This is a genomic window from Chthonomonas calidirosea T49, from assembly GCF_000427095.1.
GTDB classification, from domain to species: domain Bacteria; phylum Armatimonadota; class Chthonomonadetes; order Chthonomonadales; family Chthonomonadaceae; genus Chthonomonas; species Chthonomonas calidirosea.
The window spans coordinates 692,058-749,728 of the sequence record NC_021487.1 but is presented as its reverse complement, the minus strand read 5'-3'; the positions used below and the strand labels follow the sequence as shown (position 1 = coordinate 749,728).

Annotated in this window: 42 protein-coding genes and 1 tRNA gene (2 of these 43 cut by a window edge); 20 read left to right on the top strand and 23 right to left on the bottom strand. The window is 54.0% G+C overall.

Annotated features, from left to right (window positions below):
- On the bottom strand, positions 1-1,258 hold the 5' portion of the coding sequence (locus tag CCALI_RS14790) for an ATP-binding protein (RefSeq protein ID WP_016482049.1). 941 nt of this gene lie to the left of the window's left edge; the window shows 1,258 of its 2,199 coding nt (coding positions 1-1,258); its start codon is at positions 1,256-1,258; its stop codon lies off the left edge, out of view.
- A 248-nt stretch (positions 1,259-1,506) separates the two neighbouring features.
- Here CCALI_RS14790 and CCALI_RS03270 point away from each other — a divergent pair, with 248 nt between their 5' ends.
- Both CCALI_RS03270 and CCALI_RS03265 read left to right on the top strand, forming a co-directional pair.
- Entirely contained in the window at positions 1,507-2,367 is an 861-nt protein-coding gene (locus CCALI_RS03270) for a phytanoyl-CoA dioxygenase family protein (protein WP_016482048.1), read from the top strand.
- Positions 2,368-2,477: 110 nt separating this feature from the next.
- Complete coding sequence (locus CCALI_RS03265; protein WP_016482047.1) at positions 2,478-3,992, top strand: clostripain-related cysteine peptidase; 1,515 nt, start codon at positions 2,478-2,480, stop codon at positions 3,990-3,992.
- Between the two features lie 4 nt (positions 3,993-3,996).
- On the opposite strand, the gene priA is transcribed toward CCALI_RS03265, so the two are convergent.
- Genes priA through CCALI_RS03250 form a run of 3 tightly spaced genes read right to left on the bottom strand, consistent with a single transcriptional unit; the run spans position 3,997 to position 10,206 of the window.
- On the bottom strand, positions 3,997-6,507 hold the full coding sequence (priA, locus tag CCALI_RS03260; RefSeq protein ID WP_016482046.1) for a primosomal protein N': 2,511 nt from the start codon (positions 6,505-6,507) through the stop codon (positions 3,997-3,999).
- Positions 6,504-7,178: a glycerol-3-phosphate 1-O-acyltransferase PlsY gene (plsY, locus tag CCALI_RS03255; RefSeq protein ID WP_016482045.1), complete on the bottom strand. Its 675-nt coding sequence runs from the start codon at positions 7,176-7,178 to the stop codon at positions 6,504-6,506. Before plsY ends, priA begins: the two co-directional genes overlap by 4 nt.
- On the bottom strand, positions 7,168-10,206 hold the full coding sequence (locus tag CCALI_RS03250) for a [protein-PII] uridylyltransferase family protein (RefSeq protein WP_172636621.1): 3,039 nt from the start codon (positions 10,204-10,206) through the stop codon (positions 7,168-7,170). Before CCALI_RS03250 ends, plsY begins: the two co-directional genes overlap by 11 nt.
- A gap of 166 nt (positions 10,207-10,372) precedes the next feature.
- Between CCALI_RS03250 and CCALI_RS03245 the strand changes: the two genes are divergently transcribed.
- The 11 genes from CCALI_RS03245 to CCALI_RS14775 all read left to right on the top strand — a co-directional run bounded on the left by CCALI_RS03245 (position 10,373) and on the right by CCALI_RS14775 (position 21,438).
- A tRNA-Ser gene (locus CCALI_RS03245) sits at positions 10,373-10,462 on the top strand.
- A 115-nt stretch (positions 10,463-10,577) separates the two neighbouring features.
- On the top strand, positions 10,578-12,110 hold the full coding sequence (locus CCALI_RS14785) for a PIG-L deacetylase family protein (protein ID WP_016482043.1): 1,533 nt from the start codon (positions 10,578-10,580) through the stop codon (positions 12,108-12,110).
- A 7-nt stretch (positions 12,111-12,117) separates the two neighbouring features.
- The gene (gene nadD, locus CCALI_RS03235) at positions 12,118-12,708 is read left to right on the top strand and encodes a nicotinate-nucleotide adenylyltransferase (RefSeq protein WP_044948812.1); all 591 of its coding nucleotides are present in this window, start codon (positions 12,118-12,120) and stop codon (positions 12,706-12,708) included.
- 62 nt (positions 12,709-12,770) lie between these two features.
- Positions 12,771-13,190 carry a ribosome silencing factor gene (gene rsfS, locus CCALI_RS03230; protein WP_016482041.1) on the top strand — a complete coding sequence of 140 codons (420 nt, stop codon included), beginning with the start codon at positions 12,771-12,773 and terminating at the stop codon, positions 13,188-13,190.
- Positions 13,147-14,052, top strand: a complete 906-nt coding sequence (locus CCALI_RS03225; RefSeq protein WP_016482040.1) for a tetratricopeptide repeat protein — start codon at positions 13,147-13,149, stop codon at positions 14,050-14,052. The genes rsfS and CCALI_RS03225 overlap by 44 nt, the downstream gene beginning before the upstream one ends.
- 26 nt (positions 14,053-14,078) lie before the next feature.
- Positions 14,079-15,230: an ADP-forming succinate--CoA ligase subunit beta gene (gene sucC / locus CCALI_RS03220; protein WP_016482039.1), complete on the top strand. Its 1,152-nt coding sequence runs from the start codon at positions 14,079-14,081 to the stop codon at positions 15,228-15,230.
- 8 nt (positions 15,231-15,238) lie between these two features.
- Positions 15,239-16,642 carry an RsmB/NOP family class I SAM-dependent RNA methyltransferase gene (locus CCALI_RS14780; RefSeq protein ID WP_016482038.1) on the top strand — a complete coding sequence of 468 codons (1,404 nt, stop codon included), beginning with the start codon at positions 15,239-15,241 and terminating at the stop codon, positions 16,640-16,642.
- Between the two features lie 3 nt (positions 16,643-16,645).
- Positions 16,646-17,431 carry a tetratricopeptide repeat protein gene (locus tag CCALI_RS03210; RefSeq protein ID WP_016482037.1) on the top strand — a complete coding sequence of 262 codons (786 nt, stop codon included), beginning with the start codon at positions 16,646-16,648 and terminating at the stop codon, positions 17,429-17,431.
- Between the two features lie 17 nt (positions 17,432-17,448).
- On the top strand, positions 17,449-18,174 hold the full coding sequence (locus CCALI_RS03205; RefSeq protein WP_075162297.1) for an LON peptidase substrate-binding domain-containing protein: 726 nt from the start codon (positions 17,449-17,451) through the stop codon (positions 18,172-18,174).
- A 27-nt stretch (positions 18,175-18,201) separates the two neighbouring features.
- Positions 18,202-19,470, top strand: a complete 1,269-nt coding sequence (locus CCALI_RS03200; protein WP_016482035.1) for a hypothetical protein — start codon at positions 18,202-18,204, stop codon at positions 19,468-19,470.
- 60 nt (positions 19,471-19,530) lie between these two features.
- On the top strand, positions 19,531-21,438 hold the full coding sequence (locus CCALI_RS14775; protein ID WP_016482034.1) for a serine/threonine-protein kinase: 1,908 nt from the start codon (positions 19,531-19,533) through the stop codon (positions 21,436-21,438).
- 55 nt (positions 21,439-21,493) lie between these two features.
- Here the strand turns inward: CCALI_RS14775 and CCALI_RS03190 are convergent, their stop codons facing one another.
- From CCALI_RS03190 to CCALI_RS03120, 15 genes are all read right to left on the bottom strand, one after another.
- Positions 21,494-22,429 (bottom strand): hypothetical protein, encoded by a 936-nt coding sequence (locus tag CCALI_RS03190; RefSeq protein ID WP_016482033.1) that lies wholly within the window; start codon positions 22,427-22,429, stop codon positions 21,494-21,496.
- Positions 22,368-23,135 carry a YdjY domain-containing protein gene (locus CCALI_RS03185; protein ID WP_016482032.1) on the bottom strand — a complete coding sequence of 256 codons (768 nt, stop codon included), beginning with the start codon at positions 23,133-23,135 and terminating at the stop codon, positions 22,368-22,370. Before CCALI_RS03185 ends, CCALI_RS03190 begins: the two co-directional genes overlap by 62 nt.
- A 10-nt stretch (positions 23,136-23,145) precedes the next feature.
- Positions 23,146-24,255, bottom strand: a complete 1,110-nt coding sequence (locus CCALI_RS03180) for a prenyltransferase/squalene oxidase repeat-containing protein (RefSeq protein WP_016482031.1) — start codon at positions 24,253-24,255, stop codon at positions 23,146-23,148.
- Positions 24,252-28,133: a coiled-coil domain-containing protein gene (locus tag CCALI_RS03175; protein WP_016482030.1), complete on the bottom strand. Its 3,882-nt coding sequence runs from the start codon at positions 28,131-28,133 to the stop codon at positions 24,252-24,254. The genes CCALI_RS03180 and CCALI_RS03175 overlap by 4 nt, the downstream gene beginning before the upstream one ends.
- A 76-nt stretch (positions 28,134-28,209) precedes the next feature.
- Entirely contained in the window at positions 28,210-28,641 is a 432-nt protein-coding gene (locus CCALI_RS03170) for a DUF6941 family protein (RefSeq protein ID WP_016482029.1), read from the bottom strand.
- A 39-nt stretch (positions 28,642-28,680) separates the two neighbouring features.
- A complete protein-coding gene (gene rpoD, locus CCALI_RS03165) occupies positions 28,681-29,892 on the bottom strand; it encodes an RNA polymerase sigma factor RpoD (RefSeq protein ID WP_016482028.1) in 1,212 nt (403 codons plus the stop codon).
- 41 nt (positions 29,893-29,933) lie between these two features.
- Entirely contained in the window at positions 29,934-31,985 is a 2,052-nt protein-coding gene (dnaG, locus tag CCALI_RS14770) for a DNA primase (RefSeq protein ID WP_016482027.1), read from the bottom strand.
- A gap of 11 nt (positions 31,986-31,996) precedes the next feature.
- Positions 31,997-33,505 (bottom strand): carboxypeptidase M32, encoded by a 1,509-nt coding sequence (locus CCALI_RS03155; RefSeq protein ID WP_016482026.1) that lies wholly within the window; start codon positions 33,503-33,505, stop codon positions 31,997-31,999.
- Positions 33,506-33,519: 14 nt separating this feature from the next.
- Complete coding sequence (locus CCALI_RS14765; protein WP_172636620.1) at positions 33,520-34,887, bottom strand: peroxiredoxin family protein; 1,368 nt, start codon at positions 34,885-34,887, stop codon at positions 33,520-33,522.
- Positions 34,847-36,046 (bottom strand): 2'-deoxycytidine 5'-triphosphate deaminase, encoded by a 1,200-nt coding sequence (locus CCALI_RS03145; RefSeq protein ID WP_016482024.1) that lies wholly within the window; start codon positions 36,044-36,046, stop codon positions 34,847-34,849. The genes CCALI_RS14765 and CCALI_RS03145 overlap by 41 nt, the downstream gene beginning before the upstream one ends.
- Positions 36,043-37,194: a Gfo/Idh/MocA family protein gene (locus CCALI_RS03140; protein WP_016482023.1), complete on the bottom strand. Its 1,152-nt coding sequence runs from the start codon at positions 37,192-37,194 to the stop codon at positions 36,043-36,045. Before CCALI_RS03140 ends, CCALI_RS03145 begins: the two co-directional genes overlap by 4 nt.
- Positions 37,195-37,363: 169 nt before the next feature.
- Positions 37,364-40,372: a hypothetical protein gene (locus CCALI_RS03135; protein ID WP_155850462.1), complete on the bottom strand. Its 3,009-nt coding sequence runs from the start codon at positions 40,370-40,372 to the stop codon at positions 37,364-37,366.
- Positions 40,373-40,381: 9 nt separating this feature from the next.
- Positions 40,382-41,566, bottom strand: coding sequence for a hypothetical protein (locus tag CCALI_RS03130; protein WP_016482021.1), 1,185 nt, complete (start codon positions 41,564-41,566; stop codon positions 40,382-40,384).
- A gap of 19 nt (positions 41,567-41,585) precedes the next feature.
- Positions 41,586-42,824 carry a DegT/DnrJ/EryC1/StrS family aminotransferase gene (locus CCALI_RS03125; RefSeq protein ID WP_016482020.1) on the bottom strand — a complete coding sequence of 413 codons (1,239 nt, stop codon included), beginning with the start codon at positions 42,822-42,824 and terminating at the stop codon, positions 41,586-41,588.
- Positions 42,825-42,892: 68 nt separating this feature from the next.
- On the bottom strand, positions 42,893-43,744 hold the full coding sequence (locus tag CCALI_RS03120; RefSeq protein WP_081648249.1) for a lysophospholipid acyltransferase family protein: 852 nt from the start codon (positions 43,742-43,744) through the stop codon (positions 42,893-42,895).
- A gap of 129 nt (positions 43,745-43,873) precedes the next feature.
- Here CCALI_RS03120 and CCALI_RS03115 point away from each other — a divergent pair, with 129 nt between their 5' ends.
- The 3 genes from CCALI_RS03115 to CCALI_RS03105 are packed head-to-tail and all read left to right on the top strand — an operon-like array spanning position 43,874 to position 48,299.
- Positions 43,874-46,279 (top strand): DUF2961 domain-containing protein, encoded by a 2,406-nt coding sequence (locus tag CCALI_RS03115; protein ID WP_016482018.1) that lies wholly within the window; start codon positions 43,874-43,876, stop codon positions 46,277-46,279.
- A 20-nt stretch (positions 46,280-46,299) separates the two neighbouring features.
- A complete protein-coding gene (locus tag CCALI_RS03110) occupies positions 46,300-47,250 on the top strand; it encodes an ABC transporter permease (protein ID WP_016482017.1) in 951 nt (316 codons plus the stop codon).
- Positions 47,247-48,299, top strand: coding sequence for a sugar ABC transporter substrate-binding protein (locus tag CCALI_RS03105; RefSeq protein ID WP_016482016.1), 1,053 nt, complete (start codon positions 47,247-47,249; stop codon positions 48,297-48,299). Before CCALI_RS03110 ends, CCALI_RS03105 begins: the two co-directional genes overlap by 4 nt.
- A gap of 205 nt (positions 48,300-48,504) precedes the next feature.
- Here the strand turns inward: CCALI_RS03105 and CCALI_RS15925 are convergent, their stop codons facing one another.
- Positions 48,505-49,221 carry a choice-of-anchor tandem repeat GloVer-containing protein gene (locus CCALI_RS15925; protein ID WP_155850461.1) on the bottom strand — a complete coding sequence of 239 codons (717 nt, stop codon included), beginning with the start codon at positions 49,219-49,221 and terminating at the stop codon, positions 48,505-48,507.
- A gap of 513 nt (positions 49,222-49,734) precedes the next feature.
- Between CCALI_RS15925 and CCALI_RS03090 the strand changes: the two genes are divergently transcribed.
- The gene (locus tag CCALI_RS03090) at positions 49,735-52,440 is read left to right on the top strand and encodes a WD40/YVTN/BNR-like repeat-containing protein (RefSeq protein WP_016482014.1); all 2,706 of its coding nucleotides are present in this window, start codon (positions 49,735-49,737) and stop codon (positions 52,438-52,440) included.
- A 68-nt stretch (positions 52,441-52,508) separates the two neighbouring features.
- Here the strand turns inward: CCALI_RS03090 and CCALI_RS03085 are convergent, their stop codons facing one another.
- A complete protein-coding gene (locus CCALI_RS03085; RefSeq protein WP_016482013.1) occupies positions 52,509-52,919 on the bottom strand; it encodes a hypothetical protein in 411 nt (136 codons plus the stop codon).
- A gap of 268 nt (positions 52,920-53,187) precedes the next feature.
- Here CCALI_RS03085 and CCALI_RS03080 point away from each other — a divergent pair, with 268 nt between their 5' ends.
- The 3 genes from CCALI_RS03080 to CCALI_RS03070 are packed head-to-tail and all read left to right on the top strand — an operon-like array spanning position 53,188 to position 56,440.
- Entirely contained in the window at positions 53,188-54,897 is a 1,710-nt protein-coding gene (locus CCALI_RS03080) for a CRTAC1 family protein (RefSeq protein ID WP_172636619.1), read from the top strand.
- A 54-nt stretch (positions 54,898-54,951) separates the two neighbouring features.
- Positions 54,952-55,758: a Dam family site-specific DNA-(adenine-N6)-methyltransferase gene (locus CCALI_RS03075; protein ID WP_016482011.1), complete on the top strand. Its 807-nt coding sequence runs from the start codon at positions 54,952-54,954 to the stop codon at positions 55,756-55,758.
- Positions 55,759-55,807: 49 nt separating this feature from the next.
- Entirely contained in the window at positions 55,808-56,440 is a 633-nt protein-coding gene (locus CCALI_RS03070; RefSeq protein WP_016482010.1) for a hypothetical protein, read from the top strand.
- A 3-nt stretch (positions 56,441-56,443) separates the two neighbouring features.
- Here CCALI_RS03070 and CCALI_RS03065 read toward each other — a convergent pair whose 3' ends face one another.
- Together CCALI_RS03065 and CCALI_RS03060 are read right to left on the bottom strand one after the other, a co-directional pair.
- Entirely contained in the window at positions 56,444-57,433 is a 990-nt protein-coding gene (locus tag CCALI_RS03065) for a M48 family metallopeptidase (RefSeq protein WP_016482009.1), read from the bottom strand.
- A gap of 29 nt (positions 57,434-57,462) precedes the next feature.
- On the bottom strand, positions 57,463-57,671 hold the end of the coding sequence (locus tag CCALI_RS03060) for a zinc ribbon domain-containing protein (protein WP_016482008.1). Its footprint extends 439 nt past the window's final position; 209 of the gene's 648 nt are visible here — the last part of the coding sequence; its start codon lies beyond the right edge, outside the window; the stop codon is at positions 57,463-57,465.

The following is a 57,671-nucleotide window of genomic DNA, read 5'->3' as shown; positions in this document are numbered from 1 at the left end:
CCAACAGCTGCTGAGTAAGCGTTGCGGCACTCTCAGCAGCGCGCTCTGTGTCGCGAAGTCGCACTTGAACCGGGTGATTGGGGGGAAGCTCTTCGGAAGCGAGCTCCATGTAGCCAAAGATGGCGGTGAGAACGTTATTGAAGTCATGTGCGATACCTCCGGCAAGCCGGCCGAGACTCTCCAGTTTTTGAGCGGCCAATAGCTCCTGTTCGAGGCGTTTTTTCTCGGTGATATCCATGCCGCAGGCGACTAGGCCGATAACCTCGTTTTCTGAGAGCAGGGGCACCCAGCCAAACACTACATTCCGAATAGAGCCATCTTTGCGGAGAGCGCGGACCTCAACATCGGTTACAGAGCTTTTCTCGTGTAAAGTGCGGTCGAACATCGCTTGCAGTCTTTCTGCCTCGTCGGGAGGAACCGCCATAAGAAACGATTGGCCGATAAGCTCTTCAGGAGTGTAGCCGAGGAGTTGAGCGGCCTTCTGGTTGACATAGGAAAAGCGCCCTTCTCTAGCTATGACCACGATAGAAATCACACTGTTTTCGAGGACTTTGTCGCGGAACTCTTTCTCTTTTTGGAGCTGGTCGAACTGGGAACGGCCTAGTGTTAAGGAGCGCTCGTAGTTGCTCGAAAGTGTTCTTAAATTATTGAACCCCCAAAAGACGAGGGTAATACTGGTAAGCGAGAGCAGGCCTATAATAGCAAACATGAGGATGAGATTATCACTGTACGTACGAAGCCGCTGCGTTAGCAATCTCTTCTCTTCCCCAATAAAGGCACCTAGAAGGACGTCTAGGTTTTGGTGAGCACGAAATGCATGTAGCGCGACGGCTTTGAGAACGGAACTTCGTGTGGGAGCAGCAATGTTTTTTTGGGTAGCATAACGCCAATCGGCTAATAAAGTTTTGACGGTGTTGAGCCGGCGGACTTGGATAGGGTTATCGGCAATCTCTCTTTGTAGCGACGAGATAGAACGAGAGAGCGAAACCGTGACGGCTTGATATGTGGTAAGGGAGGTGGGAGAATGGAAGATGAGAAAGTGGAGATAGGCCGATTCGGCCTCATTAAAGTTGCGTTGAAGGTTTTCGGCATTGGAGACGACCTGATAGGTATGATTTACCCAAAAGATAGCATTTCTAAGGGCAAGTACGTTCCAGAAGAGCACGCCAATGAGAATGGCCTCGGCGCCAAGAGGGATGGCGAGAGAGGAGAAAAAACGGCGTCGAAAAATGTTGGTATCAGGTAGTGTGTACGGCATATAGCTACCTTTCCATTGTTTTTCTACTTATATTCAAGAAAGGGGATAACGAATCCTACATACCTCAATTGTCTTGTAGCGTCTTTTTATGGAATAAGTGCAAACCTCTGGATAAGTTCCCTAGAGAGAGTTAGGGCTAAAGCAAGTCTATCTGTTGAAGGGAATGGCCCTATAGTGGCAAGGCTACATATTCGGGTAGTATTTCGTATCATGTCTAGGCTTAATCACGTGAAAGGAGAACTTGGACGATGAAGACAATACGGTTCAACCCAGAGGCTATTCCAGGAAGGTACCGTATTACCTACAAAGTGCGCGATGCGCATCGTGGATACCCGATTCGAGAGGTCGAGGTGCTAGCTACTCCCGAGGAGATCGCCACGTTTGTGAAGGACGGTTATCTAGTTCGGGAGCGCTTGATCCCGATGGATCAGGTGGAACGGCTCCGTTGTGCGTTGGATGAGGCGATTGCGGCGGATACGAATTTAGAAACAGGGGGCGGGCGCGCTTTTGGAGGGATATTCATCCGCCATCTTTTGGATAAGCACCCGACGTTTTTGGAGTTGCTAACCTTTCAACCGACGCTATCAGTTGCTAGGGCACTGCTGGGCCCTTCGGTGCAGTGGCGCGGTCTAACCGGTCGCGTCTGTTTCCCGGATGATCCAAACAAGGAGACCGAGTGGCATTTCCACCAGCGAGTGGTTCCCGACCCCATTCCGCCATTCTTTGCTCGCCCTGAAACGATCGAGGTGCTGCTCTATCTAGACGATATAGATGAGAGAAGTGGGCCTTTGTGCGTCGTGCCGGGTTCGCATCATTGGTTGGAGCGCGATCTCGACAAGGACGTTTTTGATGACAAACCCGGCCAAGTGGTTTTGAAAGTACCAGCTGGCAGTGCGGTGATCATGCATGGTTCCTTATGGCATCGCGCCATGCCCACTCAACCAGGCTGCTCTATGCGGCGTCTGCTGCTATGGAGCTATGGGCCAACCTGGCAGAAGCCGAGCATCTACGGAGTTAAACCCGCCAACGGGCTGACTGCGCAACTTCTTGCCGATCCCTCTACCGACGAGGAGATCCGGGAGCTGCTTGGTGTTGCCGGATATATGTAGGTATAGCTGGGCATATACCGGGACAGCTGTTTGTAACAACATGCCCTTGCATTGGGGAAAGGAGGTGTGGAATACTAAAGCAAACATAAAGATTTTAACAGGTATTTGAGATGGTCAGTAGGCTGCAGTACGGATGGCAAAGAGTAGGCGTTTGCATTGGTATATTTGGTGTTATTGCGGCATCTCTGTCGGGCTGTGGAGGGGGAACAAGCGGTGTAGGGGGCAGTGCAGGAGGTTCAAACTTACCTCCACCGACTCCTGGCCCCTACACAGGCCGTGCAGCTTGCAGTGCCAACCCACATCAGAATGGACGAGCGCGTTGGACGATCCTCATCTACATGCAGGCTGCTAACAATCTGCAGCCCTACAGCTTGGAAAATGTAGCGCAGATGGCCTCAGTGGGCTCCGATAGCAACATTAACATTGTGCTGCAGTGGAAGCAGATACCGGCTAGCAAAACCAATAACTGCCCAGACTGTAACCCCTCCTTTTATGGAGTTCGAAGGTACCTTATTCATCAGCACAGTCAGGCCGATATCAATGCGATAAGCAATGGCGATACGCGCCCGTTGAACAGCGATCGGTTGCCGGACCCGCCCGGAAACACTCCTGTCAATACTACCGGTTTCAAGGACACCTTGCCCGACCCCAATGGCCGTCCCAATGGCACTGAAGATATGGGAAGTTATCAGGCGTTAGCGGACTTTGTGCGGTGGGGAACTCAGACCTTTCCTGCTGATAATGTGGCATTGGTGATATGGGATCACGGTTCCGGGTGGTTAAATGTCTACCGCTCGGCTGAGAGCAAGGTCGCGCCGCCCAATGTCGGGACGAGGGCTGTTGCAGAGGATGACGAATATACCGATGAGATTGAGACATGGGAGTTGCCTCAGGCCTTGGCGGCAGCGGCACAGCCGATAGATATGCTTATTCTTGACTGCTCTCTTGAACAGATGATCGAGGTGGCCTATGAAGTTCGGCATTCTGCTCGAATCATGGTCGGTTCAGAAGAGAGTCCGCCGGCGCCTGGCTATCCGTATGACAAATGGCTTGGCGATCTGAAAGCAAGCGGAGGCACATTTACCGACTGCGATTTAGGAAACGCGATCATCCATGAGTTTATCAATGATCCACTCTATGTAAACAATACAGGAGGGTATGCCTCTGAGCTTACGCAGTCCATGATAGACCTAAGTCGAATGGATAGTACGGCCAGTGCGCTCGACAATTTTGGAGCTGTGCTCAGCATTCATGTGAACGACCAGCAGAATCTGTTTTATCGGCTTCGTCAGGACCCTAATTTCCAAAACCGTCAGCTTGGCGGAGCACAACACTACACGACGAGCTATCGAGACAATAAGGACTTGTGGGACTATGCGGAGCTGGTAAGAACGGGGACATCCGATACGGACATGCAGCAAGCGGCCATTGCTATGGAGAATGCACTTACCGGGCCAGACGGAGCTATTCTTGAATCGATGCACGGTCCAGCAGGGCAAGATGGTTCTCATGGGCTGGCGGTCTATGTGCCAGCACCAAGTGGTTTTATCAACTCCTACTACAATCTCGCCATCACCCGTGCGGCCCCGCATTGGCCACGCTTTTTGTTGGCGCAGGTGAAGTGAGAAGTTATGCCATGCTGATGGGGTCTATATCAACCATGATGAGAGGGCGCAGGGAAGAGGGCAGTGAGTCGAGCGCTTGACGAATGAGGAGATGCAGCGGGAACTCGACGGAAGTGCGGAGGACTACATGATGGCGAAATTGCGTCTTGAGTTTGGGGATAGAGGCTGGTGCCGGTCCAATGATCTCCACGGAGGCAGGACGAAGACGAGCAAGCACAGCTGCCAATCGTTCCGCTCCGGATGCAGCCACCTCTTCATTTGTGGAAGCGCAGATCAGGTTGGCGAGGCGGCTAAAAGGCGGGTAACAAAGCTCCTTGCGATAGATCAGCTCCTGGCGGTAAAAGGCAATGTAGTCGTGCCGGCTCGCCGCTTGAATGGCATAGTGTTCCGGACAGAAGGTTTGGATGATGACCTCGCCAGCGATATCCCCGCGACCGGCTCTGCCCGCCACTTGGGTCAACAGTTGAAAGGTACGTTCCGCTGCACGGAAGTCTGGCATATTGATGGCGGTGTCCGCGTTAATGACCCCAACTAAGGTAACTTTCGGAAAATCGAGGCCTTTCGCGACCATTTGAGTACCGATGAGAATATCGGCCTCTCCCTGTCGAAAATCGCGCACGATGCGCGCATGCGCCTCTTTCCGCGTAGTAGTATCGCGGTCGAGCCGCGCTATGCGAGCCTGCGGAAAACGGAGCAAGGCCTCCTCTTCCACACGTTCAGTTCCCAGCCCAAAACCTTTTACCCGATTGCCACCGCATTGGGGGCAGAGCAGAGGAGCCGACGACAGATAGTTACAATGGTGGCATTTAAGAGAGCGGTCGGCTAGATGGAAAGCTAAAGAGATAGCACAGTTCGGACAACGTGCCGTCCAGCCGCAATCTCTACAGAGAACGAACTGGGAGTAGCCGCGCCGATTTAAAAAAAGGATGACCTGCTCGCGCCTGGATAGTCGGTCGGCAATGGCCTCAACAAGAGGTTGAGCGAAGAGTGTCGGCTTCTTCTGAAACTCCTGACGCATATCAACGATGTGGACGTGAGGCAAGGGGCGGTTATCTACTCGCTCTAGCATTTCGATACGCTCTATTGTGCCGCACTCCGAAGCGTAGAAACTTTCTAGTGCTGGTGTGGCACTACCCAACAGCAACACGGCATTGTTGTATTGTGCGCGCTCCTCGGCCAGCGCACGCGTACTATAGCGCGGTACTTTCTCCTGTTTATAGGATGGTTCGTGCTCTTCATCCATAATGATAAGCCCGATGTTCTGAAGGGGAGCAAAGATGGCAGACCGAGCACCAATGACGATGTGCGCTTCACCGCTTTGCACACGGCGCCATTCATCGTAGCGTTCGCCTTCCGACAGCCTCGAATGTAGGAGGGCGACCTGCTCGCCGAAGCGACCGATGAACGTGTCGGCCACCTGGGTGGTGAGGGCGATCTCTGGCAGGAGAACAAGGGCGTTAAGCCCTTGGGAAAGGGTATAGGAGATAGCATCTAGGTAGACCTCGGTCTTGCCGCTGGCGGTAACACCGAAAAGCAGAAGCGTTTTTGGGGAGCGAGATTGTAGGAAGGAACGTATTCGTTGTGTTGCCTGTTGTTGGGATTGAGTAAGGGAAGGGGGAGCGGTGCGCCTCGAAGTGGCCTTATAGGGTAGGCGATAACGAGTAGTTTCACGTACCGAGAGAATGCCTTGTTTTACTAAGGCGCGCAGAGAGGCGTAGGAAGCGCCGCTGCCTTCGATGATCTCTGCCGCCGTCATCTCTGCTTGACCAGCACGCGTGTTCTCCTGCAAAACATGCAGAATCTGCTGTTGTTGAGGACTTCTGCGCCCTAAGCCTGCCAGCCCAATGACCTCAGCAGCTGGGCCAAGGGAGTAGAGTTTAATTTTTTGGAGTGCGGTGCCACTTCGCACGATCTCGCGCTTCTCTAGGAGGAGCTGCTTCGACAGAAGAGTTTTGTAGACCGTGCGAAAGTCGTCGAGAGCCGCCGCTTTGCGTAGCTCTTCAAGTTCGGCCTCTCCGCCAAGGGAGTAGAGGGTCTCGATGAGATGGGCTTGTTTTACCGCTTTGCCGAGGTCTCTACCGCGCAGATTAGGGTCGCGAAGGCGAACCTTGATCGTAAGCCGAGCCCCTAGCGCATTGGGTGCCACACAGCGCAGGGCGTCCTGAAGGCTACAGACGTAGTGCTCTTCCATCCAACGCGCCAGCGCGATCTGTTCAGCGGTTATGGAGATGGCTTCGGGCACAATGCCGAGAATCGGCTTCAGTTTCGCGCAAAGAGGATCGTCTTGGGGCAACGTTTTACGTTCTAGAACGTAGCCCAGTACCTCCCTGCCGGCAAACGAAACGTGTACGCAGTGACCGACCTTCAGTTGATTCCGCAGAGATTCGGGAATGAGATAGCTATAGGTGGGTGCCAGGTCTGGCGCCTCCACATCCACGACAACTTCGGCAATATCGTAGACGGCGTATTCTTCCCAAAGACTGCCGGTCTGGCTATGAGCATCGGGCTGGATCATGGGCTTTGGGAGGGATCGGATGAGGTCGCATCGTCTACGCTAGACGCGGTTGCAGCGGATCGTTTGGGAATTCGTAGGGGAACACGCGGCTCTGTGCCAGCGCGTAGCCGTTGCATATTCGGTTTATGGCGATAAAGAGCGAGCAGGCCGGCGGCCAAGCTGAAAAAGAGGCGTGGCGAGTCGTGAGGGTAGAAGAGGGCAGTCCAGATCGGCAGTGCGATAGCGATACTAATGGAGGCTAAAGAGACATAGCGAAAAGCCAGCAGGACGGCAAAAAAGACAGCGAATTCTGGAAGGATCACTTTGGGGGCGATGCCGATGAGAGCACCGGCGCTTGTCGCGATGCCCTTGCCTCCTCGAAAGCCAAGCCAGACGCAGTAGTTATGCCCAATAATAGCAAACAGCCCTGCGAGCACCTGATAGAGTGAAGAAAGATGCCATTGAGAGGCCAGTAGCGGTGGAATTGCGCCTTTAAGGACGTCGAGTAGAAATACGGCAAGGCCAGGCCCCTTACCGCAGATGCGCCATACGTTCGTCATGCCAATGTTGCCGCTGCCAAGGGTGCGGATATCCACACCTTTCAGCAGGCGAACAACGATGTAGCCAAAGGGGATGGAACCCATTAGGTAGCTACCAACCAGTAGAAGTATCGGCAAAAGGCTAGTCGGCATAGAATCGGCTTTCGAAAATGCGACGGGCTTCCTTCATCGCACTACGGATATCGTTTAGGGCTTGTGAACCTTCTTGATCGTCCACATAGCCAAGAAGTCGAGCCAGTGCACATACAGATATTTTATCTTCTGGAAGCCGATCTTGCGATCGGCCGGTATAGAGCCAGAGGGCATTTCGTGCACGTGCGAGCTGCAGATAGGTGGCGATGAGCACATCGGCTTCGGCGTTATCGAGGAGATGCGCGTCGGCGAGATGGCCGAGTGTTTGCACGGTATTCGGGCATCGTAGGCTGGGATTGCGGCGTCCATACTGCATTTGGAGCCATTGGGCAAGCCATTCGATGTCGAGTAGGCCGCCGTGACCGAGCTTTAGGTCACTGGTACGAAGATGTGGTTCAAGACGCTCTGTTTCGATACGATGCTTCATGGTGCGCATGGCGTCGGTGTAGTTTTTGGGGAAGGGGTTAGGGTAACTGATCGCCTGCAGAACTTGGGTCGCGTAGGCCCCCTGTTTGGCGTTACCAGCGACGAAACGCGCTTTTAGGAGCGCCTGCTTCTCCCAAATTTCACCGCTCGTTTTGTGATAGTGATACAGAGCTTTCGGGCTTGTGACCAGCGTCCCATCTTTTCCCCAAGGACGAAGTCGCAAATCGAGTGCGATCGGCAAATTATGTGTCGTGAGATGGGCTATAGCCTCTTCAAAGAGCTCGATGGCTTGCTGTAGGGTCTGCGACCGAGCCGTATCGTGGAGGAAAGATTCGTCATAGAGGAAAATGACATCCCAATCGCTGGCGTACCCTAGCTCTTGCCCGCCCAACTTCCCCAGGCCAAATACAGCTAATGGGGCAAGCACTTGCCGTGTATCGGCACTATTGCGGGTTAGAAGTTCTTGGGCGCAGAGTTCCAATAGTATCTGGATCGTCTGTTCAGCGAGTTGCGTTAAGCGGTGTTGCACTTCGAGCACATCCACCTCGCCCCAAATATCTCGTGCGCCGATCTCAAGCCATTGTCTTTCGAGATTGGTGGCTAATGCCTCTATTTGAGCGCTGTAGCCTTGTAGTTTTAGCAGAGGTGCCCACCAGTCACGCGATTCCTCTTCAGGGTTAATGAGACTTTCTAGCCATTCTTGATGCCTGACTAGGCGCTGAAACAACGGGGGAGAGCCTCCGGCAAGTCGCAACAGTTTATCCAACATCTGTGGGCTGTCATCGCAGGCGGCATAGAGCTGAGCGCGGTTGGGCACAGCGATGGCGAGAGCCTCGAAGCCAAAGAGTGCGGCATCGGGATTAGGAGCTCGAGCGGCCATTTCGAGAAGACGCGCTGCGATATTCTTGAACTCGATGGGGGTATCGGGGGGCATACCCCCATATTCATTTCCTCGCATCGGCATCTGCAGCAGAGGGATAAGCTTTTCCGGATGGTGGAAGCCATGCCCTTGGAGAAGTTGAATGAGCTGGTCGTGAGAGGCCGGGCTGTCTATGGTGTCAAGGAGGATGGCAAGATCGGACCCCGCAGTGGCTGGAGGACTTGAGAGCGGCATTTCTCCATAGAACAGATTCTGAAGATAGGTATGCACGCGGCTACGTCGTTGGGCCAGCTCCGTTTCAAAAGCGTCCGACGAGTCAAAACCCATTCGACGCGCTAGGCGCAGACGTTCGGGTGAGTGCGGGGGAGGGAGTGTTTGGGTTTGGTGGCCGTGAAGCAGTTGAAGACGATGCTCCAAAGTTCTTAAAAAGACGTAGTCCTCGGCCAGATCGCGATGAGTTTCTTTGGACAAAACACCGGCTTGATGGAGGCGTTGAAGCGCTTGAAGGGTATTTGACGTGCGTAGAGAGGGTAGTTTGCCGCCGTGAAGAAGCTGAAGGCGTTGAACAATGAACTCAATATCGCGAATGCCACCGTAGCCTACTTTGATATTGCTTTCGGTTTGTCTTTCAAGAGCGCATTTGCGTTCGATACGGCGCTTGTTTTCGACGATAGAGGCGATAAGCTCTGGAGGCGGGAAGGGATTATAGACGAAGGGAGTGATCAGGCGATGGAACTCTTCGCCAAGAGCCCGGTTGCCGGCAACAAAGCGGGCTTTGATCAGCGCCTGTAGCTCCCAAGGCTCCGCCCAGTTTTCATAGTAGAAGCGATAGGCTGAGAGTGAGCGAACAAGGGGGCCAAAACGGCCTTCTGGGCGAAGGCGCATGTCCACACGAAACACATGACCGTGGGCGCCCTCTTCGGCTAGGATTTTGATAAGGGTTTCGGCAAGGCGGTTGAGCCAAGCAAGTGCATTGATAGAGGTCCCATCCTCGAGAAGAAGGGTTTCAGGCAGATCGTCGGCATGAACAAACATCAAGTCTATGTCACTGCTGTAGTTCAGTTCGCGGCCACCCAATTTGCCCATAGCGATGATCGCAAAGGAGGGAGGAGGCTGCGCCAGCTTTGGTAAGGTGGTGTAAGCGATGTCGAGGGCCGCTTGCAGGCAAGCGTCAGCTAGGTCGGAGAAGGCGCGGGCGGTCTCCGCTAGGCTGGCAATGCCCGCGAGATCGCGCACGCCGATGCGAAGCATCTCGCGTGCTTTCCATCGTCGCAGGGCCTCTCGTTTCAGTTCAGGGTAGCGGCAGGCCTCTACAAGGTTACGAATCTCGCGTGTAAGTGTCGCGACCGGACGCCTTTCGCCACGCTGACCTGGGTCGGCAATAAGTTCAAAGCATTCTGGCTGACGTACGAGTAGATCGGCAAAGACCTGACTACTGCCGGTAACGATGCAGAAGATTTCGAGGGCAACGGGATGAGCAGAGAGCAGATTCAGATAGGCGATGGGATTACCAGTGGCCTCAAACCAGCGACAAAAGGCGAGGAGAGAGCGATTTGGGTCGGGGCTTTCATGAAGCGCTCTAAACAGAATTGGGTAGAGGCGCTCCAGATCGTCATCGGTGACGCCCCGACCGGCAAGCTGGGTAAGGCGCTGGAAAGCTTGGTGTGGGTCTTCGATGCCGAGCGATTGTAGTGCGGCCATCGGCGTGTCTACGGGTTCCATAGCAACTGCGATTCTACTCAAAACATGAATATGCTGTCGAATCATAGATAGTCATAGTCTCAAAAGCAGGCTCGATGGCCGCTTGAGAAGGAAGCCCATATTTTTGCTTGTCCGTCTGTTTGACAGGTTCCCTAGGGTTGAGTGTATAATAAAAGCAACGATGTACGGAGTGATGTCCGAGCTGGCCTAAGGAGCACGACTGGAAATCGTGTAATGGTCGAAAGACCATTCGAGGGTTCGAATCCCTCTCACTCCGCTTCGCTATCGTCCCTAGTTGGTGTAAGCATTTGTTGTTTCGGGGTATAGAGGAAAGTGAGGCAGCATTCAGCTCCCCGAAACAGCTGTGGGTTGAATTGGAGGAACCCTCCCGCGTGACATTGAACCCCATACAGCGTGTGCGCTTCTGCGTGCGCTATCTACTTATGTTAATCGCCTTACCCTGCGTTTATATGGGTGGGGTTTGTTTAGCGCTCCTTTGGCATGAACACGAGGCCAATGCGAATTTTGCCGAGCTGCATCTGCCTCGAATGTCAGCACCGACCGCCCAAACACGGCTGTTGGTGTTTGCGCCTCATCCGGATGATGAGACATTAGGGTGTGCTGGGCTTATCCAACAGACTCTTGCAGCCGGTGGACGGGTGAAGGTCGTTATTTTAACCAATGGCGATGGGTTTCGTACCGCAGTGGAGTGTGACACCCACAAGATGCGCGTGGGGCCAGCAGACTTCCTCCAGTTTGCCGCTCATCGCCAGCAAGAGTCGTTAACGGCGCTCTCTAAACTTGGTCTTTCAGCAAACAATGTACTCTTTCTTGGCTACCCTGATCAGGGTTTAGAGAAGCTTTGGCTGGATTTCTGGACGCCGGAGCGACTCTACACCTCTCCTTACACACGGGCAAATAGAGTGCCCTACTCTAAAGCGCTGTACCCCAATGCACCCTACTGCGGCATCAAGCTTTTAAAGGCCATAGAGCAGATAATGCGCGATTTCCAGCCCAACCTTATTGCGGTTACCGACCCGCAAGAGGATCATCCCGATCATCGAGCGGCCTCCTATTTCGTGTCGCTAGCCCTTGAGGAGTTAAGGCGGCAGCCAAGCACGGTAAATTGGGCTGATCGGGTGCTTTTGGTACACTATCTGGTGCATCGTGGCGATTGGCCTCAGCCTCAGGGGATCGCCTTAACTTTTCCGCTAATTCCGCCACGCGGTATGTTGCATCTTGGTACCCAATGGATGTCGTTGCCCCTAACCGTGGTGCAGGAACGACGAAAACTGGAGGGGATCGAGGCCTATCATAGTCAAACGATGATGATGGCGAGGTTTTTAACCTCTTTTGCGCGTCGTACCGAGCTTTTCGGGGTGTTGCCTAACGAGACCTTGCCACAGTTGGAAGGGCGTACGCGATTAGCATCAGGGGGCAACGGAGGGCATTGGTGGCAGGCAACGACTCCCGTCTTTCTCGATGCCGTTGGAGATAATCTGCTACGAACGCTAGAGGGCGGTGCTGATCTACGGGCGGTCTGTGCATGCCGAAGAGGAGAAACGCTTTGCCTCGATTTAGAGTTCTGTCAGCCGGTCAGCGCTCGTTATCGGTACGTATTGCAATTGCGGGCTTTTGATGAGGATGGGCACTCTGCGGCAACAGCCCTTCGTCTAAGGCTGCCGGTGACCAACCAAGCGCTGCCAGAAGGCGGCTGGGTGCGTGTGGATGGACGGCATCTGACGGTGGTGTTGCCTTGGCGATTGCTGGAGCAAGAGACAGGGAATAGGCAAGTAGCGAATATTAGTTTTGGAGTTAAAGCCTATCTGTCGCGGGTTCTCATCGATCAAAGCGGCATGTGCTTGCTCTCTGTGAAGCCCGCTAATAAAAACGATCATGCCCTCACGATGTTAAGGGGTGGGTAAGAGGGCTATGCGATTGGGAATTATCGGAGGCACTTTCGACCCGATTCATTATGGGCATCTGTTTGTAGCTGAGGAGGCGCGTGTCCGCTTTCGGTTAGATAAGATCCTTTTTGTGCCGGCCGGCATTCCGCCGCACAAGAAAAATGAGGAGATCACCCCAGCAAAACATCGTTATGCAATGACAGTTATTGGCATTCATGGCAATTCGGCGTTCGAATGCTCTCCTATTGAGATTGAGAGAGGTGGAGTCTCCTATACGATAGATACTTTGATCAGTCTGCGCGAGCAATATCCACAGGATGAGTTTTTTTACATTACCGGAATTGATGCTATATGTGATCTGCTGACTTGGCATCGGCATTCGGACGTGATGCGGATGGCGCGGTTCATCGCAGCAGCTCGTCCTGGGTATTCGCTCAATCGTCTGCGCGATCGCTTGCCGTTGGAGTATCTAGAAAACATTCTGTTGCTCGGTTCCACCATGCTCGACATCTCTTCTACTGAACTCCGCCATCGGGTTCGCCATAACCTACCTATTCGCTACCTAACACCAGACGGTGTGGTAGAGTATATTCGGAAACATCGGCTTTATAAGTGAGGAACGCGTGAGAGGCGCAGGGCGTCTATATTAGCAGAGCGGAAAGGTTATCCGGTGGATTTATGAAAAAAACGGGTGTCATTACAGCCGAAGAGAAGTTACGAGTTATTGCCAGCGCTGCCGATTCCGTGAAGGCAGAGGAGATGGTAGCCCTCGATCTGCGCGATCTAACGATTATTGCAGACTATTTTTTTATCTGCACTGGAAAGTCATCGATCCAAATTCGGGCCATTGCTGATAAAGTAGAAGAGAAGATGGAGGAGCGTGGTCTGCGCAAGTTGCGCGTCGAGGGATATCAGGAGGCTACTTGGATATTACTGGATTATGGAGATGTTGTAGCGCATATTATGGCAGCTGAGCAGCGAGCTTTTTACGACATCGAGTCGTTCTGGTCGGCAGCGCCACGTATCTCCATAGAGAGATTATTGGAGGGGCAACATGAGTCCCAACGAAGAACACGACACCAAGACACCGTCGAGTAGTACTGAGCGGACTCAGGCGATGTCGCCCTTGCACGGGCCGGAGATAAAGGCTTCGCCGCCAATGGATGAGCGGGTTTTAGAGGTAGCTCAAGAGCTGATACAGCAGGGCATTACACCGGAGCAGGCCAAAAAGCTTCTGGTAGCGGGCGGACCTGGCAACGACGGGTCGTCGCCTACCGGGGCTAGCCAAACGACGAGAGGATCGGGAGCTGAAGTCTCGTTAAGCGAGCTTATTGCGCGCAAGATCGAGGCTCAGGCGGAGGCGGTCAAGAAGATAGATTTAGGTTTGCCCGACTTTCGTGAGGCGACTTTACAAGAGAAGTATGAGGCTGAACGCCTTCAGCGTGAAGCCGAGCTTTTACGTCGCCGGGAACGTTATCGGGAGGCCGAGGCCAAATGCCGAGAGGCGTTGTCTAAAAACCCAAAAGATGCTTTGGGTTTGGAGCTGTTAGGCGATATTCTCCAGGGGCTAGGTCGCGTGGACGAGGCGATGGCGGCCTACTATCGTGCCACGCTGGCCGATCCGAGGCGCGCTTCAGCGGAGAAAAAGTTTGGCGATCTTTTGGTAAAGCAGCAAGATTGGGGCGCGGTGATCACCGAGGACGTGGAGAAACATCCCTTCGTGGGGCTGTTGCTCTCGGCGCTGCTGCCCGGACTTGGGCATTGCTACTACGGAGAGACTATCAGGGGGCTTATCTATTTCGTGATAGATGCCATTCTGCTGGCTATTCTCCTATGGCTAGTGCCCCATTCCCGTGGGATAACCGTGGGATTGCTAGGAGTAGCGTTGTTGGCGTTGCTCTACTACTGTTTCGTGTTAATAGACATGCGTCTGATTTCGCGCCGGACGGGCGGCGTCTAGTTTTTCAATAGAAGGGAAGTGGTGAAGTGAAGATACATGAGTATCAAGCGAAGGAGGTTTTAGCCCGCTTCGGGGTTCCTATTCCGCGTAACGCCGGTGTAGCCTTTAAGCCGGAGGAGGTGCGCGAGAAGGTCGCCCAATTAGGTGGCAAGGGGGTTTTAAAAGCACAGGTGCATACGGGGGGCCGAGGAAAGGCTGGCGGTATCCGTATTGCCTCGTCACCGGAAGAGGCAGAGAGGTTGGCCCAACAGATGCTGGGAATGCTCTTAAAGACCCACCAAGCGCCGGCGGGTTTGAAAGTAGAGAAACTTCTCATTGAGGAGCCGATAAGCATTCAGCAGGAGATCTATGCTGGGGTCGTGCCGGATAGGGTTAGTAGATGCAACGTGCTTATTGTGAGCGCTAGAGGGGGTATGGATATTGAGACGGTGGCAGCGGAGGAGCCAGAAGCAGTGGTGCGCCTACCCATTGACCCATTGGAAGGCCCTCACGATTTTGAGATTAGGCAGGCCTGCTATAAGGCGGGTTTGGACCCTGTTTTGGTCAATCGTTTAGTTGGTCCACTCCGTGGACTTTTGAACGCTTTTGTGGGGGTGGATGCATCCTTAGCCGAGATCAACCCCTTGGCCGTAACGGAAGATGGACGTGTTTTAGCGGCCGATGCCAAAATCGAGATAGACGACAGCGCGCTCTTTCGGCATCCCGATCTGGCCGCTTTCGCCGAGGAGAGCGAGGAAGACCCTTTAGAGGCCCAGGCCCATCGTCTCGATATCGCCTATGTACGGCTTAAGGGGGAAGTAGGAATTATTTGCAATGGAGCAGGGCTAACGATGGCAACAATGGATGCCGTTCAAAGAGCTGGAGGCCGCCCTGCCAACTTTTTGGATGTTGGAGGTGGGGCGCAGTCGGAGCGGGTGAAGACCTGCTTGGGCATTGTGCTTTCCGACCCGCAGGTTCGCGGCGTTTTAATCAATATTTTTGGCGGGATCACGCGCTGCGATGAAGTTGCCAAAGGCATTGTAATGGCCAAGAATTCATTAGAGGTGAAGGTGCCTTTAGTGGTTCGTTTGGCCGGTACGCGAGCTGAAGAGGGAGCGGCCATCCTTGCACAAGAGGGTATTACGCCAGCGGCGACGATGCCCGAGGCAGCCGAGAAGATCGTAGCGCTAACCCGTTAGCAGGGTAGATGACGGCCTTCGCGGAAGAACAGCATGAGCGTGGAGCTACAGGCAGGGCATGGCAGGCACTAAAAGAGATCTACTCGGCTTGGGAGGCCAACAAAGTCCATATCCCTGCAGATCGACTTGCCAATAGAGAGTTCCGCGCTCGGCGTTATCTGAATGCGCATGAACGTAGGTGGTGTGCCGGGCATTTTTTCAATGCCATTCGTTTTCGGCGTAAGTATCAGTGGCTTTTGAAGCGGTTGGGGCTAGAAGAGAATCCTAACACTCTTTTACAGCTCCACCTAAGCCTGTCTCCTGCTTCAACTCGGCCTCCTCATTTCCAGGGCATTACTGAGGAGGAGCGCTTGCATGCAGCCGTTGCCGATCTGCCCACACCAGAATCTCCCGAGGACTATATCCGTTTTGTGCTCTCTTTCCCCGACTCGCTTGTTCAGACGCTTCTTCAAATCTTTCCGGTCGAGGAGGCGATTCGGGCTGCCCAGGCATTCAATCAGCGGGCCCCGACGACTCTGCGGATAAATCCTCTACGGATATCGCGAGAGACGTTTCTGAAACTACATCCTGATCTTAGACCGACTCCTTGGTCTCCTTGGGGAGTCTATGCGCCTGCCGGTGTCAATGTTTACACGCTGCAGGGTTATCGGGAGGGATGGTTCGAAATTCAAGAGGAGGCGAGCCAGCTGAGCGCCATTCTTGCTGGCGTGAGGCCAGGCGATACCGTGGTCGAGATTGGGGCTGGGGGTGGGGGAAAAACGCTCGTTTTAGGCGCATTGATGGAAAACAGAGGGCGCATTCTTGCGATAGATGTGCATGAAGGACGACTAAAGGAGCTAATAAAGCGTGCACGACATGCTCAGATTCGCTGTGTGGAACCTCTCTTGATGGAGGCGGATACAACCGGTCGGTGGCAACACCGGGGGAGAAGCTGGCGTAGAATAGAAAAAATACACGGTCGTGCTCATTGTGTGCTCCTCGATGCACCGTGTAGTGGAAGCGGTGTGCTCCGACGCAGCCCCGATGCCCGTTGGCGGGAGGTGCGCATAGAGGAATTCTCACAGATACAGCGAAATCTGCTATTAGAAGCGGCCTCGCTAGTGGCTCCGGGAGGGCGAATCGTTTACGTTACCTGTGCATTCGAGCCACAACAAAACGAAGAGGTGGTGGAGTGGTTTCTAAGTGCTCCGGAAGGCCGGGGGTTTCGTAAGGAGCCGATTTTAGAGGCGCTTAGAGGTGCTTGGAAGAACGCGGCGGTTTTAGCCGAGGAAAAGTCGCATGGCAAGCCAAGCCACGACACGAAGGATATGCCGCCTCTCGAGGCGCTGTGTGTGGAGGATTTTATACGTACTTGGCCGCATAGGCATGATCTCGATGCCTTTTTCGTGGCGCTTTTGCGCCGATGCGAGTAACCGATGGAAACTGCCGAACGACAGCATCAAGAGGCTCTTCGTCTCACCGAAGAGGCACGCGTCATTCGTGCACATGGAGGCAACCGCGAGAGTGTGCGGCTGCTTCAGCTCGCCTTGTTACGCTATGCTGAGGCAGAGCGGTTGGCTGGGTGTGAGGGGTTAGAGCCGAATGAGTTATGGCTTCGTGCCAGAGCCGAGGCGTGCACACTCTGTGCCGAGTGGCTCGAACAAGAGGATAGGCCGGCAGAGGCTGCGCGAACCTACCAGGAGGCCACCGATGTGTGGGGCCAATTGGCGGGGTGGCCCGATTCGCGAGAACGCATGAAGGAATGCGCTCATCGCGCTGTGGCGTGCTGCCGCACTTTAGAGGGACATCCGTTCGGAAGACTAGCCCTTTTGCTCGTACATTATGAGCATCAGCTGAATTTGCTCGCGCTGAGGACGGATACGGAGGCAGAGCAGGCTTATCTCTGTGTACGCATTGCGACCACCCTTTTTCGACGGGGTTATGCGCTCGAGGCGTTACCCCGCTACGAAAGAGCGATAGAGCTTTATGCAGCTGCACCAGCCACACCGGCCCATCTCTTTGCGATGGGGGAGTGCCACCAAGCGTTGGGGAGGTTGCACGCGGAGGCTCTCGAAAATTTAGAGCGGGCGTTGTTCCACTATCGGGCGGCACTGGCTCTCTATCGAACAAGTGAACTGAATGGGGAGAGGGAGAAGGCGGTGATAAACGCATGTGAAAAGACCCTCGCCGATTTGCTTACGAGATATGAAAGGCATCAATGAGAGACAAGTAGATGGAAATGGACAAAAAGATCTTCGATATCCCGCTGTTTCCGCTACATACCGTGCTGTTTCCGCACATGCCACTGCAGTTGCATGTCTTTGAGACGCGCTATAAGGTGATGATTGACCGCTGCTTGCAGCAGGGTAGTCCATTCGGTGTGGTGCTTATTCGTGAGGGGGATGAGGTTGGAGCACCTGCTGTTCCGTTTGATGTAGGATGTACCGCCCAGATACTTGGAATGGAGCGCTTTGAAGATGGCCGAATGAAACTGGTGGTGGCCGGACGATATCGGTTTCGGCTGATAGAATATGCGGAGGCCGACCTGCCTTACTTAGTTGGAAAAGCCGAATTACTTGAAGACAGGCCCTATGACTCGCGGCGGATAGCGCCGCTGACGGGAAAGCTTGCTGCCCTTTTTGTTCGCTATCTAGAGATGCTGGCCACGCGTTCTGGAGAGGTTCTGCCGCCGGTACAACTTCCTGGCGATCCGGTGACGCTCTCCTTTTGCGCAGCTTCGGTGCTATTGCAGGACGCCGAAGAAAAGCAGATTCTCCTAGAGTTAACCGACACGGCGCAGCGGATCGAGCATGAGATTTTGTGGTTGAAAGGCCAGATGACGCTGTTGGAAGATATGGAGAAGCTTAATGCCGAGCAGGGTTCTGAAGGGAAGAAGGAACTCGCAAAACCTGTCAACCTCGCTGACTCGGACTGGCAAGATTTTCTTAAGAATAGCCTTAACTAAAGGTCTTCGCTCATAGATAGAGAGAACATGGCTCGATGTGAGGATGCATCTCTGCCTACCTTCTCGGTAGCGCATGAGGGCGCAAGTCCGCATAAAACTCTGTGGCGCACTGCCTTTGAGAGGGAAAGTGGGCTTTATGTTTTGCTTCTCCTCGTGCTAGGGTTGGTTATTCGGCTAGTGCCGGCCTATCTTATTTATGGCTCTTACGATGTGGGGGCTTGGCGCACTGTATTGATGTATCAGGGCATGGGGAAGAATCCCTACCTTACCCACAAGCTGAACTGGCCGCCTTTATGGCCTACCCTCCTGTTGTGGGCTGGCCGATTAGAAGCGGTGTACCATCTGCCCGACTACTTTGCTGTGAAGCTCCCGGCGATTCTCTGTGATGTCGCCGTTGGGTTTGCCCTGTATTTCTACTGCTTTTTTAAAAATTCCGCGTATCCGCATTTGGCTTTTCGACGAGCGCTTTGGTACATTCTTAATCCTGTAGCCATCTTTACCTGTGCCGTACATGGGCAGTTTGACTGTATTCCCGCACTGTTTACCTTGTTAGCCGTTATCGCTCTTGAACGCTGTTCAGAAGAGCGATTTCCGGTTGTTACATCGCTATGGCTCTCATTAGGAGTGCTTGCGCGCACATGGCCGGGGGTGTTAGCGCCACTGTTTCTACCGAGAATTCAAGGTTGGGCGCGGCGGCTTTTGTTTCTCGCAATCGTGTTTGTGCCATCGGCTGTTAGCCTCTGGATACTGTATCTGCAGGCGCCGCACGTTATTTTGCACGATGTTGTGTACTATAGAGGAGATATTGGGGATTGGGGGTTAGCGAGCACGGCGAATCTGTTGCCCACTCGGCCGTGGTGGCGTGCGGTGAACGGATGGATTGTCCGCAAGCTGCTTTATCTAGGTTGGTTGACGCTCTATCTTATCTTTTGGCGGAGGCGCGTAGATATGGGGAAATTGGTCTGTTTGGCGATTGCGAACTACTATGTTTTTACGCCTCATGCCGGGCAACAGCATTTTGAATGGATCGTACCGATGGCCGTGCTGGCCGACATCGGCTGGTTACGTTTCTACACGGTAGTGGCTGGAGCAACGCTGTTGCTCTACTACTATCTCTGGCCGTTCAACGGAGAGCATTTTGACTTTTTAAGCCATCAGCACACCATGTCGTATTATCACAACTATCTTTCGCTGCATGCACACTTTGGCACGACCTTGTTGATGTTACCGCTTTGGGGGTTTTGCGTAGTTTGGTATGGAGCGCTATGGAGGCGCTGTCTTCGGGAAAGCATTTGAAAAATTCCCTGATTGGTGTTATTATGTCCGTAGAGGGGAAGCAGACCTTTTTCTGGACATATGAGCGATCTTTTTGGGGACTTATTTGAAGGGCAAGTTTTAGACGGAAAGTACCATCTTCGCCAACGGATAGGAGTTGGGGGATATGGAGCCGTTTTCTTGGCAGATGAGGTTGTTGCTGGGCGTGTTCTGCGCGAGGTTGTGGTGAAGCTCTTTCGTGTGGCGGAGGAGCACAGAGAGCAGCAGCTGCGCGAGTTGCAGACCTCAACCACGCTTCATCATCCCAACCTCATTCGATATTTTGCTCCTGGTCAGTTCACTTACTCTTTTCAAAATAAGGCGATTCCCATGCTCTATTTGGTGATGGAGCGTGCAGATGAGAGCTTAGAGCAACGGCTGAAGCGGGGTTTACTGACACCTGAGGAAGCGGAAACGCTGTTACGGCAGATGTGCGATGTTCTGCTCTATCTTCACGAACGTCCGGAACACTGGGTGCATCGGGATGTGAAGCCAGCCAATATCTTATGGAGTGAGGGAAGGTGGAAGCTAGCCGATTTAGGTTTGATGCGCGAGCTGGGGCCGCGGGGGGATATGACCACAGCGACTACCGTAATGGGTACCCCGGCCTATGCGCCGCCAGAAGCGTTCCGCAACTATGTGACTCCGGCCTGGGATATTTGGTCGTTAGGCGTGGTGTTGGTCGAGGCGCTCACGGGGCATTTGCCTTTTGAAGGGCAGAGCATTGAGGAGAAGATTCATGCGGTTTTGCACTTACCACCCTCCCATCTTCATCGGTTGCCGGAGCCCTTTCGGACGATTGCAGAGGGGTGTTTAGAGAAGAACCCGCGGGATCGTTTAACTCCTCGAGGCGTATTAGCATTACTGGATGCGCCGCCAAAACCTCCTCAAACGGAGATATCTTGGCGCTCGCTGGTAAAAGCAGCTGCCTTCGGGGGTGGGAGCCTTTTAGTGTTGAGGGGCCTTCTCTCTTTTTGGTTGCCTGGCGGTAGCCGATGGAATCCGTTATTTCTCTTTCCGGAGCGAAGCTCACTCTGGTATGATCCGGTAATACGCAGTTGGTCGCCCTCCTACTTCTATGCGCTCGTGGCACCCTACATGGCCTTTGGAGCTGTTTTGGAGGTAGCTGTTCTTTGGATACTCTACCGAGTTTTGGGGACGTTTGGAAAAACCCAGTGGTTGCTCTTTCCTATCTCTCTGTTGATCTCCTTGGTCTGCATTTTGTTATGTATTGGGGGATTAAGCTTTCTCTTTCATGTGCCACTGGTGACCGCACATGATTCGTTAGGGTGGATTGTATTGGTGCAGCAGGCAACCCTCTTAGGCTTACGCTATCTAGCCTTTGGAGCGGCGCTCTCTGGGCTCCTTTTTGTATCGCTTGGCGACTCGTTGGCGAGCGCCTTTTGCTTTCTTGGCATCACCGTGCCCGCATTAGCGTGGGGGGCACTAGGGGTGATTGGAGGTGCCGTTGTGGGTGGTTTTCGCAAAGGTGCTTTGCCCGAGGTGGAAGAACTGCGGCGTTGGTGGCGTATTGGAACGGCGAGTATTTTAGCTTTGATCGCATTAGTAGCATTAATCGCTCAGAAAACAGTTTTTTCCAACCCAACCTTTGTACAACGGTGGGTTTGGACGACGGAGGGCTCGAGATCACCGGTAACATTGGCGGGCCGTTGGCAGGGAGTGCTTGAAGGGCAACGTGTGCGGGTGATCCTCGAGGCGTTGGGTTCGAATCGTTTTATGGGAAAGATGGAGGGACTTCCTGGACATGTTACGGCGCGGGTGGAGGGGAGGTTAAATGGCAATTCGGTGGTTCTCAAGATCGTTCCGCGTGCTGGTAGGGGGCGTATACGTCAGTTCAAGGGGTATATTGACGCCTCAAGCAAGACGATGCAGGGATGGGAGAGAGAGCGCCAAGGTCGGCGCGTGATGTGGTGGTTAAAAAGGTCGTAGTGTCGGATGATCAAGGGATTCGGTCAGGCGATGGGGCCATACAATAGTATGTGATTTAAGAAAAGTAGGCTTTGGCACAACGTTTTTGGGCGATGAGCAGCAGGAGGAGAGTTATTCCAAAGAAAACTAGCCCTTGATGGAGCCATGATGGATATTGGAAGGGATAGTCTGGAGCGCTCGTGTGATCGTAGACCCATTGGGTACGCAAGAGGTCGAATTTGATGGGGGTTGTGACGGCGACAACAGGGTTCATAAAGAGCAAAGCGACAAAGAAATCTGTAGGATTTTGCAAGGTATTTAAAACGGGGTTGAACACGAAGAGATCGGTGATGAGAAGGAAAAAGAGCAGATAGCCCACGATGAGGCTACGGGTGATAGAGCGTCCGGGTGACGCTTTCCCCGCGGCAAGACAGCCGATGGAGGCAAATAGAAAGAGTGTGGAGAGGAGAGCCACGTGAGCTTTGAGGATAGCGAGCATGTGAACATCCGGTAGTGGATGAAAGGCTCTTTGCAAATAGCTCCAGAACAGAAGGCTGCAAAGCCAACAGAGGAGAGGGAGCCGTAGCTGGGCGAAAAGACGCCCCAGAAGAAGTTCAAAAGGCGTAAGGCCTGTTAGCAAGGAGGCTTTAAAATCAACGGTCTCGACAGCCGCGGGTTGGGCATAAGCGCCTAGCGTGACGCCGGATAAGGGGAGAAGCAAAGCGATGGCGACAAAGGCAGCGGACGCCCACTGTTGTAGCCAGCCACTCCAACGATCTCCCACACTACTTGTATGTTGCCACGGCGTTTCTAACCATAGTTTCTGGAGCCCTAATGCAATGAGAAGCAACAGGCCGAAGAGCAGTGCTGCCGTGCCTGCTTCCTGCCACCAGGCCTTTCCACGCCACTGGCGTTTTACGACAGCGATGAGGGCCTGGGGCCGTGGAGGTCTAACGCTTCGCATCCGGATCAGTGTGCTGTGGCAAAGATGGGGAAGTCTGCTTGGGGACATGGATCGCCTTGAAGATAACTCGTATGGAAGTGCCTCTACGTGGGGTTTTAGCAGGATTGACCATCCAGTCGTTTTGTATTTCCTGCATAGGATTATCTAGGATGGCGGCAGGGTCATGCCAGACAGCTACAAGCGAGCCACAGAGATCGGCCTCGAAACCTTCCGGCAAAATACGAGAGCCTGTAAAGACCCAAGGATGGTGGGGCATTGGGCTTCCTTTGGAACCTTCCATAAGGAGATCTTCCGCACGGACTTGATGTTCGATGCCATTGCGGTCTTCCCAACGCACTAGGATGTCCACCGGATCGCCTTGAGGCGACGTAGGGTCGCCTTGATATCGCAGCACATTTTTCGGTTCGAGGCCTAGCAGCAGGAGGCCCACTTGAAGGTAAAGCGGCCTGACGTTGAGGCGAAGCAAGCTTTCGTAAGTCTTGCCCATGGGGGTAACGGCGAGATATTCTACATCGCCTGAATCCATGTTGATCTCGCCGGGACACGTTAGGGTATGGGCCTTCATGTCAATGAGCAAGGTGCCGAGCCGATAGAGGTTATCCGTGATTTTCTCAATAGGAGCCGCTTTAGCCGCAGAGGCCTTCGGCGTCGGTGGGTTTGCTGGTGGGGGGGAGGCCTGTATGGCTCTCAGATAGGATACAGTACAGAGAATGACACCGCTCAGACCAAAGCAGGATAGCTTGAAAAACCTCATCGTGGCAGGCCTACTTTTGGTAGATCGGCAGTAAACCGGCAGGAACTTGAAGCACGAGAATAGACATCGCAGTGGCATAGACGCCTCCAGCATCCGAGCCGAACGGGGTATCTTCCCAGCTGCCGTTTGCATTCTGGGTGCGAACGAGTTCATCGCGGATGGCGGGGTACCAAGTGCGCCAGAACGTGCCGCCTTCCTGGTAGGCCGCCTGGGTTATGTAGTAGATCGCATAGTGGAAATGTTCCCGATAGAGCCAGAAGTTACGCGCATCGAGAGGATGTTCGGCAAGATAACGAAGGCCGTTCTGACATTCTGGAGTGTTGCTGAGATGGGAGAGATAAAGGGCAAGCACACCGGCGCCGGTTCGAGCCACATTTGATTGATTTTGGCCGATCTGGTAGCTGAAACCGCCGTCGGGGTTGGCAGCACGGCGGATATAGCCGATAGCGCGATCGAGGGTCTCTTTAGAAACGGCCAGTCCTGCGTTTTGGCAGGCCTTAAGAGCCATAAACTCTACAATTGTTACAGAGAGGTCGGCATCGCCTGGACGAGGCATATAGCGCCAGCCTCCATCCAACCAGGGTTGGCCGTTTTGGTTTTGCGTATCTTCCAATAGGCGGATAGCCGCTTCCAATTTCGGTTTGAGCCCGCGTAGGCGCGTCATTCCGTAAACTTCCGCGAGAGCGAGCAGGGCAAAGCCCTGACCGTACATGGGAGGGCCTCCACTGGCGCTGCGAATGAGGCCTGGTGGGGCGAATTGGCCGCTCATCTGTATCTGTTTGGCGAGCCAGTCCACGGCCAGATCGAGGTTGGTGCCGTAGGGACCGCGGCCGGGTTGGTAACCTGCGGAGAGAAAAGCGAGGAGGCAAAGACCGTTAATGGCCACATCTTCAGGGTAGCCTCCACTCGCCCAATGGCCGTCGGGCATTTGCTGAGCGGCCAGGTATTTAAGGCCGCGTTCTACAGCGCGTTCCGATTGTGGCGTGCCAAGGTAGAGGCGCGCCTCGACATCCCAGGGCGATACCGGTCGTTTTGTTCGTTGTTGGCCGGCAAAAGCCGTTATTGTTGTTAAAGAGAGAGAAACAGCAATTAAGAGCGCACTCCAGAAAGAGCGCTTCATTTTCCTTTTTTCTCCGCAAGACTCTCGTAGTATCGGTAGACGAAATCTTGGAACTCGGGTGGGATTTTCTCGCGCCGACCCTGTTGGAGGGCGCGTTGGGCGCGCGGATCAAGAGAGGGCTTGCTGGCCAGCATATTCGGGCTAAGGAGGGCTCCACGCTGAACACCTTCGAGGCGAGTAAAGGGCTGTATTTGTGGTTGGCTACCCGGACGTTGCATAGGGCGTGGAGCGCCTTGCATAGCTTGCTGCATAGCCTGTTGCTGTTGCTGCTGTTGTTGCAAGGCCTGCTGCACCTGTTGTATAGCCTGGTCAAGGCTATGTAGGGCTAGATCTTGCTGTTGCTGAGTAGGACGGCCTGTCTGTTTTTGGCTCAACTGTTGTTCTGCACGTTGCATATGTTGGCCTGCTTGTTGTGCAGCTCTTTGGGCATCGGGCATCTGCTGGAGGTGCTGAGCGGCCTCGTTGGTGATCTCTTGAGTCATCTGCTGGCCTCGATCGAGATGCTCTGCTTGTTGCTGTTGTTGAGGGGTTAGAGAGCGATCGGGCCGTTGGTCGCGCTCTCTGTCTAGTTGCCCGGTTTCTTGGCGAAGTTGATTCTGGAGGGAGCGCCCCAGCATCAGTTCACCAAGGGTTTCCGCCATCTCATCTTGTTGGGCGGCGTTTGCGGCCTCTTGGCTGTTTTGTTGATCGGCCTGCTGCTGCCCGCTACTGTTTTGGGCCTGCATTTGCAGAGCTTTCGCAATGGCATCGAGGGTGCGAGCGGCATTTTCTTGGGCTTGTTGGGTTGAGGCACCAGTGTTTGGCTCGTCCTGATTGAGGTTTTTACTTGCTTTATCCATTTGGCCTGCCGCCATGCGCATAGCACGTTGAAAGGCGGGCGACGGGAATTTTCCTGCCAGTTCGTTGGCTTGGTTTTCGGCTTCCTCTTGACGAGCGCCCACCTGCCTTCGCTCCCGCATGTCGTTGCTGTCGAGGTTGCCTTGTTGAGCCGTCTTATCGAGTCGGCGTGTCGTATCGAGCAGGCCGTGTTGCAGTTGAGCAAGCTCCTGCACCTTTTCGGCAAGTTGTTGGGCGGCTTGAATTTGACGAAGCTGTTGGGCTGCTCTCTTGGCGTTCTGGGCTGCTTTTTGAAGGTCTTGTGCCGCCTGGTTAGCGGGAGACTGGGCTTGCTGCGGACGGTTCTGTTGCAGCTGTTGACCCGATTGCTGAAGGTTCTGTTGGGCGTTTTGTAGGTTTTGTTGGGCTTGGGGCACGCCTTGTAGGGAGTTTTGTGCTTGCTGTGCTTGACGTTGTATCTGCTGCTCTTGACGGCTCAGGGCATGGCTTTGAGAGGAATTAGGGTGCTGCTGAATCTGGTTAGCTACATGCTGTTGCTGTTGGGCTAGCTCTTGGAGGCGCTGAGCCTCTTGCTCGAGTTGCTCGGCGGAGGTCATCTGGTTTTGCTGACCCGCAGCCTGTTGTGCCTCCTCGGCAGCCTTTTGGAGCGCTTGAGCTGCCCGATCCTGGTGCGGAGCCGCATTTTGTGGGTTGTTTCGTTGTAGATTTTGCTGAGCCTGTTGTTGGTTAGATTGCACCTGGCCCTGTTTAAGAGCTTCTTCCGCTTGTTTAAGCGCTTGGGCGGTCTGTTGATCGCCGCGTTCTTGGGCAGATTGCGCTGCGCGCTGCAGTTGCTGCTCGAGTTGTTGTGTCGCTTTGTTGACCTGGGCTTGCTGTTGACGCTCTACCTGCAGGCCCATCTTATCCTCAGGTGCCATCGTCTTGTTGCTCGAACGGAGATCTTCGGCGATGGCTCGGGAGCTATCGGCAAGCTGTTGTTGCTGTTGGGCAAGAGAGGCAGCCTTTTGCGCTAACTGATCGGCTGAGGGGGTACGGGATAGAAGTTGCTGTATGCGATCGAGATCTTTTTGGATGCTGTTTTGTTGCTGACCGGCCTGGTTGAGGTCATTGAGACGCTGCGGGGATTTTGCCGATTCCGCTTGCTGGAGTGTTTGCGCTGTGGAGGGCATTTTCTGGTTGGCTTGGGCTTGGAGGGCATCTACCGCCTGTTGGCGTCGGTTCAGCTCAGAGGGCGTGGCCATTTCGTTATTTTGGAGCTGTTGGGTAAGGTTTTGGACCTCTTGAGCTAAAGACCGAGCCTGTTCGGCGGCTGCCATCTGTGTTTGAGAAGCGCGTGCAATGCGATCGGCGTCGGGACGAAGGCGGGCTTGCTGGGTCTGTTGTTGCGCCTCGTTTTGTGTGCGTCGTAACTCCTCCAGCGCGTGCTGCTCTTCATCTAGCGCTTCTTTCAGCCTCTGCTGCATTTCCGGCAGGCTAACGATGTGGATATGATAGGAGAGCGAATAGGCTGTGTGGGGACCATCCACGGCATCGTTATCTGTGGCGCTTACGTTGTAGGTGATGACGTCGCCCACCTGAGGCCGAATGCTTTCCAAATGCCAGCGCAGGCGAATATCGGCCGAGGGAGTGCCTGTAGGACCTGGCAGGCGAAGCTGATGGAAAGGTAGTCCCTTTGGCACCGCCGTTGAGAGTTGCGTAGGATCTTGATGTGCTTTTTGATAGTTCAGATCCATGTGGTCAATACCGAAGTCATCGGAGGCGTGAGCTACCAACGGCAGCGAGCCGTTGGGCACGAGTTCAAGGTCGGTGGCCGGTCGCAGTATCTGGACGGATGGAGGCTGATCGCGTTCCACTCGAATGGTATAGAGGGGACTATTGGGGTTAGTAAATCCATGCTGATCGGTCAGAATAAAGCGATAGGTGCTGTTTTGCATAACGTTGAAAGCGCCGGAAAGAGTTTTTCCATTAATGTGCCAAAGCGATGGCACCCCGTTGAAGTAACAGAGGGCTGAGCGTAACGGAGTATTCGTAGTAGCGCTCACTTGAATATGTGAGCCTTTGAGAGCGGTGAAACTACCTGTTGGCGCACTGATGATCTGCGTTGGACGATGGGTGTAGGCCGGAAACTGAATGCGCAGGCGGACGTTCACAACGGTAGGAAGCGGCACAACCGTAATATCACGCGTATTTGAACGTCCATCGTTGGCGAGGGCCATGAGAGACACACTTTGTGTGAGATGTGCAAGACGATAACGAAAAAGGGAACTTTTTAGAGAACCAGCAGTTTGTATGCTAGCAGGCTTGTCGAGCGCTATCGTTTGCCAAACGTCGGGCGGGTCGGTTTGCCGATGGATGCGAAGCGTGCATTGGGTGGCCGGTTTGCCCCAGGTTTTAACGGTAATCCATGTGGAAGCCCCTTCAGGCAGGAGGGTTTTTTCGGGAAGCACCTGCAGACGAGTTGCGGCGAAGGGAGCGATATCTTGTTTTGGATAGGAAAGGCGTAGTATCCAAACACCAAAGGCTTGACCGGCGAGCAGGATATGCAGCAACAGAAGAAGGAGGCATGCAAAAGCTACCAGAGCAGCCCGTTGTAATGGAGCGGTATTAATGGCTTTCCGAAAATCGAGGTCTGCTGCGATCTGGTGGGTTTCGTGAAGAAGAGATTGAGCTAGGGTAGGTGAAAAACCGGCGGCGTCGGATGCCAGAGCGGGCATAAGACTAAGGCTGGTAAGAAGCCGCTCTGCAAATACAGGAAAGCGACGTTCCACTCGAACGGCCAATTGGGTGTCGGGCAGTTTGCGAAGCAAGGCAGCGACAAGCGTTATGGCAAGAGAAAGTAGAGCAAGCGCAATAAGAAGATCGTGCCAAACGACACGCCCGATGTAGGAGAGGGTGATGGCGCGGTCAACATAGAACCCTATGAGCACAAAGAGGATAGATAGGCTCAACGTCCAAAAAAGGCCAGCTAGGCCGGTGAGCAGACGATGACGTGTGCGCGCAGCCTGAAGTTTGGCCTGCAATAGGTTATTTGGTGTTTCCATGGCGATAGCCTCATTAGTTCTTATATACGTTAGACGCTAGGGTTTTCTTTAGGTTACCATTGAAGGGCGCACTTATTTAGCCACCGATAGGTTGTTGCAAAAAAACTTGGAGGGGATAGGAGGCGATGAGGCGATCATCGCAGAGAAGACCTGCCACGTGGACCCCCGCCTTGGTAATGGGCACCATGCGCAGATTGAGCCCAATTTGAATAGTTGCAAATGCCGAGCGTTCGAGGCTATGTAGCACGGTTTGCCATTCGAAGGGGAGATCTGGGGTTTCTAGCACGGTGCCGCCGTCTGGGTCGAGCAGCCGCACTCGTAGACGGCGTGGCGTAGCCGATTGCAGGCGAAGGCTAAAGGCCACGGCCATGTTGGCATGGAGTGGCAACTGAGACGTCGTAAGCGCGGAGTAGATGCCAATAAGAGATTGTTTGCGCGTATGTTCTTCTGTGATGACGAGATCGCAGATAACAAAGTAGCTAACTTGTACTTCGTCTTCTTCCGACATAGGGTTTTCCATTTCTTTAGCGATGGCATTTGGTAGAACCTATTGCCATTCAAGATAGGTTCTAATATGGCGGCTATAGCGGGGGCTACGTAGCTTCTGGAGGGCTTTTAGCTCGATCTGTCGGATGCGTTCTCGCGTTAGGCAGAAGTGTCGGCCTACTTCTTCGAGGGTTTTGGGGTCGCCATCTTCGAGGCCGTAGCGCATAATGAGCACCTCACGTTCGCGCTCTTCGAGCATATTGAGGGCATCGGCTAGTTTCTCACGAAGAATGTTTTGAGAGGCGATTTCGGGCAAGGAGCTATGCTCTTTATCCTCCACGAAGTCGGCCAAGCAGCTCTCTTCTCCTTCACCAATAGGCGTTTCGAGCGAGAGCGGTTCAGGGGCGATACGAATAATTTCGGCCACCTTTTCCGGCGACAGGTTCATCGCGCGGGCGATTTCCTCAACGGTTGGCTCACGGCCATTCTCTTGCAGAAGTTGAGACGAGACGCGAACGAGTTTGTTGATCGTTTCTACCATATGAACAGGGATACGGATCGTACGGCCTTTATCGGCGATGGCACGGGTGATAGCTTGCCGGATCCACCATGTAGCATAGGTGCTGAACTTATACCCACGACGATAGTCGAACTTTTCGATGGCACGAAGCAGGCCGATGTTGCCCTCTTGGATCAGATCAGAGAGGGCCATGCCCCGTCCATGGTAGCGTTTGGCAATAGAGACCACGAGGCGCAAGTTCGCACGAGTGAGGGCATCGCGAGCCTGTTGGGCGGCTCGTTTCAGTTCCGGGTCGTCCTTGTTTTCGCGAGCACGCAGAATGCATTGAGCGAGACGTATCTCTTCTTCCACCGTGAGAAGAGGAAATTTTCCTATTTCACGTAACCAGGCGTGCACCGAGTCGTCGGGAGTAAAGGTTTCAACATCGTCGGAGAGTTGTGTGTCGGGGTAAGGCAGAGAAGCTATCTCTTCATCGCAAGCAAAAAGCCCCTCATCGCCGTCATCGGGATCGGGCCAAGGCTTGGCATTTTCGACACCGGGCAGTAGGTCTCCGGGTTGGAGACAAGGAAGGGTTTGGATATCCTCTTGAAGGGGTAGAGGAACCATTTCGGCTTCTGTGTTGGTGGGCTTAACCTTTCTCTCGGAGGCCAGGCAGACTTGCTGGCCGTTTAGGGAAAGCGAACGACGGCGTTGTTTTCGTGTTTTTGTCGTATCGTCCGACGGATAGGTTGTATCTGCGGCGGCGCCGGTCATGCTCACACTCTCCTTCAGAGGGGGCGCATGAGGCTCTGCATCTAAAGATTCGGCGCTTTGTTAAGAGAGCCTCGGATGAGGCGCACCTTCTGGTGATACTGTTCGAGGAGGTCTCGACGTTCAGCCTCACTCACGGCCTGTTGCAGTCGCTGAGCAAGCTCACGCTTCTCTCGTTCCAACAGGTAACTTTGCAGTTGTTGGAGGCACCCATCTACCACCTCTGATCGTAACGCTTCATTCGACACGAGGTAAGCAGAATCCTGCAAGATTTCTAGCAGAAATCGGGAAAACGGAAAAGAATTTTGCGAGCTTGTTTTCTCACTGCTTTGCGCTTCTTCAGCAAGTGCCCGATCGAGGAGGGGGCGCGGGTCTATGGTGCCGTCGGCTTGCGGAGGTGTATGGGCGATCCAGTCCAAAAGCTTGACGCCGTAGGGAGTCACCATCAGCTCAGGACGCAGGTATTCCAGAAGGCGCAGCCGCCATTCGGCGCTGAAGAGAGCCCGCAGCAGCTGGCGTTCTGCTTTTTCTACCCGACTAAGCTGTTGCGGTGGTAACGGTTCCTGGACGTTTGACGGGCTCTGCGGGGTGCTAGACGGGCCACGCTTTGTGGTTCGCCCAGGCAGGGCATTGCGTAGAGAAGACGCTGGCGCCTGTGGTAGCGATGTGGGTCGAAATGCGGGCAAGGGGGGTTGCTCTCGAAGGGGGCCTCTGTTCGCTTCCTCAGTAAGCGGGTAGCCTAGTGTTCGGGGGGCTTGGCCTCCTCGAAGATGGAGGGCTGCCGTCTCGATATCGGCCAATATCTGTTCGATGACCCGCTCAACTCCCGTCTTTCCAAAGAGCGGATGAAGAAAGGCAATGCGATCAGCATAGCGCGCTCGTACCGATAGCTTTTCAACGGTAGCGAGGAGGGCTATCGCTTCGGCGAGGGCATCGCTTCGGCCTGTTTCCGTTTGCACGTTGTGCCTTTCCAAAATGCGTTCCAGAAGAAAATCTATGCGTGGAACGGCATGATCGAGGGCGCGTTGAAACTCTTCGATCCCGTTTGGCTGTTGTAAGAGAGAGGCGGGGTCTTCCCCTGTAGGTAGGCGCGCGACGCGCACTTCGGCACCCTCGATGCCAAGACTTTCCCAGATAATGGCGGCACGAAAGGTGGCGCGTAGACCGGCCTCATCGCTATCGTAACAAATAATAACTTTGGGGCTATAGCGAGAGAGAATACGCGCGTGATGTTCGGTAAACGCAGTGCCTAATGTGGCTACACATTGGGTGAAACCGGCTTGATGGGCTGCGATCACGTCGAGATAGCCCTCTACAAAAACCGGCGGCACGTCGCGTGCAAGCTTGCGACGCGCAAAATGGAGTCCATAAATAACGCGTGATTTATCGAAGAGAAGGGAAGCATCGGAGTTGATGTATTTTGCTGGCTCTGCGGGGTCTAATGCGCGCCCTCCGAAGCCAATAATGTTGCCGCCAATATCGTGGATAGGAAAGGTAATGCGATGGCGAAAGGTATCGTAAAAGCCGCTTCCCTCAAGTTTTCGCGATTTGATCAACCCCAAAGCGGCGGCTAAGGAGAGGTCGGCGCCCTTCTTTTTTAAATAGGTAAGAAGGGCATCCCAACTCGCGGGGGCATAGCCTAGCTCCCAAAGCTTTTGCGTTTCGTGGAGCACGCCGCGGTTCAGCAAATAGGCTTTGGCCTCTTCATGCTGCTGCAGCTGTTGGCAGAAGAACTCTAAGGCAAGGCGGTTAAGCGCCAGCATCTGCTCGCGTCGGCTCGTGCCCTCACCGCTTAGGCGATGTCGGTCGAATGGAATACCTGCCCTTTTGGCCAACCACTCCATGGCTTCGAGGAACTCCAGATTCTCCATTTTCTGGATGAATTTAAAAACATCCCCTCCCTCACCACATGCATAGCATTTGTATATCTGTAAGGTGGGGCTAACGTGGAAGGAAGGGCGTTTGTCATCGTGGAAAGGACAAAGCCCCTTGTAGTCTTTGCCTGCCCGTTGCAGGCGAACGTAGGTGCCGATAACGTCTACAATGTCGTTATGAGCGCGTATCTCCTCTTTTAAAGCTTGTAGATCGCGAAGCATAGGTTCCTACTTTATTTAAAGGCATAAAGCTCTTTGAATTTGGTCTGCAGGTAAGCGAGGTAGGGAGCCGCAGAGAGGGGCTTGCCGGTTGCGCGGATAACGAGCTCTTGTGGCAGGAATTTACGGCCATAGACGTGGATATGCTGACGCAGCCATTGAAGAATAGGCGAGAACTCTCCCTGTTCGATAAGCGTTTCTAGGTTTGGAAGGTCTTGTAGCATCGCCTCCCTCAGCTGGGCTGAGAGCAGGTTGCCGATGGTGTAGGTGGGGAAATAGCCGATAAGCCCCTCAGCCCAGTGGATATCTTGGAGGCAGCCTAGCGCATCGTTGGGCGGTGTAATGCCGAGATACTCCTGCATCTTCGCGTTCCAAGCATCGGGTAAGTCCCTAACCGACAGCGTGCCGTCGAGTAGTTGGGTTTCTAACTCGAAACGAAGGAGGATATGGAGGTTATAGGTGACCTCATCGGCCTCTACGCGAATAAAGGAAGGCTGGACACGGTTAATGGCTTGGTAGAGTTCCAAAGCGTTCAAGTTTGCGAAGGGATCGGGAAAGACCTCCTGAAGCCGCGGCAAAATCCATTTACAGAAGGCGTAGCTACGGCCGACCATATTTTCCCAAAAGCGGGACTGACTTTCGTGCACGCCCAGACTTGCGCCTCCAGCGAGGGGGGTAGCCTCGTAGGCTTCAGGCGTTCCTTGGTCGTACATGGCATGCCCAGCCTCATGAATCGAGGCAAAAAGCGCCTTGATGAGCAGATGCGTATCAAACCGGGTGGTAATACGTACGTCATCGCGAGAGAAGCCAGAGCAGAATGGGTGAGGGGCAGGATCTTGGCGACCCCTGGTGAGGTCATAACCCAGAGCTTGCACGACCTCTTGTGTAAAGGTATGTTGTTTTGCAATAGGGAAATCGCCCTGCAGGCAGGAATCATCAAATTGGCGTCCTGTCTCGGCGATATTTTTTACAAGCTCGACGAGAGCAGGTTTAAGGGAATCGAAAAGAGCCACCGTATCGTTATAGGTCATGCCCGGCTCGTAAAGATCGATAAGTGCATCGTAAGGGTGGTGTTGATAGCCGAGGCTTTCCGCCTTTTGCCGAGTGAGCGCAAACATCTTTTCGAGGGCGGGGGCAAAAAGCGAAAAATTGTTCTCACGTCGTGCTTGTACCCAAACTTCATGAGATTGGGCTTGATGTCTGGCTAGCTCCTCAACGAGGGCTGCCGGTATTTTTGTGGCTTGATCATAATCACGGCGGGTAACGCGTACGAGCCGCACTTCATCGCTATCCGGATCGGCTTCTGTGAGCTCCGATTCACATTTGGCGAGCAGCTCGGCCGTCTTTTGAGAAGTAAATAGGTTATGTATAAAGGATTCAAGGGTTGCCATCTGTTCAGCGCGCGCGTTTGTTGCCTTAGGAGGCATCATGGTTTGTTGATCCCATGACAGCAGACCGCCGATCTGTTGGAGGCGCGTGATGGATGCGAGGTAGCTTTTTAATTGGTCGAGAGCATGGGTCAAGGCTTTCGTCTCCTTTAACGTGATGATACCGAAGAGGGTTGAGGGGGCAGAAAATGAGCAAGCGTCTTGTCGAGTTCCGTGCCGAGAAGCTGCTCTCTACCTGCCAGAATGCGCCCACTATCGCCATCAATGAGGATAGGGTAAGGCACGATATGGATGAAATAGAGCTGGGCTTCAGCTGTTTCCCAATACTTTCCGTCGTAGACTTCTGGCCATGTCATATGGTGTGCTGTGAGGAAATCCTTCAGCTGCTTTCGATAGTTGGCCGGCTCGATGCAGATACCTAAAATCTCAAGGCCTTTGGAGTGGTATTTTTTATAAGCGGCGATTACATACGGAAGTTGTGCTTGACAATGGGGGCACCAGGAGCCCCAGAAGTAGAGCAGCACGCGTTTCCCCCGGTAGTCTTGTGGGAAATGGACGAGGGTGCCGTTAAGCGTTGTGGCGGTGAACGCAGGGGCTATTTGCCCGATGCTTAGATCGGGTGGAGGGGGAATCTCTGGAACCGATTTTGGGGAGCGCTCCACCACCACCGTGCTGCCGTCGTAGTCAGGGATAGTAAGTTGATAGGTGATCCCGCCGATGTTAAATGGTCGGTCGGCACGATAGATCTCGCCGCGGGCGTCAATTTTGCCATTATGGTTCACGTCAATGAGAAGGAGGCTGCCGGGAAAGGAGGCGCTAACATCGCATTTGAAGTCGCCTCGGGCAAGGAGGTCGTAGAGGTAGGCTGTATATTTGACGTTATTGAGGATAAGTTCCCCTTTACGAATATAGTCGGGAAGGTAGATCAGATACTGGCCGTAGGCGGCCGCATTGGGATCGTTGGGGTCGAGCAGGATGAAATGCATGGGAAGATCTACGACGTGATCGGGGCTGTAGTGCACATGAAGCACCGCATCGCCCTCGTAGCGCGTGAGCTGTTGGCCGTTTGCTGCCTTATAGGGAAACGTTTTCCATTGGACGGGCGGATCGTTGGTAAGGTCGCCATCGAGGTCTGCGTCCACAATGAGAATAGGTGGTTTATGGGGTGGAAATTGAACGAGGGCGACGTAGTCTATCTCTTTGCCATTAGGCCAAAGTGGAATGAAGGCAAAGTAGGGATTGACGAGATTGGAAGGCAGTTTTGTGACCTGAGGCGGACATTGTGGGAACAGCGGAGCGCGTCTTGGTGTGGTTTCTGGAACAACTTCGCGAACTTCAGGGCCGGTAACGAGATCGAAATGGAACGTATCGGCTCGGCAAGGGAGGGAAGTTGCGAGGAGTGATCCTCCCAAGAGGACGATGGAGATAGCGCGGCTGAAGGAAGAGCCTGCCTTCTGTTTGGCGATAAGAAGGCGATTAAGAAAGCAAGTTAAGGCGCTGTTGAGGTTTATCATCATCCTCATCTTCTTGAGCTCCGGTAAACTGTTTACTAAGCCGCACATCGCGTTGGGATTGGTAGCTAGAGCCGGCCTGGGCGCCATAGAGAAATTCAGGCTCTTCGGTGCAGCGCAGGAGATGAATGCGAAAGAGGGGTTGTCCATCTTCAATAAGGAAGGGGACATCACGGCTGCGCACTTCGAGCACCACAGCAGCTGCCGTTTCGGTGGCCGGGAGAGCAGCGGCATAGCCAAATCCGCTATCAAAAAAGCCCGCATAGTGGGTACGCAGCTCTCCGCTGCCGGCGTCGAAGGCCACCATCTCCGCACAGATAGTGGGTGGGAGGCAAACAAGCTCACGAGAGCGAAAGATATAGAACTCGTCCGGCTCCAGGATAATGGGCTTTCCGTCGGCGTAGAGTCGATCCCAGTAGTGGCGTTTGCGCGCTTGACCAATGGCGCGGAGGTCAATGGGAGGGGTATTCTTGCGCGCTTGATAGCCGATGGTAGCCTGTCGGCCTTGGCCGCTATAACGTGGGAGGTAGATAGAGAGGAGGATTCCGTTAGAGATGGCCAGATCTCGGGAGCGGAGCGGCAGCAGTTCGGAACTGAGAATGATGGGAACCTCATCGAGAAGAGCGCGGGTTTCCTCGGCAGAGAGGCGGGGTTCACCGGTTTGGAAACGTATTTGTGCGAGAGCGTCACCCGCGCGTACTCGGATAGCAAACGAGCGCGGTACCACTTCCAGGTAGAGGGGGCCTTGATAGCCCTGTGGGGTTTCGTCGAAGGCGACCCCATGTTCCGTAACGAGACGGCAAAATACGTCAAGGCGTCCTGTGGTGGATTTCGGGTTCGCGCGGCCACGCACGTTTTGTGGCAAGGCAAGGCGTTCCATCAAAGGAAAGATGTAGACCTGATTTCTCTCTAGGACCACGCCCTCCTCCGGAAGACAGAAACGGTACCAACCGAAGCGTGCCAGTTTTTGTGCCATTCCCTCTTCGCCGGGGAGAAAGCTACATTGAACCCGATAGCCCACTGTGCCCAGTCGCAGATCGAGGCTATTAGGCTGGATTTGGCCGGATCGAAGCGGCTCTTCGGCATCGATCCAGCCTTTTTCGAAAGCCTGACGTATCCACTGAGCCGGAAAAACCCCATTATTGGGGTCTGTGTAGTTCCTCATACAAAGTTTGGATCGGTGACGCGTTGGGTTTCAACGTTCGTTTTCGCTTTCGATGCTGCTTTCAGCTGCTCGATAAGCTGGTCGTAGGCCGCCCTATTGACGGGTAGTTCTACAGGGCTTTGGGTTTTACTGGAGAGAATGATGCCATTAATGAGCTCCATAGCATTTAAGCCCTCTTCTCCTGGAGCTAGCAGCGGCTCATTATAGAGGATGGCACGGGCGAAGTTCTGGGTAATCGCGGCATGACCTTTAAGGGGTTTTTCCTCTGGTAGGGTGACCGGCTCTTCGGTGACTTTGGGGCTGCCCCACATCTCTTTGGTGGTGTAGGTAAATTCACGAATGGAGCTTTCAACGCGAAAGTACTGGAGGCGGCTACCATGAATAACGATCTTGCCGCGATCGGCACAAATCTCGAGTAGATTGTGATTCGGAACCTCCATTGTGGAGGCATAGAGGTAGCCATGGGCCCCATTTTTATAGGTAAGGAACGCATAGGCCTCATCTTCCACTTCAATGTCGTGAAGACGCGTGCGGGTCGTGCCGATAAGCGATGCAGGAAGTCCGGCGAGCCAGCAAAACAGGTCAAGGTAGTGAGGGGCTTGATTGATCAGCACGCCACCTCCTTCACCCGCCCATGTGGCACGCCAGCCACCGGAGTTGTAGTAGGCTTGGCTGCGATACCAACCCATAACGAGGCTTGTACGATAGATTTCGCCAAGTGCACCGCTCTCAACGATCTGTTTTGCCGCGAGGTGATGCGGCTCGGAGCGCATCTGGTACATGATGCCGAATTTGCGGCCGGAACGGCGAGCGGCAGCGATCATTGCGTCTGCGGCAGAGACGGTGACGGCCAGCGGTTTTTCGGAAAGCACATGGATACCCCGTTCAAATGCATCTATGGCAATAGGAGGGTGGAAATAGTGAGGGGTTGCGATGATCACTGCATCTACAAGGCCGCTTTCCAGCAGCGCAAGGTGGTTGGTAAAGCCGGGGACGCCAAACTTTTCAGAGGCTGCCTTCACGGCCGCCTCATCGGCATCGGCCACCGCCGTAAGCTTTGCTTCGGGGATTTTGGAAAGCATGTTGCAGTGTCCTGCTCCCATCCCTCCTACACCGATCACCCCAAAGCGAACAACTTCACTAGTCATAGAGAAAACTCCTTACCTTAAGCATAGAATCTACCTGTTTTTTCGCCGTTTCTGCGACAATTCCCTGCTTTGAGGAGGGTGTCTCTCCGATGTTGAAGCACAGCAAGGCCTTATCCATCGCGTCATTGGCGGCGATAAGGGGTAACAGCTGTGGAGGGATCGGGGTGCCCTACGATTGCGGGACGGCGTAGAGCCAGCGGCCGGAGTGGGCAGATGTTAAGGTAAAGACAAGAACGTCCCCTTCGATGCGGACCGGCAGGGCATCGCCACGACTGCCAGGCTGAGGGCCTTCGACAAAGAGCTGTACCTCTCGCAGCGATTGGAGAAGAGGGATTCGAACCGTGCCTTCACCGACAGCAAAAATACGGAGAATGGCCCCATGTGGCACCCGACACTCGGGAGGTACGGGTGCCCAGGCGACTAGAGGCATGGGGGTATCCGCAAAAACGGTTGTATGTCCATCCACCTCGATGCGGTTGGCGTTCCGACCGGCAAAAGCAACCATGCGATGACGATCGTCAACGCGGAAAGTAACCGCCAGGTCACCTTCGTAGGTTATCGTGTGGCCATGAACATGAAAATTTTTTAGCTGCAGTTGTGAGGAAGGTAGCGGATGTTGCTGCAGGTAGTCCTGATCCGCTTTAGGATCTCGTGCAAAACCGCCTTGCCATAGCTCAGGCGTGTGTCGAAAATGCCGCGCGATAGCGATCGCTCCGTTGGGGAAACGACAGCAAAGGTAATCGGTTGTGCGCGAAAGGTACTCGGTGTTGTCGTTCGTGTGGGCAAAGCGGCCGGTGGGTGGATAGGCGCCGAGGGCCGTAAGCACCTCGAACCAGTTTCGCGTTTCGTAGCCGAGACTGGCTGCCTGATCGTCTCGAGGGCGATAGCCGAGGAAAACGGCGGAGCCACCGTTCGGAAACGAGCGGTGTGTGCCAACAACCTGGTTTTGAACGGAAGCAATCGCCTCGACGCTCTTCTGAGGAATGACGGGATAGATGCGATCGGGAAGCAGGTGGGTAAGAATGATCTGCGGGCTAACGTTTTTGAGTAGGCCGGCGAAGCGAACTTCCCTTCCTGGCACCATCTTGCCCCATTCTTGAGAGGGGGTGTAGGAGACCCCGAAGATCTCGCTCCATGTGGTAAGGATAGGTTGCCCCTCATTCGAGAGCAGAGGAGGCGGGCCTGACCAGATGACACGTCCTCCTGCTTGCAACATCTGCCGAATCAGGGAGAGGAGTTGCTGCGAGGGAAACGGTTCAAAAAGGGTAACCAGTGTGGAAAAACGTCGGCCTGCCATCTCGATAGCGCCGCCGACAACTCTGCCCCTTTCTAAAAGTTTGGCTTGGGTCACGTAGTTTGCGTAGCCATAGAGCGTCATCCAACTGCCAAAACGCTCTTCTACAGCCACAAGATCTATAGGATAGAGCATAAGGACATCTACATCGCGATGTTGCATGTCTTGAACCATGCCGTAGAAAGGAGAGCCGGCGTCTCCATAGGTATCTACCAAAGCGCCTCTTCGGTCGGCCACGGGCCCTGGCATTCCCCAGTAGGCAGCGTACGAGTAAGGGATGGTGTTAAGGATACCGGTTGAGCAGGCGAGGGCAAGTGCGAAGTAGTCACGATCGGCGTAGCCGCCTTCGGCATGATCGTTGCCGTTGCCGGTGAGGAAGTCGCCCCAAGAGAAGTAGTCGTAGCAGGCTGCTGCCGCCTGCTGAACGGTATTCGACCAGACGAAGTTTGAGGTGTACTCGTATTTTGCCGGGTTGTCGGGCTCCTGTCCTACCCGCCAGTAGTCAATGGTAGGGCTTTCGGCCCAGGTAGCATGCGCTCGTGCCTCAAGAGGATGTCCCATCCGCTGTTCGGCATGGCGCTTCGCTTCGGTAAAGAGGGCGACAACGCCATCTTGCAGGAGATGATAGTAGCGGGCACGAAAAAGCGCGGTGGCATGGATATCCTCTGGTGTTGAGCCAAAGACGTGCATCGCTCCCTCTTTTGCGGTGAGGTCGAGCGCCTTATCCTCTTGACCATGGACGAAATAGAGCAGATATTTTGCAAAATCCTGGTACTCGTTACCATATTTGGCGGCAAAGGCACGAACCAGGCCTGGACTCACGTAGCGCATGGCGAATTCGCCATGATCGTGATGATGGAAGTAGTCCCAATCTTGCTGGATATGCATCTCATCGGAGTAAAGCCCGTTCAGCTTTACTCCCGCGTCTACATAGCGGTCCACGAGGTTTTTTAGGTAGGGAAGCGCCTTTTCACTAAAGTAGTCCATTTCTGGGGTGCGATAGATTTGGACGACGAGAACGCGATCGAGAGGGCCGATGTCGGTTTGGCCTCTTCCATAGATCCGCACGCGCACGGCCTCGACGCTGCCTTCGGTGGGACCCATAATCTCGACGTGGGCTGTGTCTGTGATCTCCACAATGGTTTTCGGGTCTACAACGAGATAGGGGGTGCCGTAGAGGGGGTTTTGACGGAAGGCGAAAACGCGCACGCCGGCATCTTCTACGCGGATGGGGCCTTTGTTGTTGGTCCAGCGCTGTTGTCGCCAAAGCTGAACGCTGTAGGCACCAGTGGCTGGATCGCGCAGGCCTTTTCGGTAGTGCATCCAGATGCCCGATTCACCGGTCTGCTTCACGTAGGAGGGGCCAATTTCCAGGGGACTGAGCAGGCTAAGCTCTAACGCAAGCCCATACTTTTGAGCGAATTGGCCGATGGTCGCAATAAGTTTGATATACTCTTCGCTATCGGGCATTAGCTTGCGAGGGGCATTTTGGCCCGGGCGATATTGAGTGAAAAACTGGTCGAAGGCGACGATAAGGGTACGATGGCCGGCTGCTTGAGCTGCTTCACAGACGGAACGGAGGCTCTGCATCCGTGGAGTCGTATCTAGGCTGAGGTTGATAGGCTGATCGGGGTCTCGTGCAAGGGTTTCTAGCTCTTGGTCGCTGACCAGAATAATGCTCGATTTTGGTAAGAGGAAGCTCCAGGGGCCTGGAAAGGCAACAAGAGGGGTGTTGTTAGACACAGAACTCGTCATAACCTGCTCCTTTGCAAAACCATTGCCAGAGAACAAGAAGAGGCCGCTCCAGGCCGCACTGCCCAAGAGGGCGCGACGTGATAGAACACGCGGGTTTTGGGCGCCGTCTGGCCGTTGTCTTGAAGTCATCGGTTGCGCCTACTTGCTTGTTCTGGGGCCAATAGTCTGTTGAACGGCACGCACCGGCCCGATCCAGATGGTGTTCTGCTGCTCGGGTTGACCGAACAAGAAAGAGACGTCGGCGAGGATCAGAGTCGTAAGTTGGCCGGTATCTATGGGGTGGTTCAGGGCCTCTTGCGAGTCGGGCTCGGGCTGCATGGCGGCGATGTTGACCGAGACGGTTGTTGGTTTGGAATCGCCCGGAATGTCTACGAGCTGGAAATAGCGAGCCCCATCCTTCATCTGAAGCGAAACGGCAAGGCGGACCCCCTTTTCTGCAGCCGCCTGAAAGACGATGCGATCGGTATTCTCCATTGCGACGCGATGGAGGTCGTGTAGCAGCAGGATAAGGCGGGTGGGACCTTGTTGATAGTGAACTGCGATAGCGTGGCCAGGAAAAGGAGGATGGAGATCGTACTGCATCTCTTGCGAGCCGATGAGGAGCCAATGGATGATCTCTTCATTAAGTGGGTCAATCCAGACACCTTTTTCGTCATCCGGTAGCTTTGGAGGTGGAGCTGCAGCTATATTGGAGAGCGCCTCAAAATCGGCGAGGCGAAACGTATATTGGCCGGAGCTAGGCTGCAGCAGGCCCACCATTTGGGGATCGGTGCTCATGAAGGAAGTAAGTAAGGTATTCATCGGAACGATGCCAATGGCCTCTACCTGATCCAGGTCGAGCTTCCCGTCGGGGTCTGGCGGGTCGCCTTTATTATCGGAAAGCCAAAAGTCTTTGGGGTAGAGGGTGATGGACTGCCAGGTTTTAGGTGGGAGCCAAAATATCTGTAGATAGCGGCCACCCTGATGTTCGGAGAGAACGCAAATAAAGGGGGCACCGATATCGCTGTAGGCTTGAAACCGGATGGCTTGAAGAGCGGCGAGCGTGCCCGGTTTCACAGGGCGAATGAGCGCCTGAAAGGGCAGTGCGTTGTTGGCCTCCTGCTTTTGAGGATTCACGGTGTAGGTAAATACCAGCGCCCCTTTTGCATTGGGTGGAAGCTCGGTAGCCTGATGAGTTACGCGGATGCCGACACCCCCCAGGTTCGTCCACGGAGCCGTATTCTCCGTGAAGGTGTCGGTGAGAAGAGCTGTTGACTGGGCTTTCGACGCAGAGCCAGCCAAGCAGAAGGCTAGCGCGATCAGTAGGGAAGTTTTTAAGTTCATCGTTTTGTGTCCTTCTAAGCTATGTCCAAGCTTTTTGGATGCGCGCGATGGCGGTTGCGATATCTTCCACGTCTTGTTGCGTGCCGAGCAACACATATTGAGGAAGCCAGACGCATTCCGCGCAGAGTTGCTCGCAGACGGGGTGATGGATTTTTGTATAGTCCATGGTGATTTTGCCATCGGTGAGGGCGGCGAGACGTGCTGCATGGTGAGCGAAGATCGGTTGTTGATGGAGGGGACGATAGGTGGACATGCTCGGTATGCCCTCGGCGTTCAGGGCGCGCAGAAACTCCTCAAGGCTATGGCCTCCGAAGGCATCTTTTTGGTACCTAAAGGCATACAGGTGATAAGACTGGCAGGTGATCCGTTCATCTTCGATGGGCAGCAGTATGCCGGGAATCTGCGCGAGCAGTTGACGCAAATAGGCAGCATTGCGCGAACGGAGCTGAATCTGTTGGGGGAGGCGTTGCAGCTGAACGCGCAGAAGGGCGGCTTGAAACTCCGTCATACGATAGTTGCTACCAGGGAAGGGATGTTCGTACCATTGCCCGCCGCGAGAGCGTCCAACGTTCATAATGGACCAGGCAGCATCAGCAAGCGCCTCATTATTCGAGAGAACGATGCCGCCTTCGCCCGCGTTCAGGTTTTTCGAGGCTTGAAAGCTAAAGGTGCCAAGATCGCCCAGGGCTCCTACACGACGCCCACGCCATTCAGCGCCGTGAGCCTGAGCAGCATCCTCAATAAGATAGAGGTTGTGACGCTTCGCTATTTCCAAAAGCCTGTCCATGTCGGCAGGGCGACCGGTGAGATGAACGGCGATAATCGCTTTCGTCCTTGGGGTTATTGCGGCCTCTACCTGATCGGGGTCTATATTGTAGGTTTGTGGGTCTACATCTACGAACACGGGCAGGGCGCCAGCCATGAGAGGCGCACTTGCCGAGGCGATGAAGGTATAGGAGGGGACAATGACCTCGTCGCCGTAGCCGATGTTAAGAGAACGGATGGCGATCTCGATGGCCGCCGTTCCATTCGTGCAGGCGACACCGTATTGAGCCTGCTGAAACGTAGCAAACTCTTTTTCAAAGCTAACGCCCTCTACTCCGCCGACATACCACCATTGACCGCTTTGAAGTGCTCGTTTCAGCGCCTGCTCTTCAGCGTGGCCGAAGATAGGCCATCGTGGCCAGGGATGCCGTTGTCGGTCGCGAACAGGCTTGCCGCCGTTAATAGCCAGCAGTTCTTGAGTCGTTGCGAACATGAGCAGCCTCCTTTCTTCCCTTAGGGAAGGAACACCTGGTCCTCAGTGTTTCGGGGACGCTTTTCAGATCAAAATTCTTCATCGTTGGTTGATTTCCCTTTTCGCCGTCTCCAAGAGGGAGTGGCAACGGCCCCATGCTCTTGGAAGAAGGGACGATGTTGCCATCGCGCGCGTAGAGCGCGTAAGGCGTCGTAAAGGGGGGCGGTGCCGCTTGCTCCCCGTAAGAGCGGTTGAAAGCAGGTGGTGTCGCGCCGTTGAACGGCAATCAGCAAGGAGTCGAGTAAGCCTTGCAGCCGTACCTCTTGCTGTCGAAGGAACATGCGAGGATTCCAGGCCGGTTCAGAAGCGTCTACGAAGGCCGGTTCAGAGAAGTGGACAAACGCCTCTGGCAAGCGTTCTGTCCAGAGCTCATAGTGTACGGCCACAAGCAGGAGATGAAACCGCTGCAGTCTCATGGCGATGTGAGCGAGCCCTGGTTGAAACTGAATAGGTCGTTGATAGTTGCTCACCATTTCGCCTTGAGGGGTAAGCCAAAGCGAGCGCGGTTGATCTTTGAGCAGGTGTTCCACCGTATCTAAAAAGGCTTTGATGCCTTGAAGGCTTGTGCGATCGACTCCGAGAACGCCCATTTTGGAAAAGAGGGCATAGCGCTGGAGTTGTTGAGCGTCCATCACGGTATACACATCATGATGGAACAGACGATGTTCGACGAACGCGGGCACAAAAAGGTCCCACCAACTGCTGTGGTTGAGACAGACGATAAGGGGAATCGAATCGTCCAAAGGGATTCGGGGGGCGTCGCCATAGAGATAGAGGGTATGGAAATGTCGTTTGAGATAGCGCGGCACATAGTATCGCATAAACCCCTCTTTAAGCCAAGGGATTTTAGGGTTGATCGGTTGCTCGCTTCGTGGCCGCATGAATAGGATTTTATCCGAAAGTTACTCAGATTAAGAAGTGTCTCTTTCCCGTACCCTGAAGGAATATTCTACCTGCTTGTCGAAATCCCTTATCCACACACCGGGTTTTCATGCTACAAGGAAAGAAGGATGTACCAAACGTTATGTCAGGCGCTTATAGCGGTAATACTCGCCTTAGGCGCGGAATTTTTGTATGCTCAACAGTCACCCGTCGCGTTACCAAACCCTATTAACGGGCCTGGCTCGACCTTATCGTTAGCGCCACGGGCAGCACTTCCCCACTCGCCACCATTGCCCTACGGCTTGGAGCTGCTTTCGCGTTTCGATCTACTGCCCTATTTGCGCGATAGTCGGTGCGTGCAGGATTCGAGCTATGACCGGAACTTTTACAACGCCGATTTTGGGCATTTTCTGAGGGTTGAGGGACATACGGCGGTGCTCGCCGATATTCGCGGGCCGGGGTGCATCTATCGGTTCTGGTCGGCTAATGCAGCGGGGCACCTGCGCATCTATTTTGATGGAGCAGCCACGCCCACCATAGATTGCGCCATGCAGGACTTCTTTCTTGGCAAGGTACCCCCCTTTCTGCAGCCGTTAGTAGGACACAAAAGCGGTGGATGGTACTGCTACTTTCCGATGCCTTTCCAGAAGCACTGCCTCATTACGGTGACCGATCCGGGGCCGATGTACTATCATGTAGAGTACCAACTCTATCCGGATAGTACACGGATCGCCACCTTTTCACCGCAGCTTCATCAGAAAGAGTTGGCTGCTCTTGGGGAGGTCTTAGAGCAGTGGGGGCATCTCGGGCTAGACCCAAAGCCCTCTGTGGTGGAAGAGCAGGCCCAAGATGTTCAAACGGAATGTGTGCCCGGACAGCCATTGACATTGGCGAACCTTTCTGGAGCTGGAGAGATAGATGCTCTGCATATCCGTCTTGATCCAGCGAACAGATACACCCTTCGCCAAACGGTTCTACGTATCTACTGGGACGGTGCCACCCGTCCGGCTGTAGAGGCGCCTGTAGGCGATTTCTTTGGCGCCGGTTTCGGAAAGGAGACGTTTGCTGCACTGCCGGACGCTATGAACGACCAAGGTGGCTTTTGCTACTGGCCGATGCCTTTTACCAAGAGCGCACGGATTGAGCTGATAAACTATGGGCAGAGGTCGGTGAACGTACTGTTTCAGATGCGTTATCACCGTTTGGGACAGCCGTTGAAAGACGCAGGGTATTTTCACGCGCGCTGGCACCGCCAGATCAACAAAGAGGGGGAGAACTTTCATATTCTCGAGGTACAGGGACGTGGCCTGTATGTGGGTGAACACACGGCCATGCAGGGCGACAGGGGGATTTGGTTTCTGGAAGGAAATGAAGAGATTTGGGTGGATGGAGAATCGTTTCCCTCCATTATAGGAACAGGGACAGAGGACTTCTACACCGCCGGCTGGTATTTCGATGAAGGCCCCTTTAACGAGGCCTTCCATGGCTGTATCCTCAAAGATGAGGCGCACTCGAGGGTGGATGCCTACCGGTACCAGATCACGGATTGCGTTCCTTTCCAAAAATCTATTCGTGTGGATATTCAGCATGGCCCTATTGACAACTATCCTGGGTCGGACTACGCCTGTGTGGCCTATTGGTACCAAACAGCACCTGACGACAACTGGTCGCCTCTGGATCCGACACAACTGACACCGACGCATTGGCACGCTCAGGATGCTATAGAAGCGGAGAGCTTGCGGTGGACTTCCGGAGACCCGCAGGTAATAGACGACATGAACCTGCCCGTCCTAGCCAGCGGTGGTGCTGTTGTGGAGCTGCATGGTGGAACGGCCGCTTGTGTGCTGCCCGTCGCCAAGGAGGGGGACTACATACTCTCGTTGGTGCAGCCACCGTTGGCGGGCACAGCGCGACTAGGTCAGAACTGGGCGGTAGATGATCCTAAGCAGGTCGGCCCTGCACCAACGGAAGCGATTCGGGCCGATGAAACAAATAGTGTGCACCAAACGCTTCATCTAACAGCTGGCGATCACACCCTGTTCTTTCAGATACCCACAGGGCAGACGCTGTATCTAGACTATCTTACGTTACGACGCCTACTGCATCCAAATAGCATTCCGGCAACCGACCTAAAAGTCGTGGAGGCAACCGATGGCGAAGCCCAGATTCAAGACATGACCGGGTTTGGCCCCTACTGGGATAACAACCAGCAGCTCTGGTTTACCGGCCATCGGCAGGGTGCCCAGATGACCGTGGAGCTCCCTGTGGAAAAAACGGGTAGCTATGAGCTGTCGGTCTACTACACGACGGCGAGAGATTATGCCATTGTGCAGGTGTTGCTTGATGGCAACCCGATAGGGCAGCCAACCGATTGTTACACTCCCAATGTTCAGGCCAAAGACCAGACCATTTTGGGGAACGTGATGCTAACGGCGGGCGTGCATCGGCTTACGTTTCGAGCGGTAGGCAAGAACCCGGCTTCCACCAACTACCTTATTGGAGTAGATGCGATAGGGCTAAAGCCTTTGCCCTAACCCGTATTTCTAGGAGGCATATGCGAGAGATCGTTCGTAATGCTGGCGTTTACGTTGCCGTTATCGTGGTGGCATTTTTCTTTGCCATCTGGCTACCGCAGTTTCGGCAGCCTTCAAATCTGCTAAATGTTCTCGATCAGTCGGTGGAGATAGCGATCGTCTCGGTTGGGATGACGATGGTGATTCTCACCGAGGGGATCGATCTTTCCGTAGGAAGTTTGGCTGCTTTGGCGCCGTTTCTAGGGGCTTGGTTGATTACGCAGCATACCGGTGGCCTTTGGCACTCCGCCGTTATTGGCGTGCTGTGCTGCTTAGCTGTGGGTGGGGCTGTTGGTCTCATCAATGGGCTCGCGATCACACAGGCTTATTTGCCTCCCTTCATCGCCACGTTAGGCACCATGTCCATTGTACGCGGCCTAGCCTACATTGTTTCCCATGGAACTGGTATCACTGATCTGCCACATGGCTACACCTTTTTAGGTCACACGCTCCCCGGTCAGGTAACGGTGGGAGTGGTGCTGATGTTCGTGTTATACGGGATTAGCCACCTTTGGTTATCGCGTTCCGCCACTGGTCGGGCCATCTATGCCATTGGCGGCAATGAGACAGCTGCGCATCTATCCGGCCTGAAGGTGAACCGGATCAAACTCGGTGTCTATATTCTGTGTGGCATTTTGGCAGCGCTTGCTGGCTTGGCCGAAACGGCGATGGTGGGTGCTTCCGTACCAGATGCCGGTATTGACCTTGAGTTGAACTCCATAGCCGCGGTCGTTATCGGGGGAACAAGTCTGAGCGGTGGTCGCGGGAACCTTGTGGGCACGTTGGCGGGCGCTCTCCTCATGCGGCTCATTCGCAACGGGCTTGATCTTGCGGGCATCGACTCGAACTGGCAAAAAGTGGCCATCGGGGCGATTATAATGGGGGCTGTGGCGTTCGACGAAATCCAAAAGAGAAGAGGTGCACGACTATGAACCGTTCATTTGCTGAGGGAAAGCTGCTGCGTGTTGAGAGGGACGTTATTGCTAGGCGGACTGCCTTCCAAAGAGGTCTGATGATAGGCCTGCTCTTCTTTGCGCTAGCGGGCTGCAGCAGTAACCCTTCTGGCTCGGGGGGAGCGACCTCCTCTAGACAGGGAGGGAACGGCGCTCTGAGCCAACGCGTCATTGCGGTGGTTTCACCGGCAAAGACAAGTCCATTTCATGTTACCCTGGCGGCGGCTGCAGCTGAAGAGGCCAAACGTCTTGGGCTTCCTCCCATTATCGATCAGGCTCCTTCCAGTGAAAGCGACTACACGGGGCAGGTGGCGTTGGTGCAAGACATCATTCAGCGCCATCCGGCGGCGATCAGCGTATGTGGGATCAATCCGCAGGCGCTGGTCAATATTATTAAGAACTGCAATCGGGCTCATATCCCCATTTTTGTGCACAATCAGATATCCCCAGTTGAAGGCGGGGGGCAGGTGGTGTCGTACATTGGTTATGACGAGTACGAGGGTGGGCGCAAGTGCGGCGAGGAGGCTGCAGAGCTACTAAAGCAAAAGTATGGAGCCTATCGGGGCAACGTGGCGATACTCGATGGAGAGCCGGGAGACCACACAAACCTTCGTGCGGGAGGATTTAAGGACGCGCTTAAGAAGTACCCGGATATCCACATCGTCGCCGAGCAGAACGGTCATTGGCTTCGAGCCGATGGCACGGCGATTACACGAGATTGGCTTCAGCGTTTCCCAAATCTCGACCTTGTTTTTGGATGTAGTGATGAGATGGCACTTGGAGCGGCCAAGGCGGCGAGAGATGCCGGAAGGCAACTTTTGACCATCGGCATTGATGGTAATAGACCCTCACTGGAGGCGATCCGCGATGGAAAGTATACGGCCTGTTTGGCGACCCAGCCTGACCTGATAGGAAAGGCCGTTATTGACACAATTAACGACTATCTCAGCGGCAAAAAGGTCCCGCCAGTGGTAAAGACTCCATGTGTTATCGTGACGAAGGCCAATGTGGCTCAGTTTCTAAAGTAGTTGGTGGGAGCCACCGATGCGTTGTAGGGGAGCGGAAGATGGTAGAAAGCGCCCTTTCAGTGGGAGTATCTGGCGCTCAGCCTATTGCCAAAATCATACACCACCTGAAAACCGCTCCCGTCTAACCTTAAACGATAGATTAATCCCGCATCCTGGCTCCCACCTCCTTCCGTTACCTCATACAATCTACCATTGCCTCCTAACACTAGACCAAAGGCCACTTCCCCCTCTGCTTCTCCCCTAAACGCTGCAACAGCCTGTAGCCCACCCCATCCACGCTCACCCCAAACACCACACCCTCTTGCTTCTGTCCCCCTCCTCCCGTCACGCCATATAATCTCTTCCCCACTAACACCAACTGCCCTATCCCATAGGCACCATCGCTCTCGCCTCCAGCAAACGCATGCAATACCTTGTAACCACTCCCATCTACCTTCACACCAAACACTACTCCCTTCCCATTCACCCCTCCAGCACTCGTCGTCCCATACAACCAACCTCCTTCCCCTAACACCAACTCCACCAACAACGGATAGGCGCCCTCTTCCCCGGAAAACGCATGCAACACGCTATACCCACTCCCATCTGTCCGAACCCGATACACCACTCCCTTGCCATACTTGCCTCCTTCTTCGGTCACTCCATACAGCCAACCGTCTTTGCTCTCCACTACCCCTCCATAGGGCAGAGCGGCATCAGGTCCGGAGAAGGCATGGAGGATTTGGAAGTGGGTACCATGGGTTTGGAGGGCGAAAAGGGTACCGTCACAGGCGGGGTCTCCGAGGGAGGTGGTACCGTAGAGGGCACCGTTAGCATCTTGGGTGAGGGGAGCGAAGGGGAAGGCACCATCGGCATTAGACGAAGTCGGGATGCAGAGGAGCGAAGGAGTGGAGGATTTGGAAGTAAGTGCCGTTGGGCTCAAGGACGAAGAGGAACTCAGGGGCGAGGGAGCGATGGAAGGTGAAGGTGCCATAGAGCAGATGAGAGAGAGGAGAGTAGAACAAGGGATTAGGATGGAAAGACATGTCGTAAGTGTGAACATAGGGGAACACCGTGTCGAAGGTTTCAGGGAGACCTTGAGTAGTTTGTCGGGAGGGTAGACAACGGTGACGCTGGAGAGGAGAGCGAGGGCTATCGATTTGAGCGTTGCAGGTAGATGAGGGCTGATCTCTATGTTAATAGATAAAACCATTCCACGCTCTGTCCCGTCCTCAAAAGGCATTAGCCGACTTCGCGGGAAAAAGTTTTTATTGTAGAGGTCTCTTTCAAGAAAATTATCGGCGCTGATGGCACAACAAACTTCTCTATCGCTTGTCTGGAGGGAGCATAGGGGCAGCCCTAAACCTGAGAAAGGCCCTTGCATTGGGTATTCTATGTTTTAGTTGGCCCGTCGCCAAAGAGCCGATCATTCAATCCTGGTGAGGTGAGTACCTTGATGGATTTCAAACAAGTGCTTTTGCGGAATCTATTGTTTTTATGGGTTTTTCTGTCGTTTCTCTCTTTAGGTATCGTGCAAGCCCAAGAGCCTCACAGTCTCCGTTCAGACGTACTGCAAACGATGCATTGGCGCAGCATTGGCCCAGCGGTGATGGGCGGAAGGATATCGGACATCGCCGTAGACCCCAAAGACCCCTACACGATCTATGTGGCTTTGGGGACGGGCGGAGTGATCAAGTCCACGAACGATGGGAACACATGGACTCCGATTTTCGACCATGAGGCGGTCGGTTCTGTGGGGGCTGTGGCAGTAGCCCCATCCGACCCTCATATCGTGTGGGTAGGAACGGGTGAGGCCAATGGACGCAACAGCTCCTCTTGGGGCGATGGCGTCTATAAGTCTACCGATGGCGGCAAAACTTGGCAGCACATGGGGCTAGAGGATACGCGCGAGATCGGGCGCATCGTTATTGACCCTAACAACCCCAACATCGTCTACGTAGCTGCGGCCGGACGTCTATGGGGATATAACGCTGAGAGAGGGCTTTTTAAGACCACCGATGGCGGTAAAACTTGGCAGAAGGTTCTTTACATCAACGAGAAGACGGGAGTTATAGATGTGGCTTTGGCGGGAAAGACAGGGGATGTGCTGTTAGCCGCAGCCTATCGTCGCTTGCGTACTCCCTGGGGTTTTTACGATGAAAGCTCCGACTCGGGCATCTACCGCTCCACAGACGGGGGGAAGACGTGGAGCAAGATCACGAAGGGGTTACCCACAGAGAAGGTGGGGCGCATAGGCCTTTCGGTATGCGCCAGTCAGCCGAATATTGTCTATGCGGTTGTTGCCTGTAACGAGGGCGGAGCTAAAGACCTTTTTGACCCTACCAGCAATTTTGGTGGCGTTTTTCGATCAGATGATGCAGGTGCGACCTGGAAGCGGGTCAACAGCACGGTGCCACGTGGATTCTACTTTGGCCAGATTCGGGTTGATCCGACAGATCCGAACTATGTGTACGTTTGTGGATTTGGGCTTGAGGTATCAAAGGATGGCGGAAAACACTTTGCGATACCGGGCTATGGTTCGCCAGGGGTTCACCCTGATCTTCATGCGCTTTGGATAGACCCTCATCATCCGGAACACATGTGGCTTGGAACCGATGGGGGGCTATACGTTACGCACGATCGTGGAACTACATGGGAGTTTGTGAATAACTTCCCCATGGGCGAGTTTTATGAGGTGAGCGTAGATAACCAAAAACCGTTTTGGGTCTACGGGGGGTTGCAGGATAACGGCTGTTGGACAGGGCCTAGTGCCACCACCAATGCGCGCGGGATCACCAACTGTGATTGGATCTCTTTCCCATCCGGCGACGGGTTCTATGTGCTTTCCGACCCGGACGATCCTCAGATTGTCTATGCCGAGTCGCAGAATGGAGAGGCCTACCGGTTGGATAGACACACAATGACACTGCGGCGCATGCATCCGATAGCGCCCGAAGGGGAGCCGGACTATCGTTTCAACTGGAACACGCCGTTGGCTATCTCGCCTTTTGATCACAATGTGGTATACATGGGGGGAAACCACCTGTTTCGTTTCTATGATGAATGCAAGTACTACGATGTTATTAGTCCCGATCTCTCCAAGCAGGAGGGTCCTCACATTACGACCACCGGATCGGGAGCGGAGATTTATGGAACCATTGTGACCATTTCACCTTCGGCGCTGCAACGCGGCTTGATTTGGGTGGGAACCGATGATGGAAACGTGCAGCTGACCCAAGATGAGGGAAAGACGTGGGAGAACGTAACCGACAACTTGCCGGAAAAGGTGAGAAACTATTGGGTGTCGCGGGTGGTGGCGTCGCAGTTTGTGGCCGGACGAGCTTATGTAGCCATTGATGGGCATCGAAGCGATGACTTGGCACCCTATCTGTTTGTGACAGAGGACTACGGAAAGACCTGGCGTTCCATTGTAGGAAACCTACCAAAGGAAGGGCCGATCCAGGCTTTTCGAGAAGACCCGGTGAATCCGAATCTACTGTTTTGCGGCACCGAGTTCGGCGCATGGGTGAGTCTCGATCGCGGTCAGCATTGGCAAAAGCTGGGCGATAATTTGCCAACTGTAGCGGTAGACGACCTTGCCATTCAGGCACGCGACCACGCGCTTGTGGCAGCAACACATGGGCGCAGTCTATGGGTGCTAGACAACATCGCGCCGTTAGAGACGGCCGCTTCCAATCCCAAGGAGGATCAGCCTATTCTCTTTCCTTTGGCTCCTGCGTTGGAGTATCGGTATACCCTGACCACCGAGATCAGCGGTCAACACGATTTTGTGGCGCCCAACCCTCCACGGGGCGTACCGATCGTGTTTTGGTTGCCGAGGCTGGAGGATGTGACCCCCACGCTTGTGATAACGGATGCACAGAATAAAGAGGTGGCCAGACTTTCTGGGGAACGTTATCCTGGGATGCAGACACTCATTTGGGACATGTTGCAGAGGCAAGAGGAGGAGAGAGGCCCAGAGCGGCGTGGAGCGCCCCCGCGGTTCGTGAAGCCAGGCGTCTACACGATAACGCTACAGGTCGGCAAATTCAAGCAGTCGCAAAAAGTGACGATATCCGGCAACCTGGCGCTCTCAGAAGAGGAGACGGACGAGCCGTATACCGACCCAGATAGCGGTGGGGAGAGCGAGATCGGGCCCTAGTCGTTTGCAAAAAGGGTCAAGAGCTAACCGCTCTTGACCCTGAAATAGTCGGAGTATCGGTAAGGGAGTTACTTGTTGTCGTCGTTATTTGTGCCGTTATCCGATGGCATATCCGGTTTGACGTCGCCATTTTGGGGCAGGGGTTTGATGTCGTCGTTGGTTTTCCCCATAACGGCTCCTAACCCGGTGTCCCAACCTCCTTTGCAGTTGATGCACACCGGCTTTCCATTTGCGGCGTTGTCGCCACAGTTGCACATGCCCATATGCACGGCACAATAGTCGCATTTTCCTTTGATGCAGCACTTGTAGTTATCTCCGTCCTTGATCTTTTTGACCATCGCCTCCACCTTTTTAGAGGCGGCCGTTTGTTGCGGTGTATTTTGGTCTGGCGAGCCGCCCTGATCTTGGGCGTAGGCCAATCCGCCAAGAACGGCTACTGCTCCCAAGAGGGAGAAGACAGCTGCTTTTGAGCGTTTCATGTTTCGAGTACCTCCTTGTTGGTAATAAATGCGAAGAGTGCATCGCAGTATTTCTGGAAGAGGTGTCGAAAGAGCTTACCCAGAAGGCACTCGCACATTGGCACGCTCTGTAGAAGATGACGCGCTAAGAGCGATTAGAAGTTCATTGAGGTTGCGTTGAAGCAGGAAGTCGTAGGAGCTGCGTCGAAGTAAGGGCTGAAAGCTTAGGGAAACTTGTTCCGGTAGATCGAGTTGCATGCCTATGTCTACAAAAATGACGCGCCGGTACATGCTGAGGAGCTTAGGACTGGCTATTGGGGCAACCTGTGCTGGGTTTATTCGCTGGCGTCTGACCCTGCATCCATCCCACTACCCAGGGCCGTTTCGAGACGTCACCAAAGAAGCCCGATTGCATTTTCGTTATGATAACGACGCCTCTCCCCAGCATCGGTTTGTGGAGACGACGGGAGGAGGATGTGCATTTCTCGATTTCGATAGAGATGGACTACTTGATATTTTTGCTGTCCAAGGCGGCCCGGCACCTGGAAGTGTGCCGAGGCCCCGTCCTCCGTCTGCACTCTATCGGAATCGGGGGGATGGAACGTTTGAGGATGTGACGGCCGATGTTGGGCTTGCGGTGGATATGGGATACGGGCAGGGAGTAGCCGTCGGTGACTATCTTAATACGGGTTGGCCAGCCTTGTTGGTGACGACTTATGGGGGAGTTCGTCTGTTTCGGAACGATAAGGGACACTTTCACGAGGTAACCCGGGAAGCAGGGCTGGTACAAAGGGGAGAGCCCCACTGGGCAACAAGCGCTTGTTGGTTTGACTATGATAAGGATGGGTGGCTTGATCTTTTTGTCTGTCATTATGTCTCTTGGTTTCCAGATGTGGATCGGCCCTGTGCCGACGAAAGAGGGGAGCTGGTGTACTGTTTGCCGACGGAGTATTTAGGGGACACCTGTGTTCTTTACCATAACAACCGAGATGGAACCTTTACGGATGTAACCAAGGAGGCGGGGTTAGCTCAACTCGTTGGAAAAGCCTTAGGGGTTGTAGATTTGGACTACGACAACGACGGCTGGCCCGATCTGTACGTTACTAACGATATGTTACCGAACTGGCTATTACAAAATCAACACAACGGGCATTTTAAGGAGGTGGCCGTTCAAGCTGGAGTTGCGGTAGGGCCTGAGGGAGAGGCTCTATCTGGGATGGGCGTTGTGGCAGCAGACCTAACGAATCACGGTTTACCTGATCTCTTCGTCGGCAACTTCAGCCATCAACCACGATCCTACTTTCGAAACAATGGGGATGGGACTTTTTCGTTTATGCCCGATCCTGTGAGTGTAGGCAATGCGAGTCAGCCTTATTTGACCTTTGGTCTTGAATGTCTCGATTACGATCTTGATGGATATCTGGATTTAGTTTTGGGGAACGGCCATATCAACGATGTTTTGGGGGATCGGGGTCGGGTGACGTACCGAGAGCGCCAGATTTTATTACATAATCGAGGCGATGGGCATTTCGTAGAGGATCGAGATAGGGGTGGCGATTTGCAGATACCTCGCGTAACACGCGGACTGGCGGTAGGAGACTATAATAATGATGGGCGACCTGATATTCTCGTTAGCGGGCCAAAGATGCCTCTCACGCTTTTTCGCAATGTAGGGGGTAGCAGCCATCATTGGATAGGCTTTCAGCTTGAAGGTACGCATACCAATCGAGATGCCATTGGGACACGGGTTACAATCCGCGTAGGAGATCGAGTGCAGACCCGTTGGGTACGGGGGGCGTCAAGCTACTGTTCGCAAAGCGATCGGCGTGTTCTGTTCGGTCTTGGAACGGCTACCGTGGTGGAGGATGTGGAAATCCATTGGTTGTCCGGTCTACGGGAGCGTCTAGGGCCTTTGGCAGCAGACAGATACTATTCTATTAAGGAAGGCAGGATGTCGCTCTCAAATCGTTTATCGCTCAAAGATAGTACGAGCGGTTGACGATTGCCAATTCATAGACCAAGATGATGTCCATGAGCGAGCGAGGAGAACAACGTGAGACCTTTTCTGAAATGGGCAGGTGGGAAGTATCGCTTAGTGGAACAGATTAAGCGACGATTGCCAGTGGGGACTCGGCTGATTGAGCCTTTTGTAGGTTCAGGTGCTGTATTTCTCAATACAGACTATAAGAGATACTTGCTAAGTGATATTAATTCGGATTTAGTCTGTTTGTACCGGACCTTGCAGCGACACGGAGAAGCCTTTATTGCATACTGCAAAGAGCTATTTGTACCGGAAAACAATAACGCGGAACGTTACTACGAGCTGCGAGCCGAGTTTAACGCCTCGAAAGACCCGTGGCGCCGATCTGCGCTCTTCGTGTACTTGAACCGCCATGGATACAATGGCTTGTGTCGCTACAACGCAATTGGTGAGTTCAATGTGCCCTTTGGCAAATATGCGCGTCCGTACTTTCCTGAAAACGAAATGCAGTACTTCGCGCACAAGGCACAATATGCCGAATTTCGCTATGAGGACTTTCGAACAGTGATGCGATCGGCACAGACTGGCGATGTAATCTATTGCGACCCACCCTATGTGCCGTTGTCCTCGACGGCAAACTTTACAGACTACGCGGCAGGCGGATTCGGGGTCAAAGATCAAGAGGAGCTGGCTCGGCTAGCCGACCAACTCGGACAAGCCGGCATTCCCGTGTTGATTTCCAACCACGCTACCCCCTTTACCGAGGTTGTGTACGCTGGTGCCATTCAGGAGTTTCTGTCGGTACCACGCTTCATTAGCTGTGATGGAAACAATAGAGGCAAGGCAAAAGAAGTGCTTGCGCTCTTTGGAGGGCAATAACGATGGGGTATCTTCTAACAAATTCTCTATCAGAAGGGGTTTGTATAAGATGAAGAAAAGACTGCCAGGTATTTTATCGAAGCGTATTCCTCCATGGGTCATTTTTCTAGTGGCGATTATCGTGGGGGGCTATGTGCTTGTCACACACTTGGTGAAAGTTTATGCGGAGCGCAATGCTGCTGACCACGAGATAGCCCTTGAGCAGGCAGAGATTTCGGAGTGTAAGCGGAGACTCCTTCTTTTCTATAATGCATGGAAGCGCTATCGCGCTGACCACAAGGGGGCCGAGCCTCCTACGTTGGAGTCTCTCATTCCAAAATATATTCCGGACCCGAATCTGCTTGTGTGCCCAACGGTTGCTCGATGGGCTAAAAAGGGAGTGCATTTTACCGTGGGCACCGTGACGATTGGGCGGAGGATCTATCCGGTAAGCTATGGTTTTCGCTGGCTAGCTAGTAGCACGAATGCCTACGACATTAAAAAAGAGGGAGATAACGCTCCTCTTGTCGTCTGTTACTCTCATGAGGAGGGGGTTTACTGGGCGGCGTATCATCGTCCACCCCCCATTGGCGCTTTCAATTGGGGACAGAGAGGACGCTGGGTTGCTCCGGTGCGCCATACCTATGCTCTTGTTATCCGGCGTAACGGCAAGATAGACACATTAAGCCCGGACGACGAATAGGGCTTAAATAGGTTCTGGATACTCCGGAAGCGGAGGAGGCAACGAGGTGCCGCACTCTGGGCAGAAGCGGAAAGAGACGTTGGTAACGGAATGCCCGCATTGGGTGCAGACTCGTTCGCCTGCCTTGGGGCGCGCGTGTGGGTACTCTCCTCGAAGTAGCTTCTGATATTCACGACTGCGACTCCAGTCGAGCACCTCGCGGGCCCGCACTGCGGGAAAAGGTTCAGGGTTAAAGCGGAGCATCTTGAATTTGTAGTAGAAGCCGAGGAGATCGTCTTCCATATCATCGAACAGATCGGCCTGACGCACGAATTCGGCGGAATCCAGGTCATCAGTCAGCTTTTGAGTGCCGGCGACTCGTTTGAGGATGGCGTTGATACAGATCTCTGGGTCTTGCACCACAAGTAAGCCAGCTCTATCGGCAGAGAGTTCTGACTTGCGGAACCAGGCGAAGAGCGTATAGAGGAGGGTACGCACGAGAAGTTCTCCGGGAATATTGAGGTAAGGGCTATTTGCTGCAAGCAGGTTGGCTAGAACGAGTGCCATCGTGCGGTAGAGCATATGATCGGATTTGATATGTCCGATTTCTCGCCCAATAATAAAGAGGCGTTCTGTGTCGCTGAGCAGGTCAACGAGACTTGATGAGATAACGACGATATGGCGTTGCATTCCGAGGGCATAGGAAACGGGGTAAGGATATTGGATGAGGTAAAACTCCGGTTCACGTACATCTAGGATGGCACAGGCTTCGCGGAGATCGTTGTAGAGTCGAGGGCACTGTTTAGGTGAAATGCGGAGGCTATCGGCTGTAAAAAACAGTCTGGCATAGCGCTCAAAGCCAATATCGGAAAGCCAGCGAAAAAGGCGGTCTAGTCCTGGCGTAGCCCTCAGGGCCTCGAGGGCAGCGCGGTCAGCCGGGTGTTCATAAGCTGTGCTTGAGAGGCCTGGAAAGCGTAGGCGTGCTGGTAAAACCGTATTTGGTGTCGTGCTCATGATAAGTGCTCCTTGGGATATTCCTTCGTTTAGTTAAGTGGAGATGACTCTTGATTTTCTGTTGAGGGCGGTGTGGTTGAATCCGTGGCGATCATAGGGGAACTTGGCCGGCCGCAGTACGGGCAGAAGCGATAGGGTTGATCGAGCTTTTCGCCACATGCGTTACAAGTATGCCACAGCGGTGGCTCTTCTTGGCGGTGTTGAGCTGTAATGGCTTGAAAGACTTTAGCTAGCGAGC

Excerpts from the sequence above, each read along its gene's own strand:
- rsfS (WP_016482041.1), top strand. The coding sequence starts at position 12,771 with ATGAAAAAAACGGGTGTCATTACAGCCGAAGAGAAGTTACGAGTTATT.
- CCALI_RS14765 (WP_172636620.1), bottom strand. The coding sequence starts at position 34,887 with ATGATGATAAACCTCAACAGCGCCTTAACTTGCTTTCTTAATCGCCTT.
- CCALI_RS03085 (WP_016482013.1), bottom strand. The coding sequence starts at position 52,919 with ATGAAACGCTCAAAAGCAGCTGTCTTCTCCCTCTTGGGAGCAGTAGCC.
- CCALI_RS03115 (WP_016482018.1), top strand. The coding sequence starts at position 43,874 with ATGTACCAAACGTTATGTCAGGCGCTTATAGCGGTAATACTCGCCTTA.
- CCALI_RS03120 (WP_081648249.1), bottom strand. The coding sequence starts at position 43,744 with ATGCGGCCACGAAGCGAGCAACCGATCAACCCTAAAATCCCTTGGCTT.
- rpoD (WP_016482028.1), bottom strand. The coding sequence starts at position 29,892 with ATGACCGGCGCCGCCGCAGATACAACCTATCCGTCGGACGATACGACA.
- CCALI_RS03110 (WP_016482017.1), top strand. The coding sequence starts at position 46,300 with ATGCGAGAGATCGTTCGTAATGCTGGCGTTTACGTTGCCGTTATCGTG.
- CCALI_RS03225 (WP_016482040.1), top strand. The coding sequence starts at position 13,147 with ATGAGTCCCAACGAAGAACACGACACCAAGACACCGTCGAGTAGTACT.
- CCALI_RS03180 (WP_016482031.1), bottom strand. The coding sequence starts at position 24,255 with ATGAAGCGCTCTTTCTGGAGTGCGCTCTTAATTGCTGTTTCTCTCTCT.
- CCALI_RS03130 (WP_016482021.1), bottom strand. The coding sequence starts at position 41,566 with ATGAACTTAAAAACTTCCCTACTGATCGCGCTAGCCTTCTGCTTGGCT.
- CCALI_RS03270 (WP_016482048.1), top strand. The coding sequence starts at position 1,507 with ATGAAGACAATACGGTTCAACCCAGAGGCTATTCCAGGAAGGTACCGT.
- nadD (WP_044948812.1), top strand. The coding sequence starts at position 12,118 with ATGCGATTGGGAATTATCGGAGGCACTTTCGACCCGATTCATTATGGG.
- priA (WP_016482046.1), bottom strand. The coding sequence starts at position 6,507 with ATGATCCAGCCCGATGCTCATAGCCAGACCGGCAGTCTTTGGGAAGAA.
- CCALI_RS03070 (WP_016482010.1), top strand. The coding sequence starts at position 55,808 with ATGAAGAAAAGACTGCCAGGTATTTTATCGAAGCGTATTCCTCCATGG.
- CCALI_RS03105 (WP_016482016.1), top strand. The coding sequence starts at position 47,247 with ATGAACCGTTCATTTGCTGAGGGAAAGCTGCTGCGTGTTGAGAGGGAC.
- plsY (WP_016482045.1), bottom strand. The coding sequence starts at position 7,178 with ATGCCGACTAGCCTTTTGCCGATACTTCTACTGGTTGGTAGCTACCTA.
- CCALI_RS03205 (WP_075162297.1), top strand. The coding sequence starts at position 17,449 with ATGGACAAAAAGATCTTCGATATCCCGCTGTTTCCGCTACATACCGTG.
- CCALI_RS03250 (WP_172636621.1), bottom strand. The coding sequence starts at position 10,206 with ATGGAACCCGTAGACACGCCGATGGCCGCACTACAATCGCTCGGCATC.
- CCALI_RS03125 (WP_016482020.1), bottom strand. The coding sequence starts at position 42,824 with ATGTTCGCAACGACTCAAGAACTGCTGGCTATTAACGGCGGCAAGCCT.
- CCALI_RS03210 (WP_016482037.1), top strand. The coding sequence starts at position 16,646 with ATGGAAACTGCCGAACGACAGCATCAAGAGGCTCTTCGTCTCACCGAA.
- CCALI_RS03140 (WP_016482023.1), bottom strand. The coding sequence starts at position 37,194 with ATGACTAGTGAAGTTGTTCGCTTTGGGGTGATCGGTGTAGGAGGGATG.
- CCALI_RS03190 (WP_016482033.1), bottom strand. The coding sequence starts at position 22,429 with ATGTCCCCAAGCAGACTTCCCCATCTTTGCCACAGCACACTGATCCGG.
- CCALI_RS03265 (WP_016482047.1), top strand. The coding sequence starts at position 2,478 with ATGGTCAGTAGGCTGCAGTACGGATGGCAAAGAGTAGGCGTTTGCATT.
- CCALI_RS14780 (WP_016482038.1), top strand. The coding sequence starts at position 15,239 with ATGACGGCCTTCGCGGAAGAACAGCATGAGCGTGGAGCTACAGGCAGG.
- CCALI_RS03135 (WP_155850462.1), bottom strand. The coding sequence starts at position 40,372 with ATGACTTCAAGACAACGGCCAGACGGCGCCCAAAACCCGCGTGTTCTA.
- CCALI_RS03145 (WP_016482024.1), bottom strand. The coding sequence starts at position 36,046 with ATGAGGAACTACACAGACCCCAATAATGGGGTTTTTCCGGCTCAGTGG.
- CCALI_RS03200 (WP_016482035.1), top strand. The coding sequence starts at position 18,202 with ATGGCTCGATGTGAGGATGCATCTCTGCCTACCTTCTCGGTAGCGCAT.
- CCALI_RS03080 (WP_172636619.1), top strand. The coding sequence starts at position 53,188 with ATGCTGAGGAGCTTAGGACTGGCTATTGGGGCAACCTGTGCTGGGTTT.
- CCALI_RS03090 (WP_016482014.1), top strand. The coding sequence starts at position 49,735 with ATGGATTTCAAACAAGTGCTTTTGCGGAATCTATTGTTTTTATGGGTT.
- dnaG (WP_016482027.1), bottom strand. The coding sequence starts at position 31,985 with ATGCTTCGCGATCTACAAGCTTTAAAAGAGGAGATACGCGCTCATAAC.
- CCALI_RS03170 (WP_016482029.1), bottom strand. The coding sequence starts at position 28,641 with ATGTCGGAAGAAGACGAAGTACAAGTTAGCTACTTTGTTATCTGCGAT.
- CCALI_RS14775 (WP_016482034.1), top strand. The coding sequence starts at position 19,531 with ATGAGCGATCTTTTTGGGGACTTATTTGAAGGGCAAGTTTTAGACGGA.
- CCALI_RS03185 (WP_016482032.1), bottom strand. The coding sequence starts at position 23,135 with ATGAGGTTTTTCAAGCTATCCTGCTTTGGTCTGAGCGGTGTCATTCTC.
- CCALI_RS03175 (WP_016482030.1), bottom strand. The coding sequence starts at position 28,133 with ATGGAAACACCAAATAACCTATTGCAGGCCAAACTTCAGGCTGCGCGC.
- CCALI_RS03065 (WP_016482009.1), bottom strand. The coding sequence starts at position 57,433 with ATGAGCACGACACCAAATACGGTTTTACCAGCACGCCTACGCTTTCCA.